Source organism: Haemophilus parahaemolyticus (assembly GCF_002015035.1).
GTDB lineage: Bacteria > Pseudomonadota > Gammaproteobacteria > Enterobacterales > Pasteurellaceae > Haemophilus_A > Haemophilus_A parahaemolyticus.
Genome location: NZ_MUXY01000003.1, coordinates 1 through 57,671 on the forward strand (window position 1 = coordinate 1; position 57,671 = coordinate 57,671).

Here is a 57,671-nt window from a genome sequence, read left to right on the forward strand (position 1 = left end):
AGATACAAGGGGCAAATTATATTTGCCCTAAATATTCATGCCATATCAGGGCGAATGTAATTCGCCCCTACGTTAGAACAGCATTAACAATATCGTTTTAGATAATATTACCAATAAGCACGCGCACCGATAACGGCTACATTATCGCGAACACGGCTTGACTTGTTGCCGTTGGTGAAGTTTTTGATATGGTTGCTTTGCCATTCAACGAATGCTTTTAATTTTAAGTTCATTGGTTTGAGGTAGTCACTGAATAAGTAGTATTCAGAACCAACCATAAACTGATTATTACGGCGTTTAGTATCATTTTGACCAGATACCGCATTCAATTTATTTTCTTTATACGCATGCATTGTATACACGCTTAAATCGTCGGTTAATTTTTGTAATGCAACGGTACGTACTTCTTTCTCAATGCGTTTGTTACCCACATAGGTTTGATCTTTGGTTATACGACGCTCTAAATCTACACCTACAGTTGTTTTATCGTAAGTGTAAGCTAAGCCTAAAGCGTATGCGTTACGGTCATAAGTTGGGCGGTTAGCTTGTTCGAAACGATCACGAGCGAAACCAATACCTGTTTTTATGCTCTGTTTGCTGTCAATTTTATATTTATAGGTTACACCTACACCCCAAATATCTTTTAGCTCATTGCTTAAATCTAAACCGTTTGCACCTCGTTGGCTATGACCTGAATAGAATGCCCCTACTTTTAAGCCTTCAACACCAGAGTAAGTATATTGTATTGCGTGGCGTGCTGCATAAGGTAATAAACCATCAGAAAGGCTTAATGTATTTGCTAAATCTGTTTGCTTTACTTCATCGGTAATGGTTGCCATATTACCGTAAGTTAACTCACCGAATGATTTGTGACCAAAGCCGGCATAAAGGTGGTGGTCGTATAGGTGATCAAAACCGTGTTGTGATGAAGCTAAATCTTGGAAACGCCATTCCACACGCCCCAATGCATAGAAGCCTTCACCTAATTGTTGAGTTATTTTGAAGCCAAAACGTGAACCATTGTCGCGAACCGCTTGGTTTACGTGGTTGCGGGTATTGTTACCATTTACGGGTGAAGTTTTATTTGCAGTACTACGCCATTGCAAGCGTGCAGACCCCGTGAAATCAATTTGCGTGCCTGTTTCTTCTGCTTTATAAATTAAAGCAGATACATCATTTGCTAAAAATGCACCTGCGAAAAGTGCTAATGCGGTTTTTTTTCATTGTAAAATCTCTCGAGTAAAAAGGTGGGGTATTTTTACTCCATATAAAAAGTGCTATCTAGTTTATTTTACAATATGAAATAAATAAAAGTTATACAAACATAAGTGGTCAGTTTTTTATTTTTCGATATTTTATAAATGTAAAGTGTATCTCTTCGACATTCCTTATCGAGGTAACAAATAGTTTTTAATATTTGATGTAAAAGTATTGATGGTACTGCTCTTGACTTACAATAGCTTCATTTATAGTATGAGCCAAGTCTCTGAGTCCTTTCCAAATGGAATCCACTATGTCAAAAACCATCGTTATCAAATTCGGTACAAGTACCCTTACCCACGGCGGTAAAAGCCTCAGCCGTCCTTATATGTTGGAACTTGTAAAGCAGATTGCCAAGCTTCATCAACATCATCGCGTTATTGTCGTGACTTCTGGTGCAGCCGCTGCAGGGCGTGATTATTTAGGGCATCCAGAACTGCCAAAAACGCTTGCTTATAAACAGATGCTTGCTGCGGTTGGGCAAAGCCAGTTAATCCGCACTTGGGAAAATCTTTTCGATATTTATGGCATTAACATCGGGCAAATTCTCTTGACCCGTGCTGATATTGATGATCGCGAACGTTTCTTAAATGCACGCGATACACTCAATGCTTTGCTTGAACAAAAAATTATCCCTGTTATCAATGAAAATGACACCGTGGCAACCGAAGAGTTTAAAGTAGGCGATAACGATAATTTATCTGCTTTAGTGGCAATTTTAGCTCAAGCTGATCAGCTCTATTTATTAACCGACCAAGAAGGCTTATTTACAGCTGATCCGCGTAAAGATCCAAGTGCTACTTTACTTTCTGTGGTTGAAAAAATCACACCTGAAATTCGCCAAATTGCGGGCGGAAGCTCAACAGGGCTTGGCACTGGCGGAATGAGTACCAAAATTATTGCTGCTGATATTGCAACTCGTTCAGGCGTAGAAACCATTATAGCCTCTGGTTCACGTGAAAATGTGCTGGTCGATTTAGCCAATGGACAAGCGATTGGTAGCAAATTTGTGGTTCAATCCGACCGCTTGGAAGGGCGTAAGCAGTGGCTTTTTGCCGCACCTCAAGTAGGAAGCATTGTAGTGGATAAAGGGGCAGAAACCGCATTATTGCAGCACAAATCGCTCTTGCCAGTTGGAATTCTAGAAGTTAAAGGCGAGTTTGCCCGTGGCGAATTAGTGAAAGTATTTAACACCGAAGACAAACCGTTAGCACTTGGCTTGGTTCGCTACGGTGACGAGGCTTTACGCCGTATTAAAGGGCAAAAATCGGCTGGAATTGAGCATATACTTGGTTATGAATTTGGCACAGTGGCAATTCACAGCGATGAAATGGTGGTTTATTAGGAAAATGTATGGAACTTGGACTTGATGTTGGACTTGATGTGATTGCAATGCTTTTTGGCGTTGCGACTGTTGCTGGTTTTATTGATGCGATTGCGGGCGGTGGAGGGTTATTAACCATTCCCGCCTTGCTTTCAACAGGCTTGCCGCCTGCCGTAGCTTTAGGTACGAATAAATTGCAAGCTTGCGGAGGTTCATTCTCAGCTTCGCTCTATTTTGTTCGCAAAAAAGCGGTCGATTTAAAACAGGTTGCACTGCTGATTTTACTGACATTTATCGGTGCCGCTCTTGGTACGATTGTGGTACAAAATATTGATGTGAATGCATTGAAAATCGGCTTACCTTTTCTAATTTTTGCTATCGGCATCTATTTTTTATTTAGCCCAAACATTGGCGATCAAGATCGCAAACAACGCATCAGCTACCTGCTGTTCGGCTTTACGGCAGGAATGGGATTAGGCTTTTACGATGGTGTTTTCGGACCTGCAGTCGGCTCATTTTACACACTCGCTTTCGTGCTTTTACTTGGTTTTAATCTCACCAAAGCGGTTGCTCACGCTAAAGTATTGAACTTTACCTCTAACTTCGCATCGCTACTTTTCTTCATTTTTGGCGGTGCCGTCGTGTGGGAAATTGGCTTTATTATGCTTATTGGGCAATTTATCGGAGCAACATTGGGAGCGAGAATGGTGGTAACTAAAGGCAAAAAACTAATTCGCCCAATGTTAGTGACAATTTCGTTTATAATGGTCGCCAAAATGCTCTATGAACAAGGATTTTTTGGATAATGAACCAAGCAAAACGTATTGAAATTTTAACAAGATTGCGGAATGAAAACCCGCATCCTACCACTGAATTAAATTATTCCTCACCTTTTGAATTGTTGATCGCAGTCATTCTTTCTGCCCAAGCGACAGACAAAGGCGTGAACAAAGCAACAGATAAACTTTTCCCCGTTGCTAATACGCCTGAAGCAATTTTAGCTTTAGGCGTAGAGGGTTTAAAAGAGTACATCAAAACCATTGGGCTTTTTAATAGTAAGGCGGAAAATATCATCAAAACGTGCCGTGATTTGATTGAAAAACACAACGGCATTGTGCCCGAAGATCGTGATGCGTTAGAAGCCCTTGCGGGTGTTGGGCGAAAAACCGCTAACGTGGTGTTGAATACCGCATTTGGTCATCCAACCATTGCCGTTGATACGCATATTTTCCGTGTTTCGAACCGCACAGGTTTTGCTCCTGGGAAGAACGTGGTTGAGGTGGAGAAGAAACTACTGAAAGTTGTACCTGCTGAGTTTAAAGTTGATGTGCACCATTGGTTGATTTTGCACGGTCGCTACACCTGCATCGCCCGCAAACCCCGTTGTGGCTCGTGCATTATTGAAGATTTGTGTGAGTATAAAGAGAAGACGGATATTTAATAAATATCCTCATTTTAGATCTTTGTTTGAAGTTTCAAGATAAGCTTTTTTGAAATATCTAATCCCTATTGACTAAAAAATTAAAGGGCTGAATATTTGATATTCACCCCTTTCAACGTTCAATTAACAACCTATTTCGCAGAATATTTTCTTAAAATCGCATAAAGTTCATCTTTAATTTTCAATTTTTCTTTTTTAAGCGTTTCAACTTCCTGTTGAGTGGCGAATTCAATATTCGCTTCTTGATTTTTAATTTTTTGATCGATTTCATTATGCTTATCAAATAAACGAGCGAAATGGGCATCTTCGTTTTTCAATTTAGTAATCAAATCACGATATTCCGGAAACATAGTAAACTCCTTAAATTAGATTATTAATAGATTTAATTTCATCCTACTCCTTTTGATTTAATTTTGTAGTGAAATCTCACAAATTTTTGAACTAGATCACAAAATTTTTACCCACTTCTACTACGACAAGCGGAAAATTTAACGGTATAATGTAAACTCAACTATTCAAGAGGCAACAAGAATGCGCTACAAAGCTCTCTTTACTTTGTTATTTACCCTATTAAGTGGCAATGCTCTGTCTGATTGGAAGAAAATCAATGATTTAGATTACACATGGGGGCCCTTTAAAATTTACAACATATCTCTTTTCACTGAAACGGGCGAATATCAACCCAATATTCGTCCACTTATGGTGAGCCTAAAATATGATAAGCCTGTGGATGGACGTGATTTTGCTATTTCTATCGCACGTTCTTGGGCACATTTAGAAATAAAATTTCCCAATCAAGAGGCAATAATCGACCGCTTGCGTAGAACTTTGCCCGATTTAAAACCAGGCGATATACTCTATTATGTTGCGTTGACTGATCGTGGTTATTTTATCGTTAATAATCAAGTTATTGCAGATGAATTTGACAAAGCTACCAATGATGCCATTTTAGCTATTTGGCTTGATCCAAAAGTGGAGCTTAGCCGCAAATTGATTGTGAAGAAAACCAATGGTTCTCAGAATATTCATATTGCTGAGAACGCTCCTGAAGATTCGGATGAAATCAATGTCGTTTCACCATTGCTGGAAGAAAAAAATAGCAAGTCAAATCCTGAGCTTTCAGATAAAACTGCCACAACGGAACAAGTGGTCGATCTTGAGTCAGAAAATGCACATGAAAAAGTGAAAATGCACAAACAACCAGTTGTTGGCATGCCTGATAAAGCCATTATTGAGCCAATGAAAGTGGAGCCAACGCCTGAAACTAAAACTGCACAAGCGGTTGAAAATGTAGCTGAAGTAACGACTGAAAAGGCAGAAAAGCAGCCAGCTCAAGATACATCTAAAGCTCAGCAAGAAGAACCGAAAACAGAACCGAAATCGGAAAATAAGGTTGATCCTGAAAACCCAGAAATCGACATCCGTCCGATTGAAGATCCTATGCCTGAGAATATCAGAGCAAGTTAAATATTATGCCGACTGAATGGTCGGCTATTTTTTATCTACTATTTCTCCCTTGTAGGAAAGAAAAATAATAAAAGAGACACTAAAATGCAATATCCAAAACTTACCTTCATCGGCACAGGCAATATGGCTTGGGCAATCATTCAAGGCTTATTAAAAAGCGGTTATCCTGTAAGCCAAATTATTGCTTGCAACAAAAGCAACCAAACCCGTCGCAATGAATTACAAGCGGTGGGAATTGCAACACAATTTACCAATCGTGAAGCAGTTGAGCAGGCTGAGGTTGTCGTCCTAGCTGTGAAGCCACAAATGATGGCAGAAGTTTGTACTGAATTTGTAGATATTGATTTCTCACAAAAAATCGTTATTTCGGTGGCAGCTGGCATTTCCATCGCTCGTCTTGAACAACTTTTACCGACCGCTAAAAACATCGTTCGCACTATGCCAAATACGCCTGCGTTAATTGGCGAAGGTTTAACGGGCTTATTTGCAAAATCGTCAGTGAATCCGACCGCTTGTCAATTGGCGGAGATGCTGATGTCTGCCATTGGGCAATGTCATTGGGTGGATGAAGAGCATAAAATCAATCAGATTATCGCTCTTACAGGTTCAAGCCCCGCTTACTTTTTCCGCTTTATGGAAGCGATGCAACACTCCGCGGAAAAAATGGGTTTTTCTACGGAAGATGCTCGCTTTTTAGTACAACAAGCCGCTCTTGGCTCGGCGAAATTAGTGCAAGCCAATCCCGATATTCCACTTTCACAGCTACGTGAAAATGTGACTTCAAAAGGTGGTACAACTGCAAAAGCGTTGGAAATTTTCGAGCAACAACATTTGGCGGAAACTGTTGAGCAAGCAATGCAAGCCGCTATTTCACGAGCTAACGAAATGGAGCAATCGTTATGATCACACTTTCCCCATTTAAATGGGCATCTTTTAACTTTTTCGGCTTTTTTTGTGCTTATGGCGTAATGTTGCCATTCCTACCAGTTTGGCTCAAACATTACGGATACAGTGCAGAAATGATCGGTTTAATCGCCTCTGTGGGTTATATTTTCCGATTTCTAGGGGGTTTACTCGCCTCACAACGGGTAAAACATGTCGATCATCTCATTCCAACCGCTCGCGGTTTAACTTGGCTGAATCTTGCTGTCATTCCGTTCATTTTCCTCTTTGCGGATAATATTTGGGTACTTTTCCCGTTGTTAATGCTGTTTCACATATTCAACGCTGGGGCTATGCCAATCGCAGACAGTATCGCGTCCATCTGGCAGCAACAGGTGGGATTAGATTATGGTAAGTCTCGCTTGTTTGGTTCAATCGCCTTTGTGGTGGGCTCACTGAGTTGCGGTTATCTTGTCGGCTTTTTAGGCGCAGAATCAGTGCTCTTTATTTTCATGGGGTTTATGTTATTGCTCGCTTTCGGACAATCATTCAAGCCTTCAATTGCGTTACAACAAAACAGCGAACATCACGCAACAAATTCGCCAAGTTCTTGGGAAATTTTCAAAGAACCGACCGCTTGCCGAATGCTAATAACCGTTTCGCTCATTTTAGGCTCGCACGCTGCCTACTACACTTACAGCACGCTCTATTGGTCGTCGCTTGGTATTTCAACAGAGATGATCAGCCTGCTTTGGGGTATTGCAGTGGTAGCGGAAATCTGTATGTTCTTTCTTGCTAAACGTTTTTTAGGCAAGGTTAAAATCCACTATTTGATGATGGTTGCCGCAGCGGTAACCATTTCCCGTTGGATTTTACTGGCTAACATTACTAATCCAACATTGTTTATTTTTGAACAATGTTTGCATTCATTTAGTTTTGCCATGACGCATTTTGCGATGATTCGCTATATTTCTAGCCAAAAAGTAGAAAAAATCGCTAAACTGCAAGGGCTCTATTTTGGCTTATCGAACTGTGCCATTGTTGCGGTTTTTACTTTTATTTCAGGCTTACTCTATCAATATAACCCAAGCTATATGTTTATTTTGATGGCAATTTTTGTTGTGCCAGCCTTTTTCCTTGTGCCAAAAAAATTTCCAAGCCTACTCGCTCATTAGCCAATTGGATAACATTTCCCGACCATATTCGGTAATAAAAGATTCGGGGTGAAACTGTACCCCGTAAATTGGCAGATTAGCATGTTTGAACGCCATTAACACCGCTTGATCGCAAATTGAGGTTGCAACAAGCGGTGTTTTTTCAAGAGAATTTTGCGAAATTGCCCATGAATGATAAAGCCCAATGTTGAAACTTTCAGGCAAACCATCAAACAGCGGATTCTCTTCAAGCTGGCTTAATGGGCGTTGTTGCCCGTGCCGAACTTCTGCAAGGTTATATAGCTCCCCACCAAAAAATTCTGCAATGGTTTGATGCCCCAAACAGACACCCAAAATAGATTTATGCTGAGAATAACGCTCTAACATCGCAAAATTATTTGGATAAGCTCTTGGGACATCAGGCCCTGGCGAAATCAGAATATGGCTAAAATTTTCCACTTCATCCAAATCCAATTCCTCACTAAAGATAATCTGCATTGGAATGTTGAGTTCACGACAAATCGGACGGAGGAGATCCACCAAATTAAAGGTAAAAGAATCGTGGTTGTCGATGATAAGTAATTTTTTCATGATTCCTCTTTCTCCACCAACAATTCCAATCTCGCCGTATCCAAATCATTCTGTATAAATTCGACTTGCGGCACATTTTGGCTGGCTTTAGTTGAAAGCTGCTGGAAACGTTCAACTTTACCAAGCAAACCTTGTCGCCCAACTAAAGCAGTGACTGTTTGATTGTACTGATTATTTACGGTATTTAGCGTGTTGCCAAGCTTACTCAAACGTTCAGCAATGGTACACACTTGGTTGTAAATATCACCCGCTTTTTCGCTGATCTCACGAGCTTCGCTGTTACCTCGTTCAATTCGCCAAAGGTTTGCAACTGTACGTAAAATTGGCATTAGCGTGGTGTACGAAACCAAGATCACATTACGTTCATAACCAAAGTTAAAGAGCTGCGGATCGTGCTTCATTGCCTCAATGTAAGCAGGCTCAATCGGCACAAACATCAGCACAAAATCAGGGCTTTTCACGCCTAAAAGTGAGCTATAATTTTTCTTGGAAAGCCCATCAATATGTGCCCGCAACGAGCGGCAGTGTTCATCGAATGCTTGTAACACTTCGGCTTGATTTTCGGCACGAATTGCTTTGTCATATGCTACCAGCGAGACTTTGCTGTCGATAATTAAATGCTTGTTATCAGGCAGATGCAATACAAAATCAGGAGCAAAACGTTTGCCCTCTTCATCGCGAAAATTTTCTTGAGCTACATAATGCTCATTTGCCAATAAGCCCGCTGATTGCAACGCACTTTCTAGTTGCACTTCACCCCAGTTACCTGCGATTTTATTGTTGCCTTTCAAAGCAGTTGCCAAATTTTGTGCTTCTTCTGACATCGACACACCAATTTGTAACACTCGCTTGATCTCTGCTTCCAAGTTTGCCGTGCCTTTAAGCGACTCGCTATGCACTTCATTCACACGTTTTTGGAAGCCTTCGATTTGCTCTTTAAATGGTTTGAGCAATGCATCTAATGAGGATTGATTACTTTGAGCGAAAAGTTGGCTTTTTTCTTCTAAAATCTGTTGAGCCAGATGTTGAAATTCCACATTTAGCTGCTGTTTTACCTGCACAAAATTGCGTTGTTGCTCTTCAAAATTTGCCTGTTTTTCGTTTAAAGTCGTGCGTAATTCAGTTAGTTCATTTTGCGATTGAATGAATTGTCCGTTCAAGCGTTGGCATTCTTGTTCTTTTTGGTTCAAATGTTGATGGCTAAAAGCAAGTTGTTCTTCCAAGCTCTCCGCCTTTGCTTGTGTTGCCCCAATGCGTTCTTTCAACTCGTTGATGTAGCTCTCTTGCTGATCTTCCAACTGAGCTGCTTGATCAATTTTCGCTTGCAAGCGGTGAATTTCGTTCTCTTTTTCGCTAATACGATTTTCTGCATTTTCGGAGCGAACCTTATATTGTACCGCCCATTGTTCTACCTGTGATTTTTCAGTTGCAAGCTGTTCAGTTTTTTGCGAAAGTTGGGCAAGTTGAACTTTCTGTTCTGCCGCTTCGTTTGCTAAGCGAGAATGCAGAAAAAAGAGGGTAATGGAGAGAAAACTGAGTAAAATTAAGCCGATGTAGAGCCAGATTGGATCGATTGTCATAGATGCTAAATATCGGGCGGACTTCAGTCCGCCAGTTAAAGAAATGAAATGGCAGACTGGAAGTCTGCCCTACCAAATAAATGATAGAAAATTATAGATTTAACGCTTCACGCTGAGCCGTAACTAACTGGTTAATTCCTTGTTTTGCAAGGTCTAACAAACGCAATAATTCATCGTGTGAGAACGGTTCACCTTCTGCAGTGCCTTGCACTTCAACCATTCTGCCATCTTCAACCATTACCACGTTCATATCGGTTTCCGCATTTGAATCTTCCACATATTCCAAATCACAAACCGCTTTGCCATCCACAATACCAACAGAAACCGCAGCGACTAAGCCTTTAAGTGGGCTGGTTTTAAGCGTACCATTTTCGATTAAGTGAGCAATGGCATCGTGTAATGCTACACAAGCACCAGTGATAGATGCGGTGCGCGTGCCACCATCGGCTTGAATCACATCGCAATCCACGGTAATAGTGCGTTCGCCAAGTGCTTTAAGATCGACCACGGCACGTAAAGAGCGTGCGATTAAACGTTGAATTTCCATCGTTCTGCCTGTTTGCTTGCCTTTTGCCGCTTCGCGTTGGGTGCGGGAATGAGTGGCACGTGGGAGCATACCATATTCCGCAGTTACCCAACCTTGTTGTTGTCCTTTTAAGAAGCGTGGTACAGTTTCTTCAATGGTTGCATTGCAAAGCACTTTGGTTTCGCCAAATTCAATTAATACAGAGCCTTCAGCATATTTGGTGTAATGACGGGTAATTTTTACAGGGCGGATTTGGTTTAATTCGCGATTATTTGGACGCATAGTTTTTCTTTCCTTCTACTAAAATTCTTGGCTATTTTACAGTACAATAAGCTAATTTTCATTATAAAACAGGACAATCAAGATGATTTATAGTATGACCGCCTTTGCTCATTTAGAAATTAAAAAAGAGTGGGGCAATGCAGTGTGGGAAATTCGCTCCGTCAATCAACGCTTTTTAGAAACCTATTTCCGCCTGCCTGAAGCCTTTCGCCATTTAGAAATGGGCTTACGAGAATGCCTGCGTAACTCGCTTACTCGCGGGAAAGTGGAATGTAGCCTACGTGTAGAATTAGCACAAGCGAGCAACAATAAAATCGCATTAAATAATGATTATGCAGAACAAGTTATCGCTTCGCTTAAAACTTTGCAGGGCATTGCGGGAGAAGGGGAGATCAACTTGGTGGATGTGCTACGTTACCCTGGTGTGGTAGATGCACAAAGCCAAGATTTAGACCAAATTGCCCAAGATTTATTGGCAGGTTTCGAGCAAATATTAACCGATTTTATTGCGATGCGTGGACGCGAAGGGGCAAATTTACACGCGATTATTCAACAACGCCTAGACAGTATCGCAGAGATTGCTCAAAGCGTGCAAAACCAAATGCCAGAAGTGTTGCAATGGCAAAAAGATCGCCTGCAACAACGCTTTGAGGAGCTTAATCTACAACTTGATCCACAACGCTTAGAACAAGAAATGGTACTCACCGCACAGCGTGTCGATGTGGCGGAAGAATTAGACCGCTTGCAATTGCACGTGAAAGAGACTAGCTCAATCCTTAAAAAAGGCGGTGCAGTAGGACGTAAATTAGATTTTATGATGCAAGAGCTCAATCGCGAGTCCAATACACTGGCTTCAAAATCAATCAATGCCGATATTACTAATTCTGCGGTGGAATTGAAAGTGCTTATCGAGCAAATGCGTGAGCAAATCCAAAATTTAGAATAGAAAAAGGATTTTTTAAGGACTTAAAAATGAAATGCGAATGTAATCAAATTAGCAAAATCTATCCCGAACTTTGCGTATTACTTGAACAATATCGTTTGATTGAAATTGCAGGAGTGGATGCAGAAAAATATCTGCAAGGGCAATTAACTTGCGATGTGGCGAAGCTTGAAGTAGCCAGCCACACACTGACTTGCCACTGTGATCCCAAAAGCAAAATGAGTGCCTTGTTCCGTTTATATCGAGCGAGCCAAGAGCAATTTTTTGCCATCATCCATCAAGATTTATTGCCTGAGGCTTTAACTCAGCTCAAAAAATATGCGGTGTTCTCGAAAGTGACTTTTACCGAATTAGATACCAAACTCTATGGTGTAACAAGCGGTGAGATCTTGGCAAAACTTCACGAAAATTCGACCGCTTTAGTGTTCCCACAAGGGCAAAAGCGTGCAATTGTGTGGGGTGAAAATTTAGAAATAAATAGTTCGGCTAAACTTTGGGATTTAATAGATATTCAAGACGGCTTACCGATTTTGCTTAAAGCAAATCAATTTGAACTTATCCCTCAAGCAGCAAATTTACAAGCGGTCGAAAATGCGATTTCCTTTACCAAAGGTTGCTATATCGGGCAAGAAACCGTAGCACGAGCAAAATATCGTGGTGCAAATAAACGTGCGATGTTTACGTTGGTTGGTCAAGTTGCAGGCGAAATTACTTTACCAGAAATTGCTTCTAGCATTGAAATGCAACTCGGTGAAAACTGGCGTACAACTGGAACAATTCTTTCTGCTGTGCATTATCAAGATAAATTGTGGCTGCAAGTAGTAATGAACAAAGATGTAGAGCGAGAAGCTAATTTCCGTGTGAATGGCATTGCATTGCAGATTTGTGAATTGCCATATTCGTTAGAAGAATAGTATAGGCATAGTAGACAATAGGGCTTAAAGCCTTGCACTATAAGGCTTTAAGCCAATTTTTAGCACCTATTTTTCTACTATACCCAAAAAGTTATTGCTTTTTTATGAAGTCATATCATAGCAAAAAGAAAGTATCAATTAAAATAGAAAGTGTATTATATAAAAAATATATTTGATAACATTCTTAGATATAAAAATCTAGGGGTTGAGGTAGATTGAATTTGCACAAACACCTAAAAATCTGACCGCACTTTAAAATAAAAAGATCTAAACCTCCTCAATTTGAAACTGTTTACGCCAGCGATTCGGTGAAATCTTATGTTTTTTCAAGAAGTGCTGACGCAAGGCGGTATCGCTATGAAATCCACTTTGTTCTGCAATATCAGTAATAGATAAATCTGTGCTTTCCAAAAGCTCTCTTGCTCGTTGTAGCCTTGCTTCAATTAACCATTGATTTAATGACATTCCAGTTGCTTTGCGAAAATGTCTGGTGAAAGTGCTACGGCTCATTGACAAACGTTCGGCAAGGCTATCAGTCGAATGAAGTGCGGTCAGATTTTCATTTAAATAAGCAAGCAACGCATTGATATTATGATTAGGTGTGGAACGAGAAATAGGGCGTTCGATAAATTGTGCTTGTCCGCCTTCACGATGAGGGGGGATAACCAGTATTCGGGCAATATGATTGGCAATTTTCACACCATATAATTTACGGACAATAGAAAGGCAACAATCCATGGAAGCGGCTGTTCCTGCTGAGGTAATCAGTCGATCTTGTTCCAAATAAATAGGATTTAAATCCCATTTCACCTGCGGAAAACGATGAGTAAAATCACTATCTCCCAGCCAATGTGTGGTTGCTTTTTTGCCGTTAAGTAGACCACTGCATGCTAACACATAGGCACCATAACATAAACCCACCACTGTCGCACCACGTTGATATGCTTGCCGTAACGCCGTTAATAAAGCCTCACTTGGCATCACTTGAGTATCATGCCATCCAGTCATCACAACAATATCGGCATTCTCCAACCACTCTAAACCTCCATCTAAATGTATGTGAAATAGCGAGTTTGTCAGGTTGTCCGAATCGCTAACAATTTTACACTCAAATAACGGCTTGCCGTTTAAATCCGACATAGAAAAAACGGAATATGCCATCGCAAAATGAATAGGCATCATTTGTTCATACACAATTAAAGCTACTGTGGGTGTATTCATTTTATTTCTCCTACTTTGATATGAGCATAACACAGAAATGACCTGATTATTATGTTTATTAGTTTTTTATCTATTTTTGCGCAATTTTGTTCTCACTATAATATGTTTATTCATTCAATAACGTATAGAAAAGGAAAAAACATGAACTTAAAAACCTTAATTAGCACTACAGCATTGGCTATTAGCGCAAATACTTTCGCTGTAGATCTTGCCTCTAAAAACACTGATAGCTACCAACATATCCGCAATGCCACTGGTCGCCTGAACTACGCAGGGAAAACTTTTTTAATTGATCCGATGCTTGCTGAAAAAGGGCGTTATGCAGGCTTTGAAGGGACATTAAATAGCCATTTGCGTAATCCACTTGTGGAATTGCCGATGAAAGCAGAAGATACTTTCAAAGATGTTGATGCCATTATTTTGACTCATACACATGAAGATCATTGGGATGAGGTTGCACAAAAAATTTTACCTAAATCCATCAAAATTTTTGTGCAACATGAACAGGATGGCGACTTACTCAAAGCGCAAGGTTTTACTAACATAACTAGTTTATCGTTGGAAAAATCGGTGGAGTTTGAAGGTATTGTTTTAAATAAAACCGGCGGTTCTCACGGCACAACGGAAATGTACGCTGTACCACAATTAGCTGAGATTTTAGATGAGGCGATGGGCGTAACATTCCAAGCGAAAGGTCATCCAACGGTGTACTTGGTTGGTGACACAGTTTGGACTGCCGAAGTAAACAAAGCCATTAATCGTTATAAACCTGATGTAATGATTATGAACACTGGTGATGCGCGAACCTTAGCTTTTCCGAATGACGGCATTATTATGGGGTTACAAGATGTTGCCCATGCTCGCCAAATGCTACCAAATACAAAACTTATCACGGTGCACATGGATGCTGTAAACCATATGTCTGTTTACCGTAAGGATTTACGCCAATTTGTCCAAGCAAACAAGCTTGAAAATGTAGTAATTCCAGAAGATGGTGAAACGGTGAAGTTTTAAAATAAGCACTGGTTGAAAGGTAAAAACACATGATCTCGCTTACTTGGAATGCACCGATTGAAACGTTTACCCGCGAAGGCTAATTCTTCGAAGGTAAAGGCGTGGATGCTTTGCACATGTCTTTCCACAAACTCAACGAGTTCATCGGCTTGACCCGCCTGCCGACATTCTTATGTAACGATGTAATTAAAAATCTATAGTAGAACAATACTTAACCTATTACCAAGCACAGTTGGAAAAAGTATTCGGTTAATTGCAAAATATGAGTTTAGAAGGTGGGCATTCTTGCTCACCTTTTTTATTTCAAACGTTTATCAAACTTTCTAATAGGGAGGACAAGAGAATAGACTGAGTTTAGAAAAATTAAAATAGCTTTTTTAAGTTTATATCTTTTCAACTTTCAAGTAGAATACCGCTCCTTTAGTTTTACAAAGTATAGTTCGTAAATTTTATGATTAGCGTGTTTGATATGTTTAAAGTAGGAATTGGTCCTTCCAGTTCTCATACTGTCGGTCCAATGAAAGCAGCAAAACAATTTATTGATGAACTTATTGCTTGCAAATTATTAGGCAAAACTAACCGCTTAGAAGCTCATATTTATGGCTCTCTTTCGCTTACTGGTCGTGGGCATAACACTGACATTGCCGTAGTAATGGGCTTGATGGGCTATTTGCCAGATAATGTGGATATTGAAAGCATTGAGCCAACGATTGAGCAAATCAAGCAAATCCATCAGCTCTATTTAGCTCAAGCAGATAGTTCAAACACGCATACCATTGATTTTGATTTCTACAAAGATATGCCGTTTCATTACGACTTTTTACCTCGTCACGAAAATGGGATGATGCTTAAAGCGTTCAATGCAGATGAGCTACTTTTCGAAAAAACATTTTATTCGATTGGTGGTGGGTTTATCGTCGATGATGAACATTTTGGTGAAACGGCTCAAAACGAAGTGCAAGTGCCTTTTCCTTATCAATACGCGGAAGACTTGTTAAAACATTGCCATGAGCAAGGTTTACCGCTTTCTAGCCTAATGTGGAAAAATGAGTTGGCACTGCGTTCAAAAGGAGAAGTTGAGCACTATCTTGCTCATATTTGGCAGACAATGGAAGCCTGTATTCAGCGTGGCTTGCACACTGAAGGCTTATTGCCAGGTTCGCTAAAAGTAGTTCGCCGAGCAGCCTCACTGCGTCGAAGTTTGGAAGCAAATAGTAAATTCAACCAAGATCCAATGCAAATTATCGACTGGGTTAATATGTTTGCCTTAGCGGTAAATGAAGAAAATGCAGCAGGTGGACGCGTGGTTACCGCACCTACGAATGGTGCTTGTGGCATTGTGCCTGCCGTGTTGGCTTATTATCAGCAATTTATCGCCCCACTTAACCAAGAAACCATAGAGCGCTATTTGTTAGCAACCAGTGCGATTGGCTCGTTATATAAAATGAATGCCTCAATTTCAGGAGCAGAAGTAGGTTGCCAAGGCGAAGTGGGTGTAGCTTGTTCAATGGCAGCAGCAGGCTTAACTGAAATTATGGGTGGTACACCAGATCAGGTTTGTATTGCAGCAGAAATTGCAATGGAACATAACCTAGGCTTAACTTGCGATCCTGTGGGCGGACAAGTGCAAGTGCCTTGTATTGAACGTAATGCGATTGCAGCGGTTAAAGCTATCAATGCCAGCCGAATGGCGTTACGCTTAACAACACAACCTCGAGTTACCTTAGATAAGGTTATTGAAACGATGTACGAAACGGGCAAAGATATGAACGCCAAATACCGTGAAACCTCAACAGGCGGCTTGGCAATTAAGATTTTACCGTGTGATTAACCTAAATTAATAGCCCAAAGTCATAATTTACTTTGGGCTACTTTTATACTCTACTCCCCTTCAACAACTTTCGCATCCACGTGCGGTTTGGGTTTAAGGCTTGCCAAATATCTTCGCTGATAGGCAAAGGTTCGCCCACAATTAAGCTTGCCAACAATTCGCCCAATAACGGGGCTGAGGTTAAACCACGTGAAGCCAAGCCGTTAATCATATAGAGGTTGGTAAAATTTTCCGCCTTTTCAACCGCTTGTTTGCGGCGTAGTAGATTATACAAATTCGCATATTGCGCTTTTTGAGCCTCAAAATTCGGCACTGCCCCAACCATTGGAATACGATCTCGAAAAGCCGCTCGAATGCCAACTTTGGCGAGATTGTCTGATAAATCCAGCCCCTGTACCCAATCACAAGCGGTCACATTTTGCTGAAGTTTTGTAAGATTTTCTTGATGCTCTGCAAGGCTAAATTCGGTAGTCGCATTATCACGAATATGGCTTGCACCAATGCAATGCAAACCTTTTGAAGATCGCGGCGTTAAATAACCATCGTAACAAATCACACATTTGAGCGGAGATAATTTTTCAGTGGTCGGTACTTGGCTTACTTGCCCGCGAACAGGGTAAAGCGGAATGCCTTGAGCCTGTACGAATTCGTTAAAGCTATGCCCATTGGCAAGCACTAGAACCTCATGCGAGAAAGTTTCGCCTGAATGTTGCCAACGCCATTTTCCATTCTTCCATTGCGGAGCACAAACCTCGTGATTAAGCACAATACTCAGCCCCATTTTCTCTAATAAAGCAAAGCCGTTTTGCACCAATTGCACGGGCGAAAGCCAACCGCCCTCTTGAATAAAAGCACCGCTATTTGGCACAGAAACACCTAATTTTTCGCTCAATTCTTCTGCAGAACAGAGTTGAAATAGGCTATCATCTTGCATGATTTCCGCCAATTTTGTTAACTTTTTGACCTGCTTTTCATCGTAGGCATAAAGTACCACGCCTGTTAAAGCATGCTCAAAATCGACCGCTTGTTTAAGCCCATTCAAGCGTTGCAGAGCGTAATCAAAAGCGTGCACATAAAATCGCACATTGCGATCGTCATCATCGCTTAATTGCGGATAAATAGCCCCTTGCAGATTACCCGAAGCATTGCAAGCAACCTGATCATCTTTGCAATAAAGTGTGATTTTCTTGCCTTTTTCGAGGAGAGATAATGCTAAAAAGAGGCTTGCGACACCACCGCCAACGATCGCAATATCTTGGCAATGTTCAGCATTTTGCTGGTAAAAGTAAGGGAATTGTTGCGATTGGCTTTCAACTTCAGCATTTTTTGTGCCCCACAACATTTCTCGTTTTTTGCCGAAGCCTTTGCGTTTTTTCACCTCAAAACCGACCGCTTGCAATCCTCGTCTAACATTGCTTGAAGCCGTAAAAGTGGCAAAAGTGCCGCCCATACGTGTAGTGCGGAACATCTGCTGATAAAGCCCCTCATTCCACATTTCGGGGTTTTTATCGGGCGAGAAACCATCCAAAAACCAAGCATCTACGGCTTCGTCATATAAATCGCCCCATTGTGAAAGGCTCTCTTGTATATCGCCAAACCAAATATCAAGATAAATCTCACCAAAATGGTAACGCTGACAGCCTACTTGGCGAGGTTTCCAACACGCGGTTAAATTTGCTGAAAGTGTTGCAAATTGCGGATAACTTTCGTGAATTTGGCTTAATTGTGCGGAAGTTAACGGATATTTTTCAAATGAGAGAAAATACAAACGTTGCAGTTTATGTGTTGAGTTTTCTGCCCGAAATTGCTGAAATTTATCTGCCGCCGCCATAAAATTTAAGCCCGTGCCAAAGCCTGTTTCGGCAATTACAAAACTTTCACGCTCATGTGAAAGCCATCGTTCCCAAAGTTGATTACCCTCTTGGAAAACGTAGTAACTTTCTGCCAAGCCATCTTGGGTAGAAAAATAGATGTCGTCAAACTGCTCGGAAACGGGTGTATTGTTTTCATTAAATGTGAGTTGAGAGAAGGTGAGTTTTTTCATATCTAGCTCCTAACAAGTGGAGATATTCCGTTTCTCATTGAAAGAATGTTAATTATTTTATTATGCTACCGCTACATAATACCGAATTTTTCTATTCTGCCTAGAAAAATCAAAAGCGAATTTTTGGAATAAATTTAAAAAGTTAGCTTTTACACTGTCTATGCTACTTTCTACGCCGCTTCTCGGTGATAGAAGCGCAAACTATGTTCTTTTTGGCGAGCAGAGCTAAAGGCAGAAACTCGTTTTAAGTAGCCAATCACACGCGTGCCGTAATCAATGTCTTTCGAGCCACATTCTGGGCAGCATTGTAAGGTGCGTTTGTCGATGTAAGCACAGGTGTTGCAGATGGTGATTTTCACGTTAATGCAGAAGTAGTTGCAGCCTGTTTTGGCTGCAATGTCAAGCATTGTGCGGTAGCCTGTTTGGGTTAAAGCTTCATCTAAATTCAAATGCAAGGCAGAGCCGCCATCAAGCCATTCGATGAATTCTTTGCCGTGCAGCAAGAATTTATCAAGGGCGTTAATTTGCTCATCTTCCACCACATAAAAGTAGGAGTTGTAGCACTCTCGTGGCACAAAATAGCCGTCCGCTTTATCCCATTTTGCATTTTTAACGCCTAAATTCTCCGCTGGCACAAATTCGGTGTTGAATTTCACGCCATAGATTTTAGCGGCTTGTTGATTTGCTTCAAAAATCACTTTTAAGCGGCTTTGCACAAACTCCGCATAGTCTGGATTATATCCCACAGTTAAGCCTTGCGATTCCGCCGCTTCCACCATTCCATTTATGCCAATGGTGAGGAATTGCTTATCGAGCGAGATAAATCCCGCATCGTAAACAGGTAGCATACCTGCAGCTAAGTACTCGTCCATTAGTTTGCGATAGGCAACTTGATATTGGTGGATCTTACGCACTTCTGTCGCTAAATCCCGTCCATCTTGCACTAAACGGTTCATATTGAGCGTAATCACGTTAATCGAGCCTGTCGCCACACCGCCTGCACCAAGTGAATAAGAGAAAGTGTGATCTGCAATTTCATTGCGTAAGCGACAGCAAGAGGCAAGCGAATCGGGGTTATCTGATTGATAAATAAAGAAGGCATTGCCTTGCGAGAGCTCTTCTGCCATTTGGTCGGCAAATTCGTTGTCTTTGCATTTGCCATTTTCGGTCAACATTGCTGCGGTGACCACGGGGAAAGTCAAAATCGCTTTGGTACGCTCTTGGTTAAACCATTTCATAAAGAAACGTTGTAGCTTGGCAGTGGTTGCCCAATTCGGACGTTCAAAGTCGGGGAAGACAAAATCGCTGAACATCGCCTCAAAATAGAAGCGATCGTAAATCGAAATGTTCCAGAATACGCTTTGATAACCGCGTGCTGCGGCGGGTTGATTGATACTATAAACCACTTGTTGCAAGTGATTTTCCACCTCCAAGCGGTGTGTTTCTAGGTAATTTTCACCAAAATCTTTGCGGGCGAAATAGTCGAAATAGGTCAAAAATTCCACTGTTGCTACTGCGCCAGCAAATTGAGAACTCACAGCAAATACAAAGTTAATAAACGAACCGCAAAATGAGGCAAGATGTTTCGGGGCTTGAGATTCTCCGCCCAGTTTGGTTAAGCCTTCACGCAAAAATGGGTACATCGTCACCGATACGCAATAAGGCTTAAGGCTAGTTTCATCGTGAACGTAAATCTCGTGGTCTTCGATTTGGCGAAGATACTCGTCTGCCATCGCTTGCCCAAAGAGTTCTGCTATTTTTTGGCTCACTTTGGCACGGTTGATCTGCACGAAAAAATCTTTCATCAACTCTTGTTCCATTGTCGCAATGTTTTTTTGAGTCACGTTCGCATTAGCGTCCATTTTCGAACCATCAGCGGCGTTTTTAGCTTTTTTATATTCTGTGATGAAATCTAGCTTTTGAGAAAGTTGAGTGGGGGTAAGTCGAATCATATTGTTTCCTTAACACTACATGTTTTTTAATGATGAAAACTTTGTTCCCTCTATAAACGGGGAGATATCAACGAATAAACAAACTATTCAAACACTCCCCCGTTCTTAAATCGACAAATCGTTGGTTGGTGGTAAGACTATTTAATCCGCCACGCTCAGCAATCCAACGCCCTGTTTTGAGGTAGGTGAGTGAGGTTAAAATTCTTGGGTCAAGTTCTATTTTTTCTAAGCCTGTATAAAGACAGGTTGCCAGCCCCTCGGCTTGTGCTATTTTGAGCAATGGAATGAGTTTGTCAGGCAACCATTCACCACCCATAAATAACACGCAGCTAATTAAGTCTTGATATTTTTTGAGCTGTTTGACAAGGTAAATCTCCGTCAAAATTTGACCACTTCCACGTTTCCAGCTCTCGGTACTGTGGCAACCTTTGCAACCTAAAGGGCAGCCTGTAATCAAAAAAGCGAGGCTGGTTTCATTCGGCACTTCTTGCCAAACAACTTGTTGATTGCAAAATCTAATTTCTTCCATTTTAAAATTAAATCACTATATGTTGTGCATTTGTTTACTAATAACAACAAGATGTAGACATGCTACGATTTTTCTTTCAAAAAGAAAATCGAAAAATTTGCACGAAAGGGGTTGCAAAAATTTTAGTTAAATAAAATCAAAGAGATAAACCCAGAAAATTTTTCAGGTTAATTTGCGTTAAAAAATGGGTAAAAATGTTACAGTTTTGGTAAGCGGTTGAATTTCTTCTATTTTTTGCAAGGCTAATATTTTATTCATTGAAATTACCCCATTTTTTCTATTGTTCACACTGTCAAAAAACGGGATAATAAGCACATTTTTTTAATATTGAATGTGAATTTGGGTGTGGAAAATGGTGGATTATCTTCTTCTGATTATAGGCACGGCACTCATAAACAACTTTGTCTTGGTGAAATTTCTTGGGCTTTGTCCGTTTATGGGGGTATCGAAAAAAGTCGAAACAGCGATCGGTATGGGGTTGGCAACAACGTTCGTACTGACAGTGGCATCACTTTCGGCTTATTTGACGGAGACGTTTATCCTCATTCCGCTGCAAGCCCAATTTTTACGCACACTTGTTTTCATTTTAATTATCGCGGTCATCGTGCAATTAACCGAGATGATTATCCACAAAACGAGCCCTGTGCTTTATCGCCTACTTGGGATCTACCTACCGCTGATTACGACCAACTGTGCTGTATTAGGAGTGGCATTGTTGAATGTAAATCTTGCTAATAATTTAGTGCAATCAGTGCTTTATGGCTTTGGTGCCGCACTTGGCTTTTCACTTGTTTTAGTGCTTTTTGCTGCACTTCGTGAACGCTTGGCAGCAGCAGATGTGCCTCGCCCGTTCCAAGGTGCTTCAATTGCACTGGTAACTGCAGGCTTGATGTCGCTTGCCTTTATGGGCTTTGCAGGGTTGGTGAAAATCTAATGTTAGCCTTTTCCATTGTGACTTATATTATTATCGCCATCGTGGTTATCGCCTTGATTTTTGGGGCGATTTTGGGCTATTCCTCTGTAAAACTGAAAGTGGAAGAAGACCCAATTGTCGAGAAAATTGATGCGATTTTACCGCAAAGCCAATGTGGGCAATGTGGCTACCCTGGCTGCAAACCTTATGCGGAAGCTATTGCCAATGGCGATGTGATTACCAAATGCGTGCCAGGTGGTCAGCCTTTGGTAGTAAAAATTGCCGATCTATTGGGCGTTGATGTGCCTACTATGGATGGCGTAGAAGAACCCGAAACCAAAGTCGCGTTTATTCACGAAGATCTTTGCATTGGCTGCACTAAATGTATTCAAGCCTGCCCTGTGGATGCGATTGTAGGTGGCAACAAGGCAATGCATACCGTTATTGCTGATTTCTGCACAGGCTGTGAGCTCTGTGTCGCACCTTGTCCAACCAACTGTATTGAGATGATTAAACCGAAAAAAACGGCTCGCCAATGGAACTGGCAATTTGATCCAAATTTAGTCATTCCGATTGTGAACACTACCGAAATTCAACAGAAAAAAGTAATTGGCGGAGGAGCGGATGAGTAATCCAAATGAAGTGCTAACTCGCATTCGCCTTAATAAAGAAACGGGTAAACTTTGGCAATTTCCAGGTGGAATTCACCCGCTTGAAAACAAAAAACAGTCAAGTCAAAAGCCTATTCGCACGTTGAATTTACCGAAATATTTTTATGTACCTGTGGTACAACACTCAGGCTGGGCAGGCGATCTGATCGTCAAAGAGGGAGATTATGTCTTTAAAGGGCAATCCCTCACTCAAGGCGATCACTACCGCCAATTGCCTGTACACGCCCCAACTTCAGGGAGAATTGTAGCAATTGCTCCACACGTGGCATCACACGCTTCTGGTTTGCCAGAAATGACCGTAGTGATTGAAACTGACGGCAAAGATGAGTGGATTGAACGTAAGCCAATTGACGATTTCTTGCAGATGACAAGCGGTGAAATTATCGAAAAAGTTTACCGATATGGTATTGCTGGATTAGGTGGAGCGGTGTTTCCAACAGCATCCAAACTTAGCCTTGCAGATAAACGCTGTAAACTATTGATTATCAATGGGGCGGAGTGTGAACCTTACATTACCTGTGATGATCGCTTAATGCAAGAGCGTGCTGATGAGCTGGTTGAAGGCATCCGTATTTTGCGTTACGTGCTGCGTCCTGAAGAAGTCGTGATTGCGATTGAGGATAACAAGCCAAAAGCGATCAAAGCGGTCAAAAAAGCCTTGAAAGGTGCAAATGATATGTTTGTGCGTGAAATTCCGACCAAATATCCATCTGGTGCGAGTGATCAGCTTGTGCAGGTATTAACAGGCTTAGAAATTCCGCAAGGCAAACGTACCATCGAAATGGGTATTGTGATGCACAATATCGGCACGGTCTATGCAGTAAAACGTGCCATCATTGATGATGAGCCGTTAATCGAACGCGTGGTAACCCTTACAGGCGATAAAATCCGTAATAAAGGCAACGTGTGGGCAAGACTTGGCACGCCGATTATTCACTTGCTCGAACAGGTGGATTACCAAGCTGATGCACGTTTCCCTGTCTTTTTAGGCGGACCGATGACGGGCTTTATTTTGCCTTCGCTACAATCACCTATCACCAAAACAGCGAACTGTATTATCGCTCCAGATCATTTTGAATATGCACCACCAGAACCTGAACGCAGCTGTATTCGTTGCTCAAGCTGTTCGGATGCTTGCCCTGTTGGTTTATTACCGCAACAGCTTTACTGGTTTGCCCGTTCAGAAGATCACGAAAAATCTAACGAATACCACTTAGAGGCTTGTATTGAGTGCGGCATCTGTGCTTACGTCTGCCCAAGTTACATTCCTCTTATTCAATATTTCCGCCAAGAAAAAGCCAAAATTGCAGAAATAGAAGAGAAAACGAAGAAATCGGAAGAAGCAAAAGAACGTTTTGAAGCCCGTGAAGCTCGCTTGCAAAAAGAGAAAGAGGCTCGCACCGCTCGCATCAACCAAGCGGCTGAAAAACGCCGTGAAGAGATCGCTCAAAATCAGGGCGAAGATCCTGTAGCAGCTGCACTAGCTCGTATTAAAGCGAAAAAAGCGGAGCCTACAGCCGAAGTTCATGTAAAAGCCAATGGCGAACCTGATAACAGTGATTTGATGGCACAACGCAAAGCTCGCCGCTTAGCGAAACAGGCAGAGACTACACAAGCGGTTGAAAAAGTTGAAGAAACTGTAAAGCCAGCTGAAAATCCACCTGAGAACCTAGATGCGAAAAAAGCGGCTGTCGCTGCGGCACTCGCCCGCGCTAGAGCGAAAAAAGCGGGACACATAGCTGAACCGCCAAAACAAGAAAGCAAGCTAGATTCAAATCAGTCTGAAGCAGATCCACGTAAAACCGCCGTAGCTGCTGCACTTGCCCGTGCTAAAGCGAAAAAAGAGGCTCAGCAACAAGCACAAGCGATTGAAAAAACGGAAGAAGTTACAAAACCTACTGAAGAACTTGACCCACGTAAAGCCGCTGTCGTCGCGGCACTTGCTCGAGCCAAAGCGAAGAAAGAAGCACAACAAGCACAAGCGGTTGAAAAAACGGAAGAAGTTACAAAACCTACTGAAGAGCTTGATCCGCGTAAAGTTGCTGTTGCCGCAGCACTTGCTCGTGCCAAAGCGAAGAAAGAGGCACAACAAGCACAAGCGGTTGAAAAAACGGAAGAAGTTACAAAACCTACTGAAGAGCTTGATCCGCGTAAAGTTGCTGTTGCCGCAGCACTTGCTCGTGCCAAAGCGAAGAAAGAGGCACAACGAGCGGTCGAAAAAACCGAAGAGGTTGAAAAACCTACTGAAGAGCTTGATCCTCGCAAAGCCGCTGTCGCTGCAGCGATTGCTCGTACAAAAGCAAAAAAGCAGCTCAACAATAGAGTGAATAATAACCGAATAATGGAAAGAAAAGGAAGCATCAATGTTTAAAATGGTCAGCTCCCCACATACACACGGGAGTAATTTAACCGCCAAATTTATGTTATGGGTGATGGTTGCTATGTTGCCCGCCCTTGTTGTGCAATGCTATTACTTCGGCGTTGGCGTGTTGGTGCAGGTTATCATTGCAGTTAGCTTTGCCGTAGTTATTGAACTTACTGTGGCAAAACTTCGCCGAAAACCGACTGCTTTCTATTTGGCGGATCTCTCTGGCATTTTAACCGCACTGATTTTAGCAATGTCTATTCCGCCTTATTCCCCTTATTGGATCGTGATGATCGGGATGATTGTTGCTTTACTGCTGGCAAAACATATTTACGGTGGATTAGGGCAGAATTTATTTAATCCTGCTATGGTAGCATATGCGTTGCTATTGATTTCGTTCCCTGTGCAAATGACCTCATGGAGCGTACCAAGCCAGCTATTAAGCGAGCCGCCAACGATAAACGACGCCTTTCATTTGGTTTTTACTGGCGTAACTAGCGATGGATTTAATTTGCGTCAATTAGTCGATAGCGTGGATGGCATTACTCAAGCAACCCCACTCGATAGTGCGAAATTAGCGATGAAGGCACAAGGTTTTATTGCACCAGAACTTGCACAAAATATCAGCGATAAATTGGGCTTTAACGGCTGGTTTCAAATCAATTTGGCGTTTTTGATTGGTGGGATTTTCCTGATTGCGAAACGTATCATTCACTGGCAAATTCCAGTAGCGATGTTGGCGGTGTTTGTGTTGTGTAGCTACACAGACAACACAGTGAAACAACTCGCTTTTGCCGATTCGAGCAGTGCATTGTGGGAAACGTGGCAACATCTTTTTAGTGGGGCGATGATGTTTGGGGCGTTCTTTATTGCGACTGATCCCGTTTCCGCCTCCATTACGCCACGTGGAAAACTAATTTTCGGTGGCTTAATTGGCTTGTTGGTTTACCTGATTCGTTATTATGGAAATTACCCCGATGCGGTGGCATTCTCAGTGTTGCTAGCCAATATTTGCGTACCGCTGATTGACCACTATACGCAACCAAGATTGTACGGGACGAGAAAATAATGAATACCTCAAAAGTTACCTTAAAATACGCCCTGTTATTGGGAATGATTGCCTTGGTTTGTACTGCGGTTTCTACGGGCGTTTATCTGCTGACTAAAGGGCGAATTGATGAAGTAACGACGAATCAGCAACGAGCTTTATTACACGAGGTTGTCCCACAAGATCATTTTGATAATGATTTACTGGCAACCTGTAAAGTGGCAAATTTATCTGAGGCACCGCATTTAAACCGCATCTATATTGCAAAAAAAGAAGATAAAACAACCGCTTACGCAATACAAGGCACTGCACCTGATGGCTATTCGGGCAATATTGTGCTGTTGATGGGGATTGAGCCGAATGGCAGGGTGTTAGGAGTGAGAACCTTGCAACACGCCGAAACACCAGGGCTAGGCGATAAAATCGAAACCCGCATTTCAGATTGGATTTTATCCTTTGCGGGGAAACTGTTTTCGCTTGAAAACGAAAGTAGCTGGGCAGTGAAAAAAGATGGCGGGCAGTTTGACCAGTTCACAGGTGCTACCATCACGCCACGTGCGGTAGTCAATAATGTACGTGAAAATGCGAAATGGGTTATCACTCAGTTAGTACAGCATCCAGAATTGGCGGATAAATTAGAGGAGTGCAAATAATGAATTGTCACGAACAGCAAATTCCAGTCACTCAAATTGAAGCGGAAGCAACTCCAACACCAAGTGTCTGGAAAACGCTATTTATGGATGGCGTTTGGAAAAATAATAGTGCGTTGGTGCAACTGCTTGGACTTTGTCCACTTTTGGCAGTGTCAAACAGCGTGACAAATGCGTTAGGACTTGGCTTGGCAACAATGTTTGTGTTGATTGCAACCAATACTACGATCTCGCTGTTTCGCAAAGTGATCCCAAATGATATTCGTATTCCGATTTATGTGATGATTATTGCCACTGTAGTAACCGCAGTGCAATTATTAATGAATGCATTTGCTTATTCGGTTTATCAATCACTAGGGATTTTTATTCCGTTGATTGTAACTAACTGTATTGTGATCGGACGAGCTGAGGCTTACGCCTCAAAAAATAATGTGGCACAATCTGCCTTTGATGGCTTTGCGATGGGTTTAGGGGCAACATTAAGCCTTGTTGTGTTGGGGGCATTACGTGAATTACTTGGACAAGGTACACTTTTTGATGGTTTAGACTTATTATTAGGTGATTGGGCAAAATCATTACGCCTAGATGTGTTACACTTAGACACTGGTTTATTATTAGCCATTTTACCCCCTGGTGCCTTTATAGGTTTAGGGGTAATGTTAGCCATTAAAAACTTGATTGATAAAAAATAATGACTGAAATTACAGAACAGAAAGGCTACACGCATAAATTTTTGTGGCAATTTTTACTACCAAAGTACTGGAGCATATGGCTTGGTGTGCTAGTGTTACTCATATTAGCGTTTGTGCCTTATCCATTGCGAGATAAGCTAGCTGTTTTTGTTGGCAAAGTGGCTTGCCGCTATTTGAAAAAGAAGGGCAATAAACAATTCCGTCGTTCAGATATTAACTTACGTTATTGCTTTCCCAATTGGAGTGAAGACAAGCGGTTAAAAACGATTGAAGAAATGTTTATTACCGTAGCTCAAACAATGTTGGGCATTGGCGAAATTGCAGTGCGCTCGGTGAAACATCTGCAAAAACGGAGTGAATTTATCGGGCTTGAGCACATTTATCAAGCCAAAGCGGAAGGCAAAAATATTATTCTGCTTGTGCCACATACTTGGGCAATTGATGCGTCGGGGATTATTCTGCATACACACGGAATGCCGATGGTTTCAATGTATAATCCACACCGAAATGCATTAGTTGATTGGCTCTGGAATGCAACCCGTGAGCGTTTTGGCGGACGAATGCACACACGCCAAAATGGCATTAAGCCATTTTTAGCAGATGTTAAAAAAGGTAATATGGGCTATTTCTTACCAGATGAAGATTTTGGTGAGGAATTAAGTGTTTATGTCGATTTCTTCGCAACGGAAAAGGCAACCTTGCCAGGGCTAAACAAAATGGTTCGTGTCGCAAATGCGGTTGTTATTCCAATGTTTGCTACTTATCAAGCAAAGAAAGGCGTATACCAAATGGAAATTTTGCCTCCGCTAGAATTTTCGGGCACACCTGAACAATCTGCCCGTGAAATGAACAAAGTGATTGAATATTTTGTGACTAAATCGCCAGAGCAATATGTCTGGATTTTGCGTTTATTAAAAACGCGTCGTGATGGGCAAGATATTTATAAAAAAGAATAAAGAGAGTGAGAAATTGAATGAGCGAAAAATTAGAAGTTCAACCCGCTAAAATTAGACAGCCTCGCCGAATTTCCCCTTTCTGGCTTTTGCCAATTGCGGCATTTGCGATTGGCTGTTTATTGTTTTTTCAAATTCTGCAAGAACGTGGGCAGATGATTACTATTCGTTTTAACGAAGGGGATGGTATTACAGCGGGTAAAACTGCAATTCGTTATCAAGGCTTGCAAATTGGCATGGTCAAAAAAGTCTATTTTGTAGATAACCTTAAAAGTGTAGAAGTGGAAGCAGAAATTAACCCAGAAGCACGTTCTGTGCTTAAAGAGGGAACGCAATTTTGGGTGGTAAAACCGACCGCTTCACTTGCAGGAGTTTCAGGGTTAGACACTCTTGTTTCGGGCAATTACATTACACTTAAGCCAAGCGATGATCCAAATGCAAAAAGCGAAGATGAGTTTACCGCTCAAGATGAACCACCTGTAGCAATTGCCACTGATGGTGCCTTGCTAATTAAGTTAGTGTCTGATGATCTTGGCTCGCTAACAACAGGATCACAAGTCTATTTCCGAAAAGCGCCCGTAGGGCAAGTAGCGGATTACCGTTTTAGTACAGATCGCAAAAAGGTTGAGATTGATATTTTAATTAATAAAAAAGATGTCGGTTTAGTGAAGAAAAATAGCCGCTTCTGGAACATCAGTGGTGTGAACGTAAAAGCGGGAATATCAGGTGTTGATCTTTCAATGGATAGCTTAGCATCTGTGGTGATGGGCGGTGTCGCGTTTGATTCCCCAGATAATGATGAACCCGCTGAACAAGGGCAAAGCTATACACTTTATCCAGACTATAAATCGGCAAAACGTGGGGTAAATATTCAAATTTTAGTGCCGATGGATGAAGGGCTAAAACTGCAGGAAACAGGCATATTTCATAAAAATGTACAAGTGGGCGTATTAACCGATTTAGATATTCCCGTTGAAAATGATAGCATTTTTGAACAATTACAGCCTGAGCAAAAAAAAGGAATGCTCAAAGGCGTGTTATTAATTGATCCAAATTATGTGCATCTGTTTAAAACTGATACGAAAATTTTACTCAGAGAGCCCAAATTTAGCCTAAATAAAGAGCAAATCAGTAAAATTGGCGAGCTATTCCGCGGTGATTACTTTGATGTACTAAGCGGTTCAGGCGAGGCAAAAACGCAATTTACGGTTGAAAAAGAGGAAGATTTCTTACTTCATTTACCAAATATGCTAGCATTGACGTTCCAAGCGTCAGAATCTTATGGCGTAGATGAAGGGCAAGGCATTTATTACAACGATGTGCAAATTGGTGAAATTTTAAAACGAAAACTCACATTGAATAACGTTGAGTTCCAAGGGGTGATTTATCCTCCGTATCGTCATTTGGTTGGGCAAAATAGTAAATTTGTGGCGATTTCTAACTTAGATGTAAATATCGGGCTAGATGGTTTACGTATTAAAGCAGGCTCGCCAAGTGATTGGGTCAAAGGTGGTGTGCGTTTAATTTCAGATAAACCAACGGGCGAGGCAAAAAGTGAATACCCACTTTACAAAGACACTGATCACGCTGAGCTTGGTGTAGCATCTAGTGAAAAACGAGCAACACTGACGCTTTCTGCAAAAGAGCTTTCTGGCATAAGCCAAGGATCGGTTGTGCTTTATCGTGACTTCCAAGTTGGGGAAGTGCTGAAAGTGAGTCCAACGCAAAAACAGTTTGAGGTTGATCTCTTTATTGAGCCTGCTTATCGCCACTTAATCAGCGATAAAAACCGTTATTGGGTTGAACCTGCTGTCTCTGCTGATGTGTCGCTTAAAGGAGTAAATATTCAAGCTGCCCCGATTATGCGTACACTTAAAGGAGCAATTAGCTTTGATAATCAAATGGGAAGTGGCAGTAAAACCCTTTTTGCAAGCAAAGATAAAGCCCTTTCGGGTAATACTTACCTCACGTTAATTGCTAAAGATGCTTCCAAGCTATCAGAAGGAATGGACATCAAATATATGGGGCTGACCGTGGGTAAGGTCGAAAAACTTGAATTGCAAAATGTAAAAAAACAGATAAAAGCGACCGCTTATATCGAAGGGCAATATTATCCATTGCTTGCTAAAACAGGCAGCAAATTTAATGTGATCTCGCCTGAAATTTCTACTTCAGGGGTGAAAAACATTGATGCAGCATTGCAAAATTATATTAGCGTGGAAGCGGGGAGTGGTAAGACTGAAACTCAGTTTACTCTTGAGGACACGGATACCCTCAAAACCACTTACGACAGCGGTTTCCCTGTAATTGTGGAAACCAGCGATGCGCAAGGCATTCAAGTTGAAGCACCCGTTTTATATCGCGGAATGCAGGTAGGTATTGTCAAAAAAATGAACTTAAGTGAGCTAGGCGATCGGGTCTTTATTCACTTAGCAATTGAACATAAATATCAGCATTTGGTGCGTAATAACACCGAATTCTGGGCGGCTTCAGGTTACACGATGGATATTAGCTTACAAGGCGTAAGTATGAACTCAGGAACAATGTCGCAATTGTTAAACGGTGGTATCGCATTTTCAACCCCATCAGGTAGAGTGGTGCAACCACAGGCGAAACCAAACCGCCATTTCTTATTACAACGTAAAATTCCGCAAGAAGCCCCAGAATGGGATCAAGGAATTGCAGAATAGAAAGATTTATTATTAGGAGAAAATTATGCCTTTATTAGATAGCTTTAAAGTAGACCATACTAGAATGAATGCTCCAGCAGTTCGCGTGGCAAAAACGATGACAACGCCAAAAGGCGATACTATTACCGTGTTTGACTTACGCTTCTGCCGCCCAAATATTGATATTCTACCAGTACGTGGTATTCATACCATGGAACACCTTTTCGCAGGCTTTATGCGCGATCACTTAAATAGCGAAAACGTAGAAATTATTGATATTTCGCCAATGGGTTGCCGCACAGGGTTTTATATGTCCTTAATTGGTGCACCAAGTGAGCAAGATGTGGTACAAGCATGGACAGCTTCAATGGAAGATGCGTTAAACAAAGTGCCAGATGTATCAAAAATTCCAGAGCTAAACGAATACCAATGCGGTTCATATAAAGAGCACTCTTTAGAAGAAGCTCACCAAATTGCCCGTGATGTGTTAGCAAAAGGCATTGGTGTAAATCGCAACGAAGATTTAGCATTAGATGAGAAATTGTTGAATCCTTAAATCTAGGAATTTTGTGTTAGATTCCGCATAAATCAGCCCCTTTGGGGCTGTTTTGTTTAATATCTTTTAGGAAAAATATGTTCAATAAATTATTCACTTGGTTCGAAAATCAAATCGAAACCTATCCAAACGAACAGCCTCAAACCCCAAAAGCTGGCTTGCTTCCTTTCATTTATGATGCAACAAAAGGAATGCGCTTTTACTTGATTTTGCTTACCATCTTAGTAGCAAGCGTGGGGATTATTGAGGCGGTTCTGTTTCAATTTATGGGCGAATTGGTCGATTGGGTAAATCACTTCAGCCCGTCTGAACTTTGGGCAGAGAAAAGCGGTTCAATTATCACAATGTTTTGCATCGCAATCTTAGGCGTGCTGCTTGTCTTTTTATCAAGCAGTATCCGCTTCCAAAGTTTGCAAGGTGTATTCCCTATGCGTTTACGTTGGAACTTCCACCGCTTGATGCTTGGACAAAGTATGGGCTTCTATCAAGACGAATTTGCAGGGCGTGTATCAGCAAAAGTGATGCAAACAGCCCTTGCAGTGCGCGATGTGGTGATGACCTGTGCGGATATGCTGATTTATGTTGCCGTTTATCTTGCAACTTCAAGTGTGATCTTGCTACAGTTTGATGGTTGGCTGTTTTTGCCCTTTATTTTATGGGTTATTTCACTTGGTTTAACCATTAAAATTTTCGTGCCGAAACTTGCTTTTGCCGCCCAAGAACAGTCAGATGCACGAAGCCTAATGACAGGCCGAATTACCGATGCTTATTCTAACATCGCTACAGTCAAACTCTTCTCACACGGCAATCGTGAATCAGCTTATGCGAAAGAGTCAATGGAAGAGTTTATGGTCACGGTACATAAACAGATGCGTTTGGTGACAGTGATTGAAACATTGACTAACTTCACAAGCATCAGTTTAATCGTTTCGACGGCAGGCATTGGCTTGTGGCTTTGGTCACAAGAGCTTGTGAGTGCAGGTGCGATAGCAACTTCAACTGCTTTAGCATTACGTATCAAAGGTTTATCGCAATGGATTATGTGGGAATTCGCTCGTTTATTTGAAAATCTTGGCACGGTACAAGATGGAATGAGAACGCTCTCGAAACCACATAGTGTGGTGGATAAAACCGATGCCAAACCGCTTGCAGTAACTAAAGGTGAAATCAAGTTTGATCACGTTGATTTTGCTTACGATCCACGTAAACCATTACTTAAAAAATTTGATTTAACGATTAAACCAGGTGAAAAAGTCGGTTTAGTTGGACGCAGTGGGGCAGGAAAATCAACACTGACGAACTTATTGCTCCGTTTTTACGATATTCAAAACGGCTCAATTACCATTGATGGTCAGAATGTTCGCGACATCACACAAGAAAGTTTACGTTCACAAATTGGCTTGGTAACTCAAGATACTTCATTATTGCACCGTTCTGTGCGTGAAAATTTGATGTATGGCAGACCAAATGCGACAGAAGAAGAGATGCTTAAAGCCGTTGAACAAGCGGCTGCAAGCGAGTTTATCCCGAATCTTCAAGATACTAAGGGTAGAACAGGTTTTGATGCCCACGTAGGGGAACGAGGAGTGAAACTTTCAGGGGGACAACGCCAGCGGATTGCTATTGCACGCGTGATGCTCAAAGATGCTCCAATTCTCTTATTAGATGAAGCAACCAGTGCTTTAGACTCTGAGGTAGAAGTGGCAATTCAAGAGAACCTAACGCACTTAATGGAAGGTAAAACTGTGGTGGCAATTGCTCACCGCTTATCAACCATTATGGCAATGGATCGCTTAATCGTGTTAGATAAAGGTGAAATCATCGAACAAGGCTCACACGAAGAATTGCTCGCTCAAGGTGGCGTTTACGCCAAACTTTGGGCACATCAAAGTGGTGGTTTCTTGGCGGATGATGATGTGCATTAGGGCTAAATGATTATTACAAAAGTTTATGCATAAAAAGCGGTATTATGTAGCCATTATGCTTATTTATATAAAAGGGAAATGATATTTGATCATTTCCCTTTAAAATTTGTTTATTTATTTCTAAAAAACTTTCTTAAACGGCTTAATAATCACATCACCATAAACGCCAGCCTCTACATAAGGATCTTCAGAAGCCCAAACTTGAGCATCCGCCAATGATTCAAATTCTGCAATTACGGTTGAACCAGTTACACTTGAGCCATCTTCTGTCGGATTAGGACCTGCGGTTAAGAGCCTGCCTTCTGCCTGTAATTTCTCTAAACGAGCAAGATGAGCTGAGCGAACTTCAAGGCGTTTTTCCAACATATTTGGGTTGTCTTGGGCAAAAATTACGTAATACATCGTTATTTCCTTCTGTTAATAAATGTTTATTCTGTTTTTTCTTCGGCTTGGCTTGTTTCTAACAGTGCCAATGCTTCGTCTAATTCTGGGTTATTTTCACGTGGAATTGGGCGAGGTTTACCCTCTTTATCAATTGCTACATAAGTGAATAACGCCTCTGTCACTTTAAAACGCTCACGTGTGCCTTCATACACTTGTTTGATAAACACATCCACTTTTACTTGCATGGAAGTGCGACCTAAACGTACTAATGTACCATAACAACAAACGACATCACCGACAGAAATCGGAAGGTGGAAAATCATTTTATCTACGGTAACCGTCACCACTCGACCTTTTGCCAATTCTTTGGCTAAAATCGCACCGCCTAAATCCATTTGAGACATAATCCAACCACCGAAAATATCACCGTTGGCGTTGGTGTCTGATGGCATTGCTAGTGTACGTAAAATCAGCTTACCATCAGGAGTTTTTGTGTAAGGTTCGTTTTTCATTTGTTATTCCTTGTTCTGTTGGTTTTCTTGTAAATAAGGGTAAACCACTACGCCCGTTAAAATCGTTGCGACTAAACTTAAGCCAGTTAAGCCGAAGACTTTGAAGGTATACCACGCATCATTCGACATAAAATGGCTTACATAGAGGTTAAGAAGCATACAAATAATAAAGAAGATCGCCCAGCCTATGTTAAGTTTTGCCCACACATTTTCTGGCAAATGAATCTCTTTGCTGAGCAGATGTTTAATTATCGGATTTTTCAATACAAATTGACTAATTAACAACACTAATGCAAATAATCCGTTTAAGAGGGTAACTTTCCATTTTAGAAATGCATCATCGTTAAAATAAGCAGTTAATCCTCCGAAAATAACAACAAAGCTAGCCATAAAAAGCTGCATTTTTTCAATTTTGCCATAGAGCATTTTTAGGGCAATCAGTTGCACGATCGTTGCGATGACCAACGTAATCGCAGCTTCTTGTGTGCCAAAAAATTTGTACACTACAAAGAAAAGAATAAGAGGAATAAATTCAAGCAATTGTTTCATCATTGATCCTTAATTAACTTAACCTTTTAGGGCGAATGGTTTGATAAAAACGGAAACTAAAAATGGTGGTAAAGAGTGATAAAAATGCAGAGATCATGAAAGATAATACCATAATCGCAACATTATCGCCTAAACGTCCTACTAGAGCGGTAATTAAAATGGGTAACAGATTTGCTAATAAGGTATAAGCAAAAAGTACAGCCATTTTGCCTTTTGCAAGTTGCCACATAAATTTAACCGCTTGCCCAACACGATAATTTTCCACAAGAAAGACATAAGTAGAGAGATTTAAGCGTACAAATACAAAAATCCCAATAGCAAGTAGAGGTAAACTAAAAATGTTTGCTCCACTGCCTGAAATATTGCCAAATAAAATGGATGACATACCGAAAGAAAGCGGTAATCCCATAATGATGTAAAGTAAAATTGCAGGAAGCAGTTTTGTTAAGGCTTTACCTGTATTTTGAAAGAAGGATTGAAATGTGCCTGCATTAATATCGTTAATATTAAGTACCAAAAGTACAGAAATAAAAATATTACCAATACCAATTAAGAGCGAAGGAAGCAATGAAACTGTTGAATTTGAAGCCATAAGATTAGCAAGTACAAAGGTTGCTAGTAGTTGAATAGCGAGCAACAACCCTATAGCCGTTAGCGAAAACTGACGACGATTTCGGATAAAATTCCAACTATCTTGTAATAATTGCGGAAAATTAATCGGCATAAAAATCCTTGTTTTTCGTTAATAAAAAGTAAAAAATAGCTCATAAGTATATCAATAGATTGCTTGAAGTGCATTAAGTTTTGCCTTAGGCTATTTTATCTCCACTTTTTATAATTTTAAACTATGCTCGAAACATTCCAATCAGGACAACGCTATTTAAACACCTATCCACAACAAAAGAAATTGAGCCTGTTTATGATCGATTACCGTCTTATTCAGCTTATTAAATTTTCAGGCAAATGGATGCCCGCTTTTGCTTGTTTTACAATTTTGTGGCAATACTTTTTTAAAGATCCAAGCCAATCAATCCTAGCAAATTCGGTAATAACTGCACTCTTTGCGGTGAGTATTCCCTATCAAGGTTTATATTTTCTCGGCAAACGGTCTAAATCGCCATTGCCTTTACATTTGATGGGCTGGTATGAAGAGTTGCGTCAGAAATTGGCAAATGAAAATATAAAATTGACCGCTTGTCCTGTGCAATCAATTCCGAGTTATCAGGATTTCGCTAATTTATTGCAACTTGCGGAAAAAACGTGGGGCAATAAATATTTTGATGAGTTATAATTTTATGAATACTAAATCGTAGCAGCCATGTTTTAGTAAAAACACAAAATTAATTTTAATCCATTAAGACAACTGAATGATATTTGGGCGGAGATAAACTCCGCTCTACGTTTATAGAAAGGAATGTAATTATGTCAAAACCCATTGTTCGTGTTGCCGCAGGCATTATCCGCAATGAATTTGGACAAATTTATTTAGCTCAACGCCTTGAAGGGCAAGATTTCGCTCAATCCCTCGAATTTCCTGGCGGAAAAATTGAACTAAATGAAACACCAGAAGAAGCTGTAAAACGCGAACTGGAAGAAGAGGCAGGCATTCAAGTATTGAGTGCGTTCCCTTATGAACATTTCCAGTTTGAATATCCCACGAAAATTATCGAATTTTATTTTTTCTTAGTCGAAGAATGGATCGGGGAACCTTTCGGGCGTGAAGGGCAAGAAGGCTTCTGGATTGCTCAATCTGAATTAGATGAAGGGCAATTCCCTCCTGCGAATGAAAAGTTAATAGGAAAGTTAAAGGCAGAGAGAGGTCTCTAATTTGAAGAAAAAACACGATTTATCCGAACAACAACTTATCCAATTTATCGAACAAAAACTGGCAGAAGACAATATTTTTGAGCTGTTAAAAAGCTTTTTCCACTGGATTCGCTGCGAAGTGCTACGTGAAGATCAGCTTAAGTTTTTAATCAAAACGTTAAAGAAAAATAAAGTACTTACACAAAATTTGGCATCGCAACTTTGCCGCTGGTTATGCAGTATGCGACTTTATCCGCTGCTGATTTCTAATGGGATTCTAAGTCGTGATGGCTTTAGCCGTGAATTTCGCTCGCGTCTTTATGAAAAATTCAATCCTGCCGTGCCTGATGTCAAAGATCTTCGCGATATTTTCTTTCTGCTGTTTAACGATAAACATGATGGAGAATGGATTAACAGCGTGCCATTACACTATTGGGGCAGTATTTTTAAATTGCTTAATCGTTATGTGAGTGAAGCAGAGCGTGAACGTGTAGATGCTCATTTGAGAGCGGAAGGCTTGTTTGCGATAAAAATGCTTTCAATTTGGATTGCTGCAGAAGAGATGCAACCCGAACTAATGCGTTTAGATCCAAGTTTAATTGAGGCAGATAGTCCTTTTGTTGCATTACAAAAAGAGGTGATGCTCTGGATTGAAGCACGCCGTCGCAATGAGTTATTTGATGATGGGCACTTGCAAGTGATGTTTGTCCAAAGTAAGGCGTTAATCGACCGCTTGAAGAAAAAAGGGGCGGCGATGGGCTCTTCAATGGAAGTGGCTTATTTACTTGAACGCTTGGAGCAGACACTCGATCGCCTTTCAATGTTGATGGATGTGTTTGCTTCTAATCGCTTTTTGCCACGTCGTATTTTACTTTTAGCAAGAAATTTAGCCATTGCTTCAGCGAACAAACACAGCATCTCTGCCCTTTTGAAGCAGAGTGTGAGTATGCTTTCGCGTAGCATTACCCAGAACACGAGTGACCATGGTGAGCACTATATCACACGCAACAAAAGCGAATATCTTTCGATGTTCTATTCAGCCGCTGGTGGTGGCGTATTGATTGCATTGATGGCGTTGTTCAAAATTTACTTGAGCGGCATGATTGAAGATAAGGTGCTAAAAGGTATTGCCGAAGGGCTGAATTACGGCATTGGGTTTACCCTGATTTTTATGTTGCATTTTACTGTTGCAACCAAACAGCCCGCCATGACGGCGGCAAGGTTTGCTGATTTCGTTGGGAAAAATCCACAAGGGCGGGCGGTAAATATGAAGCTTGCTCAATTGTTGATTGATGTATTCCGCTCGCAAAGTATTGCAGTTATCGGGAATGTGGCGGTGGCGGTTGGGATTGCTGCACTCGTGGCTTATGGTTACCAACATTTTGAAGGTAAGCCATTGCTCGATCAGGAGCAAATTGCTTATCAACTGCACAGCATCGATCCGTTCAGTGGCACACTTTGGTTCGCCGCAATTGCGGGTGTTTGGCTTTTCTGTGCAGGTTTGATCTCAGGTTATGTGGATAACCGTTGTAATTATCTCAACTTGCGAATGCGATTGCAGCATCATCCACTCCTTGTAAAAATAATGGGCGAACACAAGCGGTCGATTTTTGCCAATTATATGCATAACAACTATGGTTCGATTGTAGGTAATTTGGCTTTCGGTATGTTGCTCGGCTTAACGGGCGTGGTAGGCTATTTGCTCAATCTCCCGCTTGATATTCGTCACATTGCCTTCTCTTCAGCAAATGTCGGTTATGCAGTAATGAGTGGAGATTTAGGTTGGGTGATTTTCTGGCAAAGTCTCTGCTTTGTCTTGTTGATTGGCGTGGTTAATCTGGCAGTCAGTTTCTCGCTCACACTTTCATTAGCTCTTCGCTCACTAGGTGCGACGGTAGATAGTTGGAAAAATATTGCTAAATGCATATGGCAAATTCTTAAACAAAAACCGCTGAGTTTGCTTTTGCCAGTATGATGCAAAAATTTAAGGATAATTTATGTGGTTTAAAAATGTGATGATTTATCGTCTCACTAGCGAGCTAACACTAGATGAGCAAATGCTAAATAAGCAATTAACTGAAAATCGCTTTACACCTTGTGAAGTTCACGATATGAGTAAATTTGGTTGGAGCCAACCGCTTGCTAGTTCTGATCAACTGTTCTTCTCACAAGGTAAGCAATTTTTGCTGATTTCACATCAGGAAAACAAACTGTTGCCAGCAAATGTAGTGAAGCAAGAGGTTGAAAAACGTATTGCCGAATTGGAAGAAAAAGAAGCTCGTAAACTCAAAAAAACAGAGAAACAAGCAGTGAAAGATCAGGTCGTTTCTGTATTGTTACCTCGTGCGTTTAGCAAACATCAATTCACCACTATTTGGTTGGATTTAGACGCACAGTTGGTTTATGTAGATGCGGGTTCAAGCAAACGAGCGGAAGATACGCTTGCATTATTGCGTAAAACGCTAGGCTCGCTCCCTGTTGTGCCGATTTCCTTTGCAATTCCGCCTTATGAAGTGATGACCGATTGGGTGGCTAAAGGTTACACTCCTGCATGGTTTAACTTGTTAGAGGAAGCAGAGTTAAAATCCTTTGAAAGTGGTAGTATGATTCGTTGTAAAAATCAGATGTTGGAAAGCGATGAGATAACGTCACACTTACAAGCGGGTAAATTTATAACCAAAATTGCAATCGACTGGGAAAATCATTTTTCTTGTGTATTGAATGAAGAAGCTGTGCTTTCTCGCCTTAAATTTGCCGATGAAATTCGTGAGAAAAATGATGATATTTTAAAAGAAGATATTGCTCAGCGTTTTGATGCTGATTTCTTGTTGATGACCGAAGAGTTGAAGCTTTTTACCCGAAAAATTATTGCCGAATTTGGTGGCATTAAAGAGAGAATTTAACAAAGTGTGAATAGATTTAGCATGTAAGCCCCTTAAATTTCCTTTAAGGGGTTTATTTTTGTAAATAAAAGTTTACAAAGCAAAGATATTTTTACTTTTTTGCAAAAAAGAGTAGAAAAATCTCTATTTTTCGCTACAATCAAACCGTTCATTTTTATTGACAGGTGATTGTATGAAAAATAAAACACTCGGAAGTACACTGATTGTCGCAGGAACAACAATCGGGGCTGGCATGTTAGCAATGCCTTTAACTTCAGCGGGCATTGGCTTTGGTTTTACCGTGGTTCTTCTCGTCTCTTTATGGCTTCTACTCAGCTTTACTGCATTGCTATTCGTAGAAGCGTATCAAACTGTTGACAGTGATGCTGGCTTGGGCACATTGGCAGAAAAATATTACGGCACATTTGGGCGTGTGGTTTCCACTGCGGTATTGATCATCTTCCTTTACGCGATTTTATCCGCTTATGTTTCAGGCGGTAGTTCAATTTTAGGCGGATTGTTGCCAACCATTGTTGATGCAGAAACTACCACTAAAATTGCGGGCGTGATTTTCACTGTGGTATTCGGTAGTTTTATTGTAGTAGGTACAACTAGTGTGGATGCCGTAAATCGCATCATTTTTGCAACTAAAATCTTGGCTTTTATCTTAGTATTAGGACTATTATTGCCGAAAGTGACCGTAGATCATTTATTAGCAATGCCAATCAATAATGCTCTATTGATTTCTGCAATGCCGATTTTCTTTACCTCATTTGGTTTCCACGGTTCAATCCCAAGCCTAAACAAATACCTTGAAGGCAATGTAAAAGCGTTGCGAATTTCGATTGTAGTGGGAACTGCAATTCCGCTTATCGCTTATATTTTATGGCAATTAGCGACACACGGTGTTTTAAGTCAAACGGAATTTATGGAAATTTTAGAACGTGATCCAACCTTAAATGGCTTGGCAGAAGCTGCCCACCATATTACAGGTAGCTCAATTGTTGGTATTGTCGTTCGTCTTTTCTCAGCACTAGCTTTAATCACTTCATTCTTAGGCGTTGCATTAGGTTTATTTGAAGCCTTAGAAGATTTGCTCAAACGTGTAAATATCAGTGCAGGGCGTAAAAGTTTAGGCTTGCTGACTTTCTTACCACCTATGTTATTTGCATTTTTCTACCCGCAAGGTTTTATTACAGCATTAGGCTATGCAGGGCAAATGTTTGCGTTCTACGCTGTTGTGTTACCAATTGCGATGGTATGGCGTTTACGTAGCCAAAATGCAAACCTAGCATATCGCGTAAAAGGTGGCAAAGCCTCATTGATTATCGCATTAGTGATTGGTGTATTTATCGTGATTGTACCATTTTTAATTCAACAAGGTTTATTGCCTCAAGTGGTCGGTTAATCAGAGATTAGATTATCAAGCGGTTCATTTTGTAATATTTTTGACAAAATCGACCGCTTGTATCACTTCTGGTAAAATGTTCTCAATGATGTTATAGACAAGGAGGCGAGATGACTGAACAAGTACGTTTAACACAATTTAGTCACGGTGCAGGGTGAGGCTGTAAAATTTCGCCTAAGGTGTTAGGGACAATTTTACATAGCGAACTCGAAAAATTTATCGACCCAAATTTATTAGTCGGCAACGAAACTGCAGATGATGCAGCGGTTTACGATATTGGCAATGGCGTGGGCATTATCAGCACCACTGATTTCTTTATGCCAATTGTTGATGACCCATTTGATTTTGGACGAATTGCTGCAACCAATGCAATTAGCGATATTTTTGCGATGGGTGGTAAGCCGATTATGGCGATTGCGATTTTAGGCTTCCCGATCAATAAACTCCCCGCGGAAGTCGCTCAACAAATCGTAGAAGGTGGTCGTGCCGCTTGTGCCACAGCGGGCATTGCTTTAGCAGGCGGACACTCCATTGATGCTCCTGAGCCAATTTTTGGTTTGGCGGTAACGGGGGTTATTCCAACCGAAAAAGTGAAACGAAACGCTTCGGCAACCGCAGGTTGTGAACTCTTCTTAACCAAACCACTTGGTATTGGTATTTTGACAACCGCAGAAAAACGGGGAATTTTGAAGCCTGAACATCAATATTTAGCACGAGATGCGATGTGTCAAATGAACTTGATTGGTACGGAATTTTCCAAATTGGATGAAGTAAAAGCAATGACTGATGTAACAGGTTTTGGCTTGTTAGGACATTTAAAAGAAGTGTGTGAAGGCTCAAATTTACGAGCAGAAGTCAATTTTGCTGATATTCAAACGCTTGACGGCGTGCGAGATTATATTGCACAAGGCTCCGTACCTGGTGGGACAAATCGCAACTTCGAAAGCTATGGGCATTTGATTTCTCCATTAACCGATGAGCAAAAAGCGATTTTGTGTGATCCGCAAACTTCTGGCGGTTTATTGGTTGCTGTTGAGTCGCAAGCGGTAGAAAAAATCCAACAAATTGCAAATGCAATGAATGTGCCACTTTTCCGAGTGGGGCGTTTGTTAAAAAGGGATGAAAATAGATCATTAATCGAAGTTCATTAAAGCAATATAAAAGATAAAAAATAAGACTGCTTAAGCAGTCTTATTTTCATTTATATCACACATTCCCATTCTTAATATTCTCAAGCATTTCCCAGCGTTCAAAAGCTTGTTCAAGTTCAGCTTCTTTCTCTGCGAGAGCTTGTAATTTTTCTTGGGTATAAGCGATTTCTTTGCTGAAGAAATCAGAAGAATTCACCTCTGTTTGCAAAGCTTCAATATCTGCCTCAAGGGCTTCCATCTTCGCAGGTAATTCTTCCAGTTCACGCTGTTCTTTATACGACAATTTCGCTTTTTTCGTTTCTGCTTTTGGTTTTTCTTGTTTTGTGGGTTCGCCTACAAGCGGTTCATTTTTCTTCTGATTTTGCAATTGTACAGCTTGGCTGGCATAGTAATTTTCTTGTTGCTGCTTCGCATCAAAATAGCCACCAATATATTGATTTAATACGCCGTTACCTTCAAAGAAGAAACACTCTTCAACAGTATTGTCGATAAATTGACGGTCGTGGCTGACGATTAATAATGTACCTTGATAATCGGCAAGCAGTTCTTCCAATAATTCCAATGTTTCCACGTCCAAGTCATTGGTTGGTTCGTCCAGAATCAGAAGATTATTGGGCTTGAGCAATAATTTTGCCAATAAGAGACGGTTGCGCTCGCCGCCCGACAAGGCTTTAACGGGCGTCATCGCACGTTTTGGCGGAAATAAGAAATCTTGCAAATAGCCAAGCACGTGGCGTTTTACGCCGTTTACTTCAATATCTTGTTTACCATCGGCAACGTTGTCCATCACCGTTTTTTCTAAATCTAACTCGGCACGGTATTGGTCGAAATAAGCGACATCTAACTTGGTTCCGCAACGAATGGTACCCGAAGTGGGTTGCAATTCGCCTAATAACAGTTTGATGAAAGTGGTTTTACCACAGCCGTTTGGCCCCACTAACGCAATTTTATCGCCACGCTGAATAGTGGCGGAAAAATCTTTCAGCAAGGTTTTACCTTCAACTTCGTAACTGGCATGCTCAATTTCAAACACGATTTTGCCTGATCGAGCAGTGGTATCTAACTGGATTTTAGCTTTGCCTTGCACTTCACGGCGGTTGCGACGCTCTTCACGCAATTTTTTCAAGGCTCGCACTCGCCCTTCGTTACGCGTGCGGCGGGCTTTAATGCCTTGGCGAATCCACACTTCTTCTTGTGCGAGTTTTTTATCGAAAAGCTCATTTTGTAAGGCTTCTACACGTAAATCTTCTGCTTTGGTTTCTAAATAAAGATCGTAATTACCTGGGTAAGAAACCAATTTACCGCGATCTAAATCAACAATACGGGTTGCCATTTTGCGGATAAATGAACGGTCGTGCGAAATAAAGATGATCGAACCTTTGAAATTGAGCAATAAATCTTCAAGCCAAGTGATGGCTTCCACATCTAAATGGTTAGTTGGTTCATCTAATAACAGAATATCTGGGTTAGCAACCAAGGCACGGGCAAGAGCGGCACGGCGAACCCAACCACCTGAAAGTTCACAGAGTTTTTTGTCTGGATCAAGCTCTAACAATTTTAGTATGTCTTGGATGCGGTTTTCAAACTGCCAGCCGTTGTTGTGCTCAAGCTGAGCTTGCACTTGTGACAATTTTGCTAATAACTCATCGCTGTAATTGGTCAGCATTTGTTGCGAAATGTGGTGATATTGCTTTAAAAGGTCGCTTAAATGCACGATGCCTTCTGAAACATATTCAAACACGGTTTCTTGAATATGGCGTGGTGGGTCTTGCTCAAGGCGTGCGACAACGATATCTTTTTCAAAAATCAACTTACCATCATCTAATTGCACTTCGCCTGCAAGTACTTTCATTAACGTTGATTTGCCCGCTCCATTGCGTCCAACTAAACAGACTCGTTCGTTAGGTTCAATATGTAATTCGGTATGATCTAAAAGTGGAAAATCCCCGAAGCCTAAATAGGCGTTTGATAGGTTAAGTAATGCCATAAAGTTGATGTTAATAAGAAAAAATTTGGTTATTTTATCAGATTTGAACGAGGGAGGTAAGCGGGGACATGTTGATGGTAATGTATAAATAATAAAGAAAGTTAAAAATCAATGAGACAATATCTTGAAGTGATTGGTTTAATTCACCTTTGGTTAAATATTAATTTACCTAAATTCCCCCGTTACTAAAAATAGTAAACTATAAAAAAAGAGATTAGGTGTGCTTAAAACGCCTAAAATATAAAGAGAATACGGTTGAAAAATTCAACCGTATTTTGAAAGACTAAAATTATTCTGCTAATTCTGTTTGTTCATGAGACATTAATTCTTGCCCAACATTATCTAATAACGTTAAATAACGTTCGTAATGTTTTAACATATCCGCAATTAACTCATTTTTATCCATATATTGCACATCATAACCAACACGACCATCAAAGAAATAAGTGTAAGGTTCGTAAGTGGTGCTATGTTGAATATGTGGTAAGTTTTCATCGTTAATTAACTGCTCTGAAACTTCACGGCTAACAGATTTAATACCGTACATAAAGTCACGCATTGCATCTTTTTGAATCACTAATTCGACTGCAGGTTCATCTTGATCAAACAAGGTATTTACCGACACACTCAAATTATATTTACCAATTAGCTCTTGGCGTAATTCACGCATTGCAGGTAACGCAGTATGTTTGAGGAAGCGTAAAATATCTTTCTCTTGCGTTTGATTCATCATTTGTTCTAAACGATCTTTCCATTTTTCGCCTGTCCAGAAAATACTGGTTGGGTTCACTTTGGTGCTAAAGTATTTCTTATCTGCATTTAACCCTTTCCATAAGCTCACACACATAATCAGCATTAACATGGCAAATGGGAGAGATACCATTAACGTCATTGCTTGTAGATTAGCCAAGCCGCCTGAACGCATTAAGACAATCGCTACCACAGACATTACTCCGCCCCACATTACTGCTTGCCAGCGAGGAGAGGTTAAACTTTTATCACGTGATGCAATATTATTCAGTACATAAATACCTGAGTCTGCCGAAGTAATAAAGAATAAAGAAATAATCAATAAACTTACAATACCTGTTACTGCTGAAAGGGGTAAGTAATCTAAAAATTTAAATAACAGAGATTCTGGTGATGAAACCAGCTGACCTAATGCACCTGCGGCTTCCCCATTATTTAACCAAATTGCAGTATTACCAAATGCGGTAAACCAAAGTACACCAAATAAACTTGGAATGACTAATACGCCAAAAATAAATTCACGAATTGTACGTCCTTTTGAAATCCGTGCAATAAATAAGCCTACAAAAGGTGCCCAAGAACACCACCATGACCAATAAAGAACTGTCCAACCGCTAAACCAGTTAGTATGCTCTTGTTCATACGTATAGGTTTTGAAACTTAATTGTACTAAATGGCTAAGATATGTGCCTAAGTTATCACTGAATGCCGATAATAAATAGAGAGTTGGTCCTGCTACTAAAACAAAAATTAGCAATAAGAAAGCTAAGCTTAGGTTTATTTCGCTCAGGATTTTTACTCCTTTACCTACTCCTGAAATCGCAGAGAATATGGCTAAGCTCATGACAACGACAATAACAATTAACTGTAAACTAAAGCTATTTTCGCTTGCCCAACCTAATTGAGTTAATCCCGCACCTAATTGCGATGCACCAAAACCTAAGGTTGTAATAATACCGAATAAAGTCGCAAGCAATGACATCACATCAATAACGTCACCAACTTTACCGTTAATACGATCTTTCAATAATGGGTAGAAACAAGAACGCAATGCAAGTGGCAGTTTATAGCGGAAACCGAAATAAGCTAAAGCCAAAGCAATCATTCCATACACCGCCCAAGCGTGAATTCCCCAGTGGAATAAGGTATGTAGCATCGCTTCTTGTTGACGATGTTCTGCTGTACCGCTAGTAATATCTGAGAGATAATGTGTCAATGGTTCTGCCACACCAAAGAACATCAACCCAACCCCCATTCCCGCTGCAAATAACATTGCAAGCCAAGAAAGGAATCCAAATTCAGGCTCTTCTTCATCATTGCCAAGTTTAATATTCCCTAAACTACTGACGGAAAGAATCAGCAAAAAGCCTAAAAAAATTGAAAATGTTAAAACGTAGAACCAACTAAAATTGGCAAAAATCCCTGCTTTAGCTTGATCTAATAGTGCTTGTGTTTGCGTCGGTGCAACCAAAATCATGAGCACTAAAAAGAGGATAAAAAATAACGTCAAGCCGATCACTAATGGATTAAATGACGTTCGCTTTTCCATAAATTGAGATAAAAACAAACCTTCTCCTTAAATAGTTAAGTAGATCATTGAAATATTGAATATTTTATTTAAAAAAGTTACATCTTAGAGATGTTGCCTTAAGGCAAGTGTGCAATTGAACAACTGCGAATGACAGCACATAGAAGTGCGATTTTGAAGGAAACGCTCAGTAGGAATTGAGAGGATTGTTTCCAAAAGTATGGATATAATAACACGGGTTGGTGATTATTTCAAATCCATACTAAATTTATAGAATTTGTTTATATTTAATAAAAGTATAGTAGATAAAATGATTACTATTTTGTCAAAACTATGCCTCTTTTAACACTAATTGTATTAGCGGATAAAGTGCACAAAATCAGTTGGATCTTCTGCATCGCGAGCAGAAGCAATTTCTTCGCCATCTTTCGGTGAACCGATCATTAGCAAGCCAATCACTTTATCCGTTTCCGCACAACCAAATGCTTCGCGAATGGCTTTGCCTTCCACCCATTTTTTCGTAATCCAAACAGTATCAAAACCTTGAGCGTTTGCTGCTAATTGCATCGCATAAGTGGCACAACCTGCACAAACAATTTGCTCCCAAATGGGCACTTTCACTGATTCGTGATCTAATTTTGCCACCACGCCAATGACCATTGGAGCTTGATTTGCCAATTTATCGGCTTTGGCAGCATTTTTTTCATCCATTTCAAATTCAATGGCTGCTGATTTTAAACATTCGTGAAATTTCGGCATACCACTTTTTTGAATCACCACAAAATGATAAGGTTTCATTCGCCCATGATCTGGTGCTCGTAAAGCTGCTTTTAAAATCGCATCAAGCTGTTCTGTATTAGGTGCAACATTGCCAAATTGTTTACTTGAACGACGATGATGAAGTAAATCTAAAATATCCATAATTCCTCACAGTAAGGTGTGTGAACCATTAGTTCACGCACACAAGCGGTAAAAAATAGTGCGTGAATTGCATTCACACAACCTACTAAAAAAAGGCTGACAGATTTCCCATCAGCCTTTTGGTTAGCTTAATTAAATTTTCGTTTTATCACGTACCGCACCTTTATCGGCTGAAGTGGCAAAATGTCCGTAAACTTTTAGTGCAAAAGAGACTTCACGTTGGCGGTTTGCTGGTGCCCAACCTTTTGCGTCTTGCTCTGTACGACGTGTTGCAAGTTCTTCATCGCTTACCGCAAGATTGATGGCACGGTTTGGAATGTCGATGTTGATAATATCGCCATCGCGAACTAAACCAATTGCACCACCTGAGGCAGCTTCTGGTGAGGCGTGACCGATAGACAAACCTGATGTACCACCAGAGAAACGTCCATCTGTTAAAAGTGCACATTTTTTGCCTAAGCCCATTGATTTTAAGTAGCTGGTTGGGTAAAGCATCTCTTGCATACCTGGGCCGCCTTTCGGGCCTTCGTAACGGATGATTACCACATGACCTTCTTTTACTTTGCCACCTAAAATACCTGCAACAGCATCTTCTTGGCTTTCAAATACAATCGCTTTACCAGTGAATTTCCAGATAGATTCATCCACGCCTGCAGTTTTTACGATGCAACCATCTTCTGCAATATTACCAAATAACACCGCCAAGCCGCCTTCTTGTGAAATTGCGTTTTCTTTGTTGCGGATACAACCGTTTACGCGGTCATTATCTACCGTGTCCCAACGGCAATCTTGTGAAAATGCTTGAGTGGTGCGAATACCCGCAGGGCCTGCACGGAAGAATTGATGTAACTCTTCGTTTTGGTTGCGGATAATGTCGTATTGGTCAAGCTGATCGCCCATGGTTAAGCCTAATACTGTGTGGGTATTTTTGTGGATTAAGCCCGCACGGTCTAATTCGCCTAATAAGCCCATAATACCGCCTGCACGGTGAACATCTTCCATATGGTATTTGTTGGTGTTCGGTGCAATTTTACTCAAGCAAGGTACCTTGCGAGATAAGCGGTCAATGTCTTCCATTTTGAAGTCCACGCCTGCTTCTTGTGCGGCAGCGAGTAAGTGTAACACAGTGTTACTTGAACCGCCCATTGCGATGTCTAAGCTCATCGCATTTTCAAAGGCATCGAAAGTACCGATTGAACGTGGCAATACACTTTCATCGTCTTGTTCGTAGTAGCGTTTACATAATTCAACAATTTGACACCCCGCTTTTAAGAACAACTCTTTACGGTCTGCGTGGGTAGCAAGCATAGAGCCATTACCTGGTAAGCTTAAACCTAATGCTTCTGTTAAGCAGTTCATTGAATTTGCGGTGAACATACCTGAGCAAGAGCCACACGTTGGGCAAGCGGAACGTTCAATCGCATCAATACGTTCATCAGAAACGTTTGGATCGGCTGCTTCGATCATTGCATCTACCAAATCTAAGCGAATTAATTGATCAGAAAGTTTAGTTTTACCCGCTTCCATTGGGCCACCTGAAACGAAGATGGCTGGAATGTTCAAACGCATCGCCGCCATCAACATCCCTGGGGTAATTTTGTCGCAGTTAGAAATACAGACCATCGCATCTGCACAGTGTGCGTTCACCATATATTCCACCGAATCTGCAATTAAATCACGGCTTGGAAGCGAATAAAGCATACCACCGTGTCCCATCGCGATACCATCGTCTACCGCAATAGTGTTAAATTCTTTTGCAACACCGCCTGCTTTTTCAATTTCAGCGGCAACCAACTGCCCCATATCTTTTAAATGTACGTGACCTGGTACGAACTGGGTAAATGAGTTTACCACGGCAATAATTGGTTTGCCGAAGTCATTTTCTTTCATTCCTGTTGCACGCCATAATGCACGTGCACCCGCCATATTACGACCTTGTGTACTGGTCGCTGAACGTAGTTTAGGCATAATCTCTCCAAATTTTTATCTGTTGTGTCTGTTAAAATAAAAGGGTTCTATTCTACTTGAATTTAAATAGTTTGTGGAAAATTTCCTCTTTCCCTTGGTAAGGGAAGCAGAAAAAGTTCCATCTAAAAATATTTTCAGAGGGAGGGGTTATTTTTGCCTCATCTGCTTCGCCATTTCAATACTTTGAATAATCGCACGGCGGTTAATGGCATCATTATCGCCATCTAACACACGTCGCCAATAGCCAATTGCTTGCTCATAATCATTATGCAAAAAGGCATCGGAAGCCAGTAGTAACAAGCTTGAACTCTCTTTTGAATCTAATGATAAGGCTTTATCTAACCACGCTTTTGCCTGCTCTGACAGTTTTTGCCCTTTATCATAATAATCTGCGGTTGCCATTGCTCCTAAAATCGCCGCTTTTTCGCCCAATACCACCTGTGCATTTTGATAGCTAATCAATGCTGAATTAAACTCATTATTTAACGCATAAGCCTGCCCCAATTCATACCACAAATCGCCATCGTTTGGGTTCTCGCGCAAGCGGTTTTGCAAGCTCTCAATATAGCGATCGTTTTTTTGGGTTTTGTCTTCCATCTCCAATTTTACTTGGAAGGCTTGATGCATTTGCTCACCTTTTTGCACCAAGGCATAACGCCCCGACTGCCAATAAAGTAAGCCACTGAGGACGGTAATTAAAAGCACAACCAAACTTGCAACAAGCGGTGAAAATTTCCTTTTATTTTGCCAAGGCTCTGTGGTGTTTTGATCAAATTGATAACGGCTTTCTGCTTCCGCCAAATATTCTTGTTTGAACGGTTCGGTAAAATTGCCTGCAAATTTTACCGCTTGTTGATAGTTTTCTAAATTAAGCTGTTCACGTGTTTTCATCTATTGTCCTGTCTTTCTGGTACGAGTTCTCCATACGATCGCAACTAAAACGATCCCCAGCAAGCCGACGGGCATCCCCCAAAGCAGCCAAGTTTGCTCATTCACAGGCGGTTTGTAGTTTACAAAATTACCGAAACGCTGGGTCATAATTTCAACAATTTCCTGATCCGATTTGCCTTCATTGACCATTTCATACACTTCAATACGAAGTTTATAAGCGGTAGTGGCATTTGACTCCAATAAATTTTGATTCTGGCATTGCGGACAACGCAAAGATTTCGCCAAACTCATTGCACGTATGCGATCCGCATCGTTGTGAAATTGGAAAGTATCGACCATTTCCGCCTTGGCAATATTGCTGAAAACGGCAAACACAAGCGGTAAAAAAAGGGTAATCTTTTGCAAAAACTTCATTCTATTCCTATGCTCTTATTTTTCGTTTCTTAATGCTTTTAATCGTGGCAGGAAATCTTTTTCAAAATCAGGATTATAGCCTTTTTGTTGGTAGCGAACGACGCCGTGTTTATCCACCAAGTAGCTTGACGGGGCGGAAGAGACCTTCAAGGTTTGAATTAAAAAACCGCGTTCATAGTCATCAATCACCAACGTAAATGGATTTCCCCAACGCCCCAAGGCTTCGCGAGCATCGGCAGGTTGATCGGAATAAGTTAAACCCACAATCGGTACGCCTTGAGCTTTCAATTTCAATAAGATCGGAAATTCTTTAATGCACCAGGTACACCAACTCGCCCAAACATTCAAAATATAGGGCTCTTGTGGCAAGCTGTTGTTGGTTAAACGTGCATGCGGATCGAGCAAATTTTTGCCCACAAATTCGGGGATCGGTTTATCCTGCCAATCTTCTGTTGGAGAAAGCGCATCTTTGTTCAACAGCGGAACGGTTAAAAATGCCACCACTGCCACCAGAATGGCAAGGGGGATAAAGAGGAGGGCTTTTTTCATTATTGTTTCCTTTTGTAATAATCTCCCCTCTTTAGCAAAGAGGGGGATTTTTTAGTAGCATTGCTATCGGCGGATTTTTTATTTTCTGCGAGAATATCCCACCAACGCCATTAGTGAAGCCAACACCATAATTACTCCTCCAAGCCATAAAGCTCTAACGTAAGGTTTGTAATGTAGGCGGAAGGCATATTCGAGGTTGCCAAATTTGTCGCCCATTACAATGTAGAGATCGTGCAAACCATGGTGGTATAAGCCGACTTCTGCCATTGTCATGGTGCGGATGTCATAATAACGTCGTTCTGAGATGATTTGGGCGAGCGTTTTGCCTGCTTTACTAATAGAAAAAACAGCTTGTTCAGCGGTGTAGTTGGCACCAATGGCATCGCGATACTCTTCATATTTAAATTCAAAATCGGCGATATTGGCAGTTTCAGTCGGTTTTAATCGTACACCGATTTCATCGCCATAGTAACTATTCATCATCGCACCAATCACACAAATCGCAAAGCCGATATGTGCCAAACGCATTGAAAGCGGACGGATTTTCCACATAAAACGCAAATAAGGCAGATGGGTCAAAATAATCCAGAATGCAAGGCTAACAAAGACCACAGGCAACGGCTCAATTTTAAACAGATGAGTTTGACTCACGGTGTGATAAATCAAACCAAGGGAAAGCAACACCGCCACGGGCAGAAGCCAGAGTTGCAATTTAGCTTGTTTGAGCGGTACATTTTTCCAGCGAAGTACCACTGCTACCCCCATTGCCGACATTGCCAGCAATGCAAGCGGGGTAAAAATAGTATTGAAATAAGGTGCACCAACGGAAATACTGCCCCATTGCATCATCGTAAACACAAGCGGATAAAAAGTGCCGAGCAACACAACCGAAGTTGCTACAGCAAATAAACCATTGAGCAATAAGAATGCAGTTTCTTTAGAAAAAAACGTAAAGCGTACTTCACCTAGCCAGAATTGGGTTTTACAAGCGAAGAGTGCGAGAGCAATAAAACTGAGACTGAAGAAAAGCAGTAGTAATGCCACACCGCGATCAGGATCGACTGCAAAGGCGTGTACAGAAGTAAGTACGCCAGAACGGACAATAAATGTACCGAGCAAGCTTAAGGCGAAGGCGAAAATGGCGAGCAAAATCGTCCAATAATTAAACACGCCACGTTGTTCGCTAGCGATTAACGAATGCACTAACGCAGTGCCGAGAAGCCACGGCATCAATGAAGCATTTTCAACGGGATCCCAGAACCACCAACCTCCCCAACCAAGTTCGTAATACGCCCACCAAGCACCGAGGATAATCCCTGCGGTGAGAAAGCCCCAGGAAATCATCGTCCAAGGGCGAATCCAACGAGCTACGGCAGCGTCCATTTTGTCAGAAAGTAGGCTTGCCACAATCATCGCGAAGCTCACTGCAAAGCCGACATAGCCTAAATAGAGCAGGGGTGGATGGAAAATCAAGCCAATATCTTGCAACATTGGATTGAGATCACGTCCTTCTGGAGGAGGTGGAAAACCACGCTCGAAGGGGTTGGAAACCAGCAAGATAAAGAGCATAAAGCCCATTGCAACAAGCGAAATCATCGCTAGCGTGCGGTTGGCAAACAAGCGGTCGATTTTACGAGAAAAAAGGCAAAAGACCGTCGTCCAGAGCGTGAGTGCGGTAAGCCAAAAGAGCATTGAACCTTCGTGCCCGCCCCAAGTGGCAGCGAATTTAAAAAAATCGGGTAATTGGCTATTGGAGTGTTGAGCAACATAAATCACCGAGAAGTCATCGGTTAAAAACGCATAAGCAAGGCTTGCAAAAGAAATGCCCGTTCCGACCGCTTGTAATACCGAGAGAAATGGGTTTAGCGATAAAAAATAGGGTGCTCTTCTCAGCTCCCCCCAAAGCGATAACCCTACTTGGATTATCGAGGCAATAAGAGCAAAAATCAGGGCAAAATAGCCAAATTCTGGAAACATTGAAATCTAAGTGAACAAAAATAAAACTGCTCGGATTATGCCATAAATCCGAAAGAGAGAGAACAAAAAAAAACCTTACCCAACTCGAAAGAGGTAGATAAGGTTTAATCATAGAGGGATTATTATGAAATTAGAAAGTGTAAGTTGCATTCATACGGAAATCACGACCTGCACCCGCTAAACTATTACCGCCAGCACGTTGGCTATGGCTCTTATAGTTCTTGTTAAATGCGTTATTTACCGCAAAGTTAAGCATTAAGTTTTTGTTTGCTTCCCAATTTGCGTAGATATCGCTCACACCATACCCCGATTGTTTGATTGCCGCTGAACCAGCATTTGACCCGCGACTTGGTGTGCCTGTTTCGCCTTCAACAAAACGACCTTTCCAACCTAATTCTAAGCTTGGATTTTCAAATTTATAAGAAACGGCTGTTGTCCAAGTGCGACCTGTTGCTACTGCAAATACGGCATTATCTAAACTTGCACCGTTAAATGTGAAGGTTTCTGGTTTACTTTCAGCAACGCCTACACGGAATTTGAAACCACCTTGTTTATAAGCGCCGCCTAATTCATAACCTTGGTTACGTAGTAGTGCAGCATTTACAATGGTGTTAGCTTTAGTCGCGTGAGCATCTTTTACTTTTTGCCAGAAGTAGCTACCGTTTAATGAGATGTTTTTAGTTACATCATAGTTGAAACCCACTTCTGTGTTACGTGCTTTTTCTGCACGTAGATTATCTGAAACATCACGTAATGTATTGCCTGCTAACATCGCTTCAAACATACGTGGGCTGCGGCTTGCATAGTTTAAGTTAGTATTGAAACTTAAATTATCTAACGCTTGCCAGATTAAACCAATGCTTGGATTGAAATCAGCGTGACTGACGGTTTTGCCACTGTTCGCTTTGAATTTAAAGTGATCGTAACGTGCACCTGTGGTTAATGTAACTGGTCCAAAGCCCCAAATCCCTTCAACATATAAACCCACATCTTCTTTTTGTTGGTTGCGTTTTACACCTGTTGCAACCATACGACCCGTTGCACGATCACGAGCTATTTCTTGAATTGAATTTGGTTTTGCTTCTTGATGACGATAATTTACACCATATTTTAACCAGTGACTTTCACCAATCTCAGAATCTAAACCTAAGTTTGCACCGTGAGTTAAAACACGTGTAGTACTATTTTCGGCAGGTTCTTTGCGTGAGGTTTCAATACGGTAAGCATTTGCTTTTGCGTCAGTAATGAAGCCTATATTTTTACCACTCCACTCTAAGTTTGTTGTGTCTTGTGTGGTAATACGATAGCGAGGATTATTATTTGCATCATTCGCAATTAGAGCACCGTTTGAATCTAAGATATAGTAAGTATCGTTACCACGTCTATCCTTACCGGCAAAAACATTACTTAATGTTTGACCAGCTTTAAGATCTTTACTTGTACCTGCTAAGTAAGATTGCGAAAAATCGAACTCTTCGCGTAATGCTCGTTCACCGTGATATTGTTCTTGGCGATGGCTTAACACAACGCGTTGATTTTCTGTAATGTCCACGCCAAATTTGGCTAATAGACCACGTTGTCCTAACGCACTATTTTTAACCACATCAGAGCCATCTTTATTTGAATAGCCTTTACCGCCTTTGTAATTTTCAAGAGTTTGCCAGTTACCGCTTAATAATGCATCTACAACGCCTGCTTTACCATAAACAGTTGCACCTTGTGAGTGGCCTTTATTGCTGCTTACGCCAGCATTAAGTTTGAAACCAAACTCTTGACCTTCTTCTAATAAATCTTTTGCATCAACCGTTGTGGCTTCAATAGAGCCACTGGTTGCACCAATGCCCGCACTTGCAGAACCAGCACCTTTACGTACGTCAATACGTTTAATGAGGCTTGGATCTAACATAAAACGGCTTTGGTGATGGAAAACTGGAGTATCGCTTGAAGTATTATCTACTTTGAAATCAATTTGGTCTTGACCCATACCACGAATTGTTACCCATTGCGATGTGCCACCGTTACCGCCACCGAAGTTAATTGCAGGTTCAGCACTTAATATACCTCTTAAATCTTCATTGGTCGATTTTTGAAGATCTTTTAAGGTTACAACATTGGTTTTGCTTTTTGCTCCCGCATTTTCAGTTACCACTTGAATAATATCAAGTTTCACTGAATCAGCAGTGTTTGCGTATGCAAAAGAAGAAAGTGCTGTAAGCACAGCAATGGAAAGTGGGGTGTTTTTCAATTTCATATGTAGATTCCAAAACAAAGAAAGAATAAGAATTATTTTTATTTGCAAAAAAAAGTTTCGCAAATATATGTAAATTTTTAATACGAGTCAATATCATTTAGAGAAAGTCTTTACATTTTAACCACGCCAAAGTCAATTTGGCCCTTATTTTCCAATAAAAAAGCAGGTATAAAAACCTGCTTGTAGAGAAATGTTATCCTTGTTTTTGCATAAATTCCCTATGCTGCTTACTTTGAAATGGCACTATTTTTACCTCATCGCCCTCTTCTAAAAGTTGGTAGAATTGCGGGTAGTTAAAAATGCTATTTTGGTCATTTTCAAGGTATTGCTCGGCATACAAGCGGTTGATTTCACGAATTTTTTCTTCTTTTGTGCCACTGCAACTGGTGTAATTTTCGATATGATTGTTTTCGTCTAAAATATAGACGTTAAAACAACCATTTTTGCCATCTTCAAAGAAGAATTGTAAAAACCCTTCACTGGCAAAATCGTTGATTTGACTTGGGTACACCACCACTCGATTTTCGCCTTTTTTGCTTAAATGGCTTAATATGGTAAGGCGTTTGACTTTTTCAACCGCTTGTTCTGCGACAGGCTTAATTTTCACGTTTTTATCGCTAAATACCAGTTGCCAAGTTCTGCCTGCCACTTTTACCGTATTAAACGCATTGGCATAAATCGATCCTGTTTGTACTGAAATGCAACGATGCACCAGATCAGCGATGGTTTCCCGCAACTCACTGCGAAACTGTTTGCTATAGCAGAATACATTTACTGATTGTGGGGGGGCTGAATTGCGGTAGATTTTGTTGGAAAGTAACTTTAGTGCATTCAAAACAGCTTGTTCACCCTCAAAATGTTGGGTACGAATTTCATTCCACATATTGCGGTAAATAATGCTTACGCTTCCTACCAAATTTTGCTCAAAGGCATTAAAGCTAAATAAATCGCTTGAATGGAAATCACGGCGAATATCAGCAAAGTGTTGCGTTGGATCATTTGTGAGATTTATCGCTAAAATAAGGCTACGAATTTCATTAGGGTGCAATAACTCATTTTCACTGATTTTCGGTGCAGAAACAGGGAAAAAGAGCCGTAGATCGGTAATAAATTGACGTAGTTTATGTAAATCAACATGTTGGCTAATCACGTGTAATTTGGTGCTCACGGTAATCATGCCATTGAAATATGCCCACGCCACCAGTTTGTGTAAATTTTTGTTGTATTGCACAAAGCGCTGTGAGGAGTCGTAAGCACTTTTTGGTGATTGATTAATCAAATACCAACCCGCTTTCATTGCCGAACTGTCTTGGGCTTCAATAAAAGTAATATTTTGTTCCGATAAATCAGGCGTAATATGTGGATTGAGTAAAGTTACTTTGCCAGGCAGTATTTCAAAAACCGAATAAAGCTTACGCATTAAAATGTCGGTATCGTTTGTCATTATGCTTGGATTGATATGGAATTTGTTGGCAAAATTGATTAAATTGCGATAACTTTGTAAGAGTTGTTCGACGAGCATTTTATCTTGTACAATTGCCTGTTTCATTTTCCATTTTGGACGAGAATTAAGTAACGCTATTTCTTCATCAGTCCAGCCCCACTCAGCAATTAAAGATTGCAACTCACGCTCACGCCAGTTGTAGAGCACTTTTCCTTCTTTGGCTTTAAGGTAAAAACATTGACGCAAGCGGTCTAATCTTGATAATTCTTTACGATTTTTAAGGTAATCTGTCACTTGCTCAAGCATTGCCAAATAAGAATCGAAATGATAATACTCCGTTTTGTTGCTCAATAATTTTTGCTTAAATTGTTTTGAAATAAGCTTCGTTTCTGGGTAGGTTTGGGCGTAGCTTTCCAACAACAAAATTTTGATTGCTGATTTGTAAGGACTTTCAATGCCTTTGTAAAGCTGCCATAAGCTCGCACCAAAAAATTCGGACGTGGAAAGTGAAGAAAAATCGCCAAAATCAATCCATTCGTTGAGATCTATTTTTTTCGATTTAATCGCTTTTTTATAGTCATTATCCGATAAATGTAGCCAAAGTAGGCGCTTGCCTGCCAAGCGTACCGCTGAACGATAAAATTCATCAAGCAAGAAAAAATGTTGTGCTGAACCGCTGTGTTCTTCGCTTACACCGCAGTTGTAATGATTCGATTTAAAGCGTTCAGGGTTCATGAAATAGAAATTAACTTCGATGCCTAATCCTTTTGCCCACTGAGTTAATTTAGCGAGTTTTTGCTCAATAAGTTGATAATCTTCACTGCTCATCTCATCATTATGACAAATCCATAAATCCAGATCAGATTTAGTCGTTTGCACAATTGAGCCAGTACTTCCCATTG

48 protein-coding genes and 2 pseudogenes (1 of these 50 running past the window's edge) are annotated in these 57,671 nt (G+C 40.9%); 27 read left to right on the forward strand and 23 right to left on the reverse strand.

Annotated elements, in window-relative coordinates; translation table 11 throughout:
• Nucleotides 1–107: 107 nt before the first annotated feature.
• Nucleotides 108–1,220: pseudogene (locus B0185_RS04410) on the reverse strand (porin); the annotation flags it as partial.
• Nucleotides 1,221–1,513: 293 nt separating this feature from the next.
• On the opposite strand from B0185_RS04410, the gene proB reads away from it, so the two are divergent.
• From proB to nth, 3 genes are read left to right on the forward strand one after another with little or no spacing between them, the layout of a single operon-like run.
• Complete coding sequence (proB, locus tag B0185_RS04415) at nucleotides 1,514–2,605, forward strand: glutamate 5-kinase (RefSeq protein ID WP_005706235.1); 1,092 nt, start codon at nucleotides 1,514–1,516, stop codon at nucleotides 2,603–2,605.
• A gap of 8 nt (nucleotides 2,606–2,613) precedes the next feature.
• Complete coding sequence (locus B0185_RS04420; protein WP_005706231.1) at nucleotides 2,614–3,390, forward strand: TSUP family transporter; 777 nt, start codon at nucleotides 2,614–2,616, stop codon at nucleotides 3,388–3,390.
• On the forward strand, nucleotides 3,390–4,025 hold the full coding sequence (nth, locus tag B0185_RS04425) for an endonuclease III (protein WP_005706256.1): 636 nt from the start codon (nucleotides 3,390–3,392) through the stop codon (nucleotides 4,023–4,025). The genes B0185_RS04420 and nth overlap by 1 nt, the downstream gene beginning before the upstream one ends.
• A 131-nt stretch (nucleotides 4,026–4,156) precedes the next feature.
• Here nth and B0185_RS04430 read toward each other — a convergent pair whose 3' ends face one another.
• Nucleotides 4,157–4,375 carry an HP1242/YdcH family protein gene (locus B0185_RS04430; RefSeq protein WP_005706248.1) on the reverse strand — a complete coding sequence of 73 codons (219 nt, stop codon included), beginning with the start codon at nucleotides 4,373–4,375 and terminating at the stop codon, nucleotides 4,157–4,159.
• Between the two features lie 181 nt (nucleotides 4,376–4,556).
• Here B0185_RS04430 and B0185_RS04435 point away from each other — a divergent pair, with 181 nt between their 5' ends.
• The 3 genes from B0185_RS04435 (at nucleotide 4,557) to B0185_RS04445 (ending at nucleotide 7,549) form a co-directional block, all read left to right on the forward strand.
• Nucleotides 4,557–5,492, forward strand: a complete 936-nt coding sequence (locus tag B0185_RS04435) for a hypothetical protein (RefSeq protein ID WP_005706244.1) — start codon at nucleotides 4,557–4,559, stop codon at nucleotides 5,490–5,492.
• Nucleotides 5,493–5,576: 84 nt separating this feature from the next.
• Entirely contained in the window at nucleotides 5,577–6,395 is an 819-nt protein-coding gene (gene proC, locus B0185_RS04440) for a pyrroline-5-carboxylate reductase (RefSeq protein ID WP_005706252.1), read from the forward strand.
• Nucleotides 6,392–7,549 (forward strand): 3-phenylpropionate MFS transporter, encoded by a 1,158-nt coding sequence (locus B0185_RS04445; RefSeq protein ID WP_005706232.1) that lies wholly within the window; start codon nucleotides 6,392–6,394, stop codon nucleotides 7,547–7,549. The genes proC and B0185_RS04445 overlap by 4 nt, the downstream gene beginning before the upstream one ends.
• Here B0185_RS04445 and B0185_RS04450 read toward each other — a convergent pair.
• The 3 genes from B0185_RS04450 to rph all read right to left on the reverse strand — a co-directional run bounded on the left by B0185_RS04450 (nucleotide 7,535) and on the right by rph (nucleotide 10,507).
• Complete coding sequence (locus B0185_RS04450; RefSeq protein WP_005706241.1) at nucleotides 7,535–8,119, reverse strand: anthranilate synthase component II; 585 nt, start codon at nucleotides 8,117–8,119, stop codon at nucleotides 7,535–7,537. The two genes, B0185_RS04445 and B0185_RS04450, sit on opposite strands and share 15 nt — an antisense overlap.
• Nucleotides 8,116–9,699 carry a DNA recombination protein RmuC gene (locus B0185_RS04455; RefSeq protein ID WP_005706251.1) on the reverse strand — a complete coding sequence of 528 codons (1,584 nt, stop codon included), beginning with the start codon at nucleotides 9,697–9,699 and terminating at the stop codon, nucleotides 8,116–8,118. The genes B0185_RS04450 and B0185_RS04455 overlap by 4 nt, the downstream gene beginning before the upstream one ends.
• 91 nt (nucleotides 9,700–9,790) lie before the next feature.
• Entirely contained in the window at nucleotides 9,791–10,507 is a 717-nt protein-coding gene (rph, locus tag B0185_RS04460) for a ribonuclease PH (RefSeq protein ID WP_005706236.1), read from the reverse strand.
• A gap of 82 nt (nucleotides 10,508–10,589) precedes the next feature.
• On the opposite strand from rph, the gene B0185_RS04465 reads away from it, so the two are divergent.
• Complete coding sequence (locus tag B0185_RS04465) at nucleotides 10,590–11,453, forward strand: YicC/YloC family endoribonuclease (RefSeq protein ID WP_005706255.1); 864 nt, start codon at nucleotides 10,590–10,592, stop codon at nucleotides 11,451–11,453.
• Nucleotides 11,454–11,479: 26 nt separating this feature from the next.
• The gene (gene ygfZ / locus B0185_RS04470; RefSeq protein WP_005706253.1) at nucleotides 11,480–12,364 is read left to right on the forward strand and encodes a CAF17-like 4Fe-4S cluster assembly/insertion protein YgfZ; all 885 of its coding nucleotides are present in this window, start codon (nucleotides 11,480–11,482) and stop codon (nucleotides 12,362–12,364) included.
• 267 nt (nucleotides 12,365–12,631) lie between these two features.
• On the opposite strand, the gene B0185_RS04475 is transcribed toward ygfZ, so the two are convergent.
• Nucleotides 12,632–13,585 (reverse strand): GlxA family transcriptional regulator, encoded by a 954-nt coding sequence (locus B0185_RS04475; RefSeq protein WP_005706238.1) that lies wholly within the window; start codon nucleotides 13,583–13,585, stop codon nucleotides 12,632–12,634.
• 141 nt (nucleotides 13,586–13,726) lie between these two features.
• Here B0185_RS04475 and B0185_RS04480 point away from each other — a divergent pair, with 141 nt between their 5' ends.
• The 3 genes and pseudogenes from B0185_RS04480 (at nucleotide 13,727) to B0185_RS04490 (ending at nucleotide 16,430) form a co-directional block, all read left to right on the forward strand.
• On the forward strand, nucleotides 13,727–14,599 hold the full coding sequence (locus tag B0185_RS04480; RefSeq protein WP_005706247.1) for an MBL fold metallo-hydrolase: 873 nt from the start codon (nucleotides 13,727–13,729) through the stop codon (nucleotides 14,597–14,599).
• Nucleotides 14,600–14,622: 23 nt separating this feature from the next.
• Nucleotides 14,623–14,852 (forward strand): annotated as a pseudogene (locus B0185_RS04485) (NADPH quinone reductase MdaB); the annotation flags it as partial.
• Between the two features lie 198 nt (nucleotides 14,853–15,050).
• Complete coding sequence (locus B0185_RS04490) at nucleotides 15,051–16,430, forward strand: L-serine ammonia-lyase (protein ID WP_005706243.1); 1,380 nt, start codon at nucleotides 15,051–15,053, stop codon at nucleotides 16,428–16,430.
• Nucleotides 16,431–16,473: 43 nt separating this feature from the next.
• On the opposite strand, the gene mnmC is transcribed toward B0185_RS04490, so the two are convergent.
• The 3 genes from mnmC to nrdG form a co-directional block, all read right to left on the reverse strand.
• Nucleotides 16,474–18,474, reverse strand: a complete 2,001-nt coding sequence (gene mnmC, locus B0185_RS04495; RefSeq protein ID WP_005706242.1) for a bifunctional tRNA (5-methylaminomethyl-2-thiouridine)(34)-methyltransferase MnmC2/FAD-dependent 5-carboxymethylaminomethyl-2-thiouridine(34) oxidoreductase MnmC1 — start codon at nucleotides 18,472–18,474, stop codon at nucleotides 16,474–16,476.
• A 170-nt stretch (nucleotides 18,475–18,644) separates the two neighbouring features.
• The gene (gene nrdD, locus B0185_RS04500) at nucleotides 18,645–20,426 is read right to left on the reverse strand and encodes an anaerobic ribonucleoside-triphosphate reductase (RefSeq protein ID WP_005706233.1); all 1,782 of its coding nucleotides are present in this window, start codon (nucleotides 20,424–20,426) and stop codon (nucleotides 18,645–18,647) included.
• Between the two features lie 67 nt (nucleotides 20,427–20,493).
• Nucleotides 20,494–20,955, reverse strand: a complete 462-nt coding sequence (gene nrdG, locus B0185_RS04505) for an anaerobic ribonucleoside-triphosphate reductase activating protein (RefSeq protein WP_005706234.1) — start codon at nucleotides 20,953–20,955, stop codon at nucleotides 20,494–20,496.
• A gap of 352 nt (nucleotides 20,956–21,307) precedes the next feature.
• On the opposite strand from nrdG, the gene rsxA reads away from it, so the two are divergent.
• From rsxA to B0185_RS04555, 10 genes are all read left to right on the forward strand, one after another.
• The gene (gene rsxA, locus B0185_RS04510) at nucleotides 21,308–21,889 is read left to right on the forward strand and encodes an electron transport complex subunit RsxA (RefSeq protein WP_039863165.1); all 582 of its coding nucleotides are present in this window, start codon (nucleotides 21,308–21,310) and stop codon (nucleotides 21,887–21,889) included.
• On the forward strand, nucleotides 21,889–22,500 hold the full coding sequence (gene rsxB / locus B0185_RS04515; RefSeq protein WP_005706250.1) for an electron transport complex subunit RsxB: 612 nt from the start codon (nucleotides 21,889–21,891) through the stop codon (nucleotides 22,498–22,500). Before rsxA ends, rsxB begins: the two co-directional genes overlap by 1 nt.
• The gene (rsxC, locus tag B0185_RS04520; protein ID WP_078208087.1) at nucleotides 22,493–24,910 is read left to right on the forward strand and encodes an electron transport complex subunit RsxC; all 2,418 of its coding nucleotides are present in this window, start codon (nucleotides 22,493–22,495) and stop codon (nucleotides 24,908–24,910) included. Before rsxB ends, rsxC begins: the two co-directional genes overlap by 8 nt.
• A gap of 49 nt (nucleotides 24,911–24,959) precedes the next feature.
• On the forward strand, nucleotides 24,960–25,973 hold the full coding sequence (gene rsxD, locus B0185_RS04525; RefSeq protein ID WP_419471356.1) for an electron transport complex subunit RsxD: 1,014 nt from the start codon (nucleotides 24,960–24,962) through the stop codon (nucleotides 25,971–25,973).
• A complete protein-coding gene (gene rsxG, locus B0185_RS04530; RefSeq protein WP_005706886.1) occupies nucleotides 25,973–26,605 on the forward strand; it encodes an electron transport complex subunit RsxG in 633 nt (210 codons plus the stop codon). Before rsxD ends, rsxG begins: the two co-directional genes overlap by 1 nt.
• Nucleotides 26,605–27,294: an electron transport complex subunit E gene (locus tag B0185_RS04535; RefSeq protein ID WP_005706855.1), complete on the forward strand. Its 690-nt coding sequence runs from the start codon at nucleotides 26,605–26,607 to the stop codon at nucleotides 27,292–27,294. Before rsxG ends, B0185_RS04535 begins: the two co-directional genes overlap by 1 nt.
• The gene (lpxM, locus tag B0185_RS04540) at nucleotides 27,294–28,250 is read left to right on the forward strand and encodes a lauroyl-Kdo(2)-lipid IV(A) myristoyltransferase (protein WP_005706847.1); all 957 of its coding nucleotides are present in this window, start codon (nucleotides 27,294–27,296) and stop codon (nucleotides 28,248–28,250) included. Before B0185_RS04535 ends, lpxM begins: the two co-directional genes overlap by 1 nt.
• 17 nt (nucleotides 28,251–28,267) lie before the next feature.
• Nucleotides 28,268–30,937: an MlaD family protein gene (locus tag B0185_RS04545; RefSeq protein WP_005706898.1), complete on the forward strand. Its 2,670-nt coding sequence runs from the start codon at nucleotides 28,268–28,270 to the stop codon at nucleotides 30,935–30,937.
• A gap of 25 nt (nucleotides 30,938–30,962) precedes the next feature.
• A complete protein-coding gene (gene luxS / locus B0185_RS04550; RefSeq protein WP_005706864.1) occupies nucleotides 30,963–31,472 on the forward strand; it encodes an S-ribosylhomocysteine lyase in 510 nt (169 codons plus the stop codon).
• 77 nt (nucleotides 31,473–31,549) lie between these two features.
• Nucleotides 31,550–33,397 (forward strand): ABC transporter ATP-binding protein, encoded by a 1,848-nt coding sequence (locus B0185_RS04555; protein ID WP_005706889.1) that lies wholly within the window; start codon nucleotides 31,550–31,552, stop codon nucleotides 33,395–33,397.
• Between the two features lie 120 nt (nucleotides 33,398–33,517).
• On the opposite strand, the gene B0185_RS04560 is transcribed toward B0185_RS04555, so the two are convergent.
• The 4 genes from B0185_RS04560 to B0185_RS04575 are packed head-to-tail and all read right to left on the reverse strand — an operon-like array spanning nucleotide 33,518 to nucleotide 35,566.
• Complete coding sequence (locus B0185_RS04560; RefSeq protein WP_005706909.1) at nucleotides 33,518–33,799, reverse strand: YciI family protein; 282 nt, start codon at nucleotides 33,797–33,799, stop codon at nucleotides 33,518–33,520.
• A gap of 26 nt (nucleotides 33,800–33,825) precedes the next feature.
• On the reverse strand, nucleotides 33,826–34,293 hold the full coding sequence (gene yciA, locus B0185_RS04565; protein WP_005706800.1) for an acyl-CoA thioester hydrolase YciA: 468 nt from the start codon (nucleotides 34,291–34,293) through the stop codon (nucleotides 33,826–33,828).
• A gap of 3 nt (nucleotides 34,294–34,296) precedes the next feature.
• Nucleotides 34,297–34,842 carry a septation protein A gene (locus B0185_RS04570; RefSeq protein WP_005706888.1) on the reverse strand — a complete coding sequence of 182 codons (546 nt, stop codon included), beginning with the start codon at nucleotides 34,840–34,842 and terminating at the stop codon, nucleotides 34,297–34,299.
• A 13-nt stretch (nucleotides 34,843–34,855) separates the two neighbouring features.
• Nucleotides 34,856–35,566, reverse strand: a complete 711-nt coding sequence (locus B0185_RS04575; RefSeq protein WP_005706807.1) for a hypothetical protein — start codon at nucleotides 35,564–35,566, stop codon at nucleotides 34,856–34,858.
• A 123-nt stretch (nucleotides 35,567–35,689) separates the two neighbouring features.
• Between B0185_RS04575 and yfbV the strand changes: the two genes are divergently transcribed.
• From yfbV to selD, 6 genes are all read left to right on the forward strand, one after another.
• Nucleotides 35,690–36,133 (forward strand): terminus macrodomain insulation protein YfbV, encoded by a 444-nt coding sequence (gene yfbV / locus B0185_RS04580; protein ID WP_005706877.1) that lies wholly within the window; start codon nucleotides 35,690–35,692, stop codon nucleotides 36,131–36,133.
• A gap of 131 nt (nucleotides 36,134–36,264) precedes the next feature.
• Nucleotides 36,265–36,669 carry an 8-oxo-dGTP diphosphatase MutT gene (gene mutT, locus B0185_RS04585; protein ID WP_005706883.1) on the forward strand — a complete coding sequence of 135 codons (405 nt, stop codon included), beginning with the start codon at nucleotides 36,265–36,267 and terminating at the stop codon, nucleotides 36,667–36,669.
• Between the two features lies 1 nt (nucleotide 36,670).
• On the forward strand, nucleotides 36,671–38,623 hold the full coding sequence (locus tag B0185_RS04590; protein WP_005706880.1) for a site-specific recombinase: 1,953 nt from the start codon (nucleotides 36,671–36,673) through the stop codon (nucleotides 38,621–38,623).
• A gap of 22 nt (nucleotides 38,624–38,645) precedes the next feature.
• Entirely contained in the window at nucleotides 38,646–39,551 is a 906-nt protein-coding gene (gene rdgC / locus B0185_RS04595; protein ID WP_005706868.1) for a recombination-associated protein RdgC, read from the forward strand.
• 172 nt (nucleotides 39,552–39,723) lie between these two features.
• Nucleotides 39,724–40,938 carry an aromatic amino acid transport family protein gene (locus B0185_RS04600; protein WP_005706875.1) on the forward strand — a complete coding sequence of 405 codons (1,215 nt, stop codon included), beginning with the start codon at nucleotides 39,724–39,726 and terminating at the stop codon, nucleotides 40,936–40,938.
• A 110-nt stretch (nucleotides 40,939–41,048) separates the two neighbouring features.
• Nucleotides 41,049–42,089 (forward strand): selenide, water dikinase SelD, encoded by a 1,041-nt coding sequence (selD, locus tag B0185_RS04605; RefSeq protein ID WP_078208088.1) that lies wholly within the window; start codon nucleotides 41,049–41,051, stop codon nucleotides 42,087–42,089.
• 55 nt (nucleotides 42,090–42,144) lie between these two features.
• Here selD and B0185_RS04610 read toward each other — a convergent pair whose 3' ends face one another.
• The 10 genes from B0185_RS04610 to B0185_RS04655 all read right to left on the reverse strand — a co-directional run.
• Nucleotides 42,145–44,076, reverse strand: coding sequence for an ABC transporter ATP-binding protein (locus B0185_RS04610; RefSeq protein ID WP_005706806.1), 1,932 nt, complete (start codon nucleotides 44,074–44,076; stop codon nucleotides 42,145–42,147).
• Nucleotides 44,077–44,365: 289 nt separating this feature from the next.
• Complete coding sequence (locus B0185_RS04615) at nucleotides 44,366–46,393, reverse strand: BCCT family transporter (protein WP_005706830.1); 2,028 nt, start codon at nucleotides 46,391–46,393, stop codon at nucleotides 44,366–44,368.
• 318 nt (nucleotides 46,394–46,711) lie between these two features.
• Complete coding sequence (locus B0185_RS04620) at nucleotides 46,712–47,275, reverse strand: NAD(P)H nitroreductase (protein ID WP_005706851.1); 564 nt, start codon at nucleotides 47,273–47,275, stop codon at nucleotides 46,712–46,714.
• Between the two features lie 132 nt (nucleotides 47,276–47,407).
• Nucleotides 47,408–49,243, reverse strand: coding sequence for a dihydroxy-acid dehydratase (gene ilvD, locus B0185_RS04625; protein WP_005706817.1), 1,836 nt, complete (start codon nucleotides 49,241–49,243; stop codon nucleotides 47,408–47,410).
• Nucleotides 49,244–49,390: 147 nt separating this feature from the next.
• On the reverse strand, nucleotides 49,391–50,134 hold the full coding sequence (locus B0185_RS04630) for a TPR domain-containing protein (RefSeq protein ID WP_005706812.1): 744 nt from the start codon (nucleotides 50,132–50,134) through the stop codon (nucleotides 49,391–49,393).
• Nucleotides 50,135–50,548 carry a heme lyase NrfEFG subunit NrfF gene (gene nrfF, locus B0185_RS04635; RefSeq protein ID WP_005706793.1) on the reverse strand — a complete coding sequence of 138 codons (414 nt, stop codon included), beginning with the start codon at nucleotides 50,546–50,548 and terminating at the stop codon, nucleotides 50,135–50,137.
• Between the two features lie 15 nt (nucleotides 50,549–50,563).
• A complete protein-coding gene (locus B0185_RS04640; RefSeq protein WP_005706788.1) occupies nucleotides 50,564–51,097 on the reverse strand; it encodes a redoxin family protein in 534 nt (177 codons plus the stop codon).
• A gap of 78 nt (nucleotides 51,098–51,175) precedes the next feature.
• Entirely contained in the window at nucleotides 51,176–53,074 is a 1,899-nt protein-coding gene (gene nrfE, locus B0185_RS04645; protein ID WP_005706865.1) for a heme lyase NrfEFG subunit NrfE, read from the reverse strand.
• Nucleotides 53,075–53,204: 130 nt separating this feature from the next.
• Nucleotides 53,205–55,325, reverse strand: a complete 2,121-nt coding sequence (locus tag B0185_RS04650; protein WP_005706842.1) for a TonB-dependent receptor domain-containing protein — start codon at nucleotides 55,323–55,325, stop codon at nucleotides 53,205–53,207.
• A 193-nt stretch (nucleotides 55,326–55,518) separates the two neighbouring features.
• Nucleotides 55,519–57,671, reverse strand: partial view of a class I adenylate cyclase gene (locus B0185_RS04655; RefSeq protein WP_005706825.1) — the 3' portion only. 316 nt of this gene lie beyond the right edge of the window; only the last 2,153 of its 2,469 coding nucleotides appear in the window; the start codon falls outside the window, past its right edge — the gene reads right to left on this strand; it ends in the stop codon at nucleotides 55,519–55,521.

Coding starts and splice junctions, on each gene's coding strand:
- proB (WP_005706235.1), top strand. CDS start 1,514: ATGTCAAAAACCATCGTTATCAAATTCGGTACAAGTACCCTTACCCAC.
- B0185_RS04420 (WP_005706231.1), top strand. CDS start 2,614: ATGGAACTTGGACTTGATGTTGGACTTGATGTGATTGCAATGCTTTTT.
- nth (WP_005706256.1), top strand. CDS start 3,390: ATGAACCAAGCAAAACGTATTGAAATTTTAACAAGATTGCGGAATGAA.
- B0185_RS04430 (WP_005706248.1), bottom strand. CDS start 4,375: ATGTTTCCGGAATATCGTGATTTGATTACTAAATTGAAAAACGAAGAT.
- B0185_RS04435 (WP_005706244.1), top strand. CDS start 4,557: ATGCGCTACAAAGCTCTCTTTACTTTGTTATTTACCCTATTAAGTGGC.
- proC (WP_005706252.1), top strand. CDS start 5,577: ATGCAATATCCAAAACTTACCTTCATCGGCACAGGCAATATGGCTTGG.
- B0185_RS04445 (WP_005706232.1), top strand. CDS start 6,392: ATGATCACACTTTCCCCATTTAAATGGGCATCTTTTAACTTTTTCGGC.
- B0185_RS04450 (WP_005706241.1), bottom strand. CDS start 8,119: ATGAAAAAATTACTTATCATCGACAACCACGATTCTTTTACCTTTAAT.
- B0185_RS04455 (WP_005706251.1), bottom strand. CDS start 9,699: ATGACAATCGATCCAATCTGGCTCTACATCGGCTTAATTTTACTCAGT.
- rph (WP_005706236.1), bottom strand. CDS start 10,507: ATGCGTCCAAATAATCGCGAATTAAACCAAATCCGCCCTGTAAAAATT.
- B0185_RS04465 (WP_005706255.1), top strand. CDS start 10,590: ATGATTTATAGTATGACCGCCTTTGCTCATTTAGAAATTAAAAAAGAG.
- ygfZ (WP_005706253.1), top strand. CDS start 11,480: ATGAAATGCGAATGTAATCAAATTAGCAAAATCTATCCCGAACTTTGC.
- B0185_RS04475 (WP_005706238.1), bottom strand. CDS start 13,585: ATGAATACACCCACAGTAGCTTTAATTGTGTATGAACAAATGATGCCT.
- B0185_RS04480 (WP_005706247.1), top strand. CDS start 13,727: ATGAACTTAAAAACCTTAATTAGCACTACAGCATTGGCTATTAGCGCA.
- B0185_RS04490 (WP_005706243.1), top strand. CDS start 15,051: ATGATTAGCGTGTTTGATATGTTTAAAGTAGGAATTGGTCCTTCCAGT.
- mnmC (WP_005706242.1), bottom strand. CDS start 18,474: ATGAAAAAACTCACCTTCTCTCAACTCACATTTAATGAAAACAATACA.
- nrdD (WP_005706233.1), bottom strand. CDS start 20,426: ATGATTCGACTTACCCCCACTCAACTTTCTCAAAAGCTAGATTTCATC.
- nrdG (WP_005706234.1), bottom strand. CDS start 20,955: ATGGAAGAAATTAGATTTTGCAATCAACAAGTTGTTTGGCAAGAAGTG.
- rsxA (WP_039863165.1), top strand. CDS start 21,308: ATGGTGGATTATCTTCTTCTGATTATAGGCACGGCACTCATAAACAAC.
- rsxB (WP_005706250.1), top strand. CDS start 21,889: ATGTTAGCCTTTTCCATTGTGACTTATATTATTATCGCCATCGTGGTT.
- rsxC (WP_078208087.1), top strand. CDS start 22,493: ATGAGTAATCCAAATGAAGTGCTAACTCGCATTCGCCTTAATAAAGAA.
- rsxD (WP_419471356.1), top strand. CDS start 24,960: ATGTTATGGGTGATGGTTGCTATGTTGCCCGCCCTTGTTGTGCAATGC.
- rsxG (WP_005706886.1), top strand. CDS start 25,973: ATGAATACCTCAAAAGTTACCTTAAAATACGCCCTGTTATTGGGAATG.
- B0185_RS04535 (WP_005706855.1), top strand. CDS start 26,605: ATGAATTGTCACGAACAGCAAATTCCAGTCACTCAAATTGAAGCGGAA.
- lpxM (WP_005706847.1), top strand. CDS start 27,294: ATGACTGAAATTACAGAACAGAAAGGCTACACGCATAAATTTTTGTGG.
- B0185_RS04545 (WP_005706898.1), top strand. CDS start 28,268: ATGAGCGAAAAATTAGAAGTTCAACCCGCTAAAATTAGACAGCCTCGC.
- luxS (WP_005706864.1), top strand. CDS start 30,963: ATGCCTTTATTAGATAGCTTTAAAGTAGACCATACTAGAATGAATGCT.
- B0185_RS04555 (WP_005706889.1), top strand. CDS start 31,550: ATGTTCAATAAATTATTCACTTGGTTCGAAAATCAAATCGAAACCTAT.
- B0185_RS04560 (WP_005706909.1), bottom strand. CDS start 33,799: ATGTATTACGTAATTTTTGCCCAAGACAACCCAAATATGTTGGAAAAA.
- yciA (WP_005706800.1), bottom strand. CDS start 34,293: ATGAAAAACGAACCTTACACAAAAACTCCTGATGGTAAGCTGATTTTA.
- B0185_RS04570 (WP_005706888.1), bottom strand. CDS start 34,842: ATGAAACAATTGCTTGAATTTATTCCTCTTATTCTTTTCTTTGTAGTG.
- B0185_RS04575 (WP_005706807.1), bottom strand. CDS start 35,566: ATGCCGATTAATTTTCCGCAATTATTACAAGATAGTTGGAATTTTATC.
- yfbV (WP_005706877.1), top strand. CDS start 35,690: ATGCTCGAAACATTCCAATCAGGACAACGCTATTTAAACACCTATCCA.
- mutT (WP_005706883.1), top strand. CDS start 36,265: ATGTCAAAACCCATTGTTCGTGTTGCCGCAGGCATTATCCGCAATGAA.
- rdgC (WP_005706868.1), top strand. CDS start 38,646: ATGTGGTTTAAAAATGTGATGATTTATCGTCTCACTAGCGAGCTAACA.
- B0185_RS04600 (WP_005706875.1), top strand. CDS start 39,724: ATGAAAAATAAAACACTCGGAAGTACACTGATTGTCGCAGGAACAACA.
- B0185_RS04610 (WP_005706806.1), bottom strand. CDS start 44,076: ATGGCATTACTTAACCTATCAAACGCCTATTTAGGCTTCGGGGATTTT.
- B0185_RS04620 (WP_005706851.1), bottom strand. CDS start 47,275: ATGGATATTTTAGATTTACTTCATCATCGTCGTTCAAGTAAACAATTT.
- ilvD (WP_005706817.1), bottom strand. CDS start 49,243: ATGCCTAAACTACGTTCAGCGACCAGTACACAAGGTCGTAATATGGCG.
- B0185_RS04630 (WP_005706812.1), bottom strand. CDS start 50,134: ATGAAAACACGTGAACAGCTTAATTTAGAAAACTATCAACAAGCGGTA.
- nrfF (WP_005706793.1), bottom strand. CDS start 50,548: ATGAAGTTTTTGCAAAAGATTACCCTTTTTTTACCGCTTGTGTTTGCC.
- B0185_RS04640 (WP_005706788.1), bottom strand. CDS start 51,097: ATGAAAAAAGCCCTCCTCTTTATCCCCCTTGCCATTCTGGTGGCAGTG.
- nrfE (WP_005706865.1), bottom strand. CDS start 53,074: ATGTTTCCAGAATTTGGCTATTTTGCCCTGATTTTTGCTCTTATTGCC.
- B0185_RS04650 (WP_005706842.1), bottom strand. CDS start 55,325: ATGAAATTGAAAAACACCCCACTTTCCATTGCTGTGCTTACAGCACTT.